General features: G+C 66.4%; 55 protein-coding genes, 1 pseudogene and 1 riboswitch (1 of these 57 only partly in view). Of the genes and pseudogenes, 31 read left to right on the top strand and 25 right to left on the bottom strand.

Annotated features, from left to right (window positions below; all coding sequences use genetic code 11):
- A protein-coding gene (locus tag DFR29_RS16190; RefSeq protein WP_133819657.1) for a murein L,D-transpeptidase catalytic domain family protein crosses the window boundary here: on the bottom strand, nt 1–434 show its 5' portion. 262 nt of this gene lie to the left of the window's left edge; 434 of the gene's 696 nt are visible here — the first part of the coding sequence; it begins with the start codon at nt 432–434; its stop codon lies off the left edge, out of view.
- Here DFR29_RS16190 and DFR29_RS16185 point away from each other — a divergent pair.
- Nucleotides 433–2,196, top strand: a complete 1,764-nt coding sequence (locus DFR29_RS16185; protein ID WP_166654138.1) for a L,D-transpeptidase family protein — start codon at nt 433–435, stop codon at nt 2,194–2,196. The two genes, DFR29_RS16190 and DFR29_RS16185, sit on opposite strands and share 2 nt — an antisense overlap.
- Nucleotides 2,156–2,551, top strand: coding sequence for a universal stress protein (locus DFR29_RS30530; protein WP_425598844.1), 396 nt, complete (start codon nt 2,156–2,158; stop codon nt 2,549–2,551). The genes DFR29_RS16185 and DFR29_RS30530 overlap by 41 nt, the downstream gene beginning before the upstream one ends.
- On the opposite strand, the gene DFR29_RS16175 is transcribed toward DFR29_RS30530, so the two are convergent.
- On the bottom strand, nt 2,499–2,840 hold the full coding sequence (locus tag DFR29_RS16175; RefSeq protein WP_133819654.1) for a hypothetical protein: 342 nt from the start codon (nt 2,838–2,840) through the stop codon (nt 2,499–2,501). The two genes, DFR29_RS30530 and DFR29_RS16175, sit on opposite strands and share 53 nt — an antisense overlap.
- A gap of 136 nt (nt 2,841–2,976) precedes the next feature.
- Between DFR29_RS16175 and DFR29_RS16170 the strand changes: the two genes are divergently transcribed.
- The 3 genes from DFR29_RS16170 to DFR29_RS16160 are packed head-to-tail and all read left to right on the top strand — an operon-like array spanning nt 2,977 to nt 7,618.
- Nucleotides 2,977–5,556: a cation-translocating P-type ATPase gene (locus tag DFR29_RS16170; RefSeq protein ID WP_133819653.1), complete on the top strand. Its 2,580-nt coding sequence runs from the start codon at nt 2,977–2,979 to the stop codon at nt 5,554–5,556.
- On the top strand, nt 5,556–6,458 hold the full coding sequence (locus tag DFR29_RS16165) for a bifunctional enoyl-CoA hydratase/phosphate acetyltransferase (protein WP_243746083.1): 903 nt from the start codon (nt 5,556–5,558) through the stop codon (nt 6,456–6,458). The genes DFR29_RS16170 and DFR29_RS16165 overlap by 1 nt, the downstream gene beginning before the upstream one ends.
- A complete protein-coding gene (locus tag DFR29_RS16160) occupies nt 6,458–7,618 on the top strand; it encodes an acetate/propionate family kinase (protein WP_133819651.1) in 1,161 nt (386 codons plus the stop codon). The genes DFR29_RS16165 and DFR29_RS16160 overlap by 1 nt, the downstream gene beginning before the upstream one ends.
- Nucleotides 7,619–7,779: 161 nt before the next feature.
- Here DFR29_RS16160 and DFR29_RS16155 read toward each other — a convergent pair whose 3' ends face one another.
- The 4 genes from DFR29_RS16155 to DFR29_RS16140 all read right to left on the bottom strand — a co-directional run bounded on the left by DFR29_RS16155 (nt 7,780) and on the right by DFR29_RS16140 (nt 11,366).
- Complete coding sequence (locus DFR29_RS16155; RefSeq protein WP_243746082.1) at nt 7,780–8,361, bottom strand: GNAT family N-acetyltransferase; 582 nt, start codon at nt 8,359–8,361, stop codon at nt 7,780–7,782.
- A 103-nt stretch (nt 8,362–8,464) separates the two neighbouring features.
- Nucleotides 8,465–9,043: a DUF1003 domain-containing protein gene (locus DFR29_RS16150; RefSeq protein ID WP_133819650.1), complete on the bottom strand. Its 579-nt coding sequence runs from the start codon at nt 9,041–9,043 to the stop codon at nt 8,465–8,467.
- 46 nt (nt 9,044–9,089) lie between these two features.
- On the bottom strand, nt 9,090–10,511 hold the full coding sequence (locus DFR29_RS16145; protein WP_133819649.1) for an MBL fold metallo-hydrolase: 1,422 nt from the start codon (nt 10,509–10,511) through the stop codon (nt 9,090–9,092).
- Nucleotides 10,512–10,541: 30 nt separating this feature from the next.
- Nucleotides 10,542–11,366 (bottom strand): universal stress protein, encoded by an 825-nt coding sequence (locus tag DFR29_RS16140; protein ID WP_133819648.1) that lies wholly within the window; start codon nt 11,364–11,366, stop codon nt 10,542–10,544.
- 208 nt (nt 11,367–11,574) lie between these two features.
- On the opposite strand from DFR29_RS16140, the gene DFR29_RS16135 reads away from it, so the two are divergent.
- Complete coding sequence (locus DFR29_RS16135; protein WP_133819647.1) at nt 11,575–12,222, top strand: BON domain-containing protein; 648 nt, start codon at nt 11,575–11,577, stop codon at nt 12,220–12,222.
- A gap of 317 nt (nt 12,223–12,539) precedes the next feature.
- Here the strand turns inward: DFR29_RS16135 and DFR29_RS16130 are convergent, their stop codons facing one another.
- From DFR29_RS16130 to DFR29_RS16115, 4 genes are read right to left on the bottom strand one after another with little or no spacing between them, the layout of a single operon-like run.
- Nucleotides 12,540–13,175, bottom strand: coding sequence for an ABC-type transport auxiliary lipoprotein family protein (locus DFR29_RS16130; protein ID WP_133819646.1), 636 nt, complete (start codon nt 13,173–13,175; stop codon nt 12,540–12,542).
- The gene (locus tag DFR29_RS16125; protein WP_133819645.1) at nt 13,172–14,164 is read right to left on the bottom strand and encodes an MlaD family protein; all 993 of its coding nucleotides are present in this window, start codon (nt 14,162–14,164) and stop codon (nt 13,172–13,174) included. Before DFR29_RS16125 ends, DFR29_RS16130 begins: the two co-directional genes overlap by 4 nt.
- Nucleotides 14,103–14,918, bottom strand: coding sequence for an ABC transporter ATP-binding protein (locus DFR29_RS16120; RefSeq protein WP_133819644.1), 816 nt, complete (start codon nt 14,916–14,918; stop codon nt 14,103–14,105). Before DFR29_RS16120 ends, DFR29_RS16125 begins: the two co-directional genes overlap by 62 nt.
- Complete coding sequence (locus DFR29_RS16115; RefSeq protein WP_243746081.1) at nt 14,915–16,117, bottom strand: ABC transporter permease; 1,203 nt, start codon at nt 16,115–16,117, stop codon at nt 14,915–14,917. Before DFR29_RS16115 ends, DFR29_RS16120 begins: the two co-directional genes overlap by 4 nt.
- A gap of 484 nt (nt 16,118–16,601) precedes the next feature.
- Here DFR29_RS16115 and DFR29_RS16110 point away from each other — a divergent pair, with 484 nt between their 5' ends.
- From DFR29_RS16110 to DFR29_RS16070, 9 genes are all read left to right on the top strand, one after another.
- On the top strand, nt 16,602–16,880 hold the full coding sequence (locus tag DFR29_RS16110; RefSeq protein ID WP_133819643.1) for an HU family DNA-binding protein: 279 nt from the start codon (nt 16,602–16,604) through the stop codon (nt 16,878–16,880).
- Nucleotides 16,881–17,603: 723 nt separating this feature from the next.
- Complete coding sequence (locus DFR29_RS16105; RefSeq protein ID WP_133819642.1) at nt 17,604–18,371, top strand: hypothetical protein; 768 nt, start codon at nt 17,604–17,606, stop codon at nt 18,369–18,371.
- Between the two features lie 73 nt (nt 18,372–18,444).
- Entirely contained in the window at nt 18,445–18,873 is a 429-nt protein-coding gene (locus DFR29_RS16100) for a hypothetical protein (protein WP_133819641.1), read from the top strand.
- Nucleotides 18,874–19,317: 444 nt separating this feature from the next.
- Entirely contained in the window at nt 19,318–19,959 is a 642-nt protein-coding gene (locus tag DFR29_RS16095) for a hypothetical protein (protein ID WP_133819640.1), read from the top strand.
- 8 nt (nt 19,960–19,967) lie between these two features.
- Entirely contained in the window at nt 19,968–22,025 is a 2,058-nt protein-coding gene (locus tag DFR29_RS16090) for an Ig domain-containing protein (RefSeq protein ID WP_208113618.1), read from the top strand.
- Between the two features lie 311 nt (nt 22,026–22,336).
- Nucleotides 22,337–22,825, top strand: a complete 489-nt coding sequence (locus DFR29_RS16085; protein WP_133819638.1) for a Csu type fimbrial protein — start codon at nt 22,337–22,339, stop codon at nt 22,823–22,825.
- A 12-nt stretch (nt 22,826–22,837) separates the two neighbouring features.
- A complete protein-coding gene (locus DFR29_RS16080; protein ID WP_133819637.1) occupies nt 22,838–23,569 on the top strand; it encodes a fimbrial biogenesis chaperone in 732 nt (243 codons plus the stop codon).
- Nucleotides 23,538–25,778, top strand: a complete 2,241-nt coding sequence (locus DFR29_RS16075) for a fimbria/pilus outer membrane usher protein (RefSeq protein WP_166654137.1) — start codon at nt 23,538–23,540, stop codon at nt 25,776–25,778. Before DFR29_RS16080 ends, DFR29_RS16075 begins: the two co-directional genes overlap by 32 nt.
- Nucleotides 25,775–26,215 carry a Csu type fimbrial protein gene (locus DFR29_RS16070; protein ID WP_166654136.1) on the top strand — a complete coding sequence of 147 codons (441 nt, stop codon included), beginning with the start codon at nt 25,775–25,777 and terminating at the stop codon, nt 26,213–26,215. Before DFR29_RS16075 ends, DFR29_RS16070 begins: the two co-directional genes overlap by 4 nt.
- Before the next feature lie 8 nt (nt 26,216–26,223).
- Here the strand turns inward: DFR29_RS16070 and DFR29_RS16065 are convergent, their stop codons facing one another.
- Nucleotides 26,224–26,679, bottom strand: a complete 456-nt coding sequence (locus DFR29_RS16065) for a hemerythrin domain-containing protein (protein ID WP_133819634.1) — start codon at nt 26,677–26,679, stop codon at nt 26,224–26,226.
- 40 nt (nt 26,680–26,719) lie between these two features.
- Nucleotides 26,720–27,934: an NAD(P)/FAD-dependent oxidoreductase gene (locus tag DFR29_RS16060; RefSeq protein ID WP_133819835.1), complete on the bottom strand. Its 1,215-nt coding sequence runs from the start codon at nt 27,932–27,934 to the stop codon at nt 26,720–26,722.
- 179 nt (nt 27,935–28,113) lie between these two features.
- On the opposite strand from DFR29_RS16060, the gene DFR29_RS16055 reads away from it, so the two are divergent.
- The 3 genes from DFR29_RS16055 to DFR29_RS16045 all read left to right on the top strand — a co-directional run bounded on the left by DFR29_RS16055 (nt 28,114) and on the right by DFR29_RS16045 (nt 29,850).
- Nucleotides 28,114–28,620, top strand: a complete 507-nt coding sequence (locus tag DFR29_RS16055; protein ID WP_133819633.1) for a DUF1993 domain-containing protein — start codon at nt 28,114–28,116, stop codon at nt 28,618–28,620.
- A gap of 176 nt (nt 28,621–28,796) precedes the next feature.
- Nucleotides 28,797–29,114, top strand: a complete 318-nt coding sequence (gene sugE / locus DFR29_RS16050) for a quaternary ammonium compound efflux SMR transporter SugE (protein ID WP_133819632.1) — start codon at nt 28,797–28,799, stop codon at nt 29,112–29,114.
- Nucleotides 29,115–29,367: 253 nt separating this feature from the next.
- Nucleotides 29,368–29,850 (top strand): aminoacyl-tRNA deacylase, encoded by a 483-nt coding sequence (locus DFR29_RS16045; RefSeq protein WP_133819631.1) that lies wholly within the window; start codon nt 29,368–29,370, stop codon nt 29,848–29,850.
- Here the strand turns inward: DFR29_RS16045 and DFR29_RS16040 are convergent.
- Genes DFR29_RS16040 through DFR29_RS16020 form a run of 5 tightly spaced genes read right to left on the bottom strand, consistent with a single transcriptional unit; the run spans nt 29,831 to nt 33,260 of the window.
- Nucleotides 29,831–30,496 (bottom strand): Rossmann-fold NAD(P)-binding domain-containing protein, encoded by a 666-nt coding sequence (locus DFR29_RS16040; protein ID WP_133819630.1) that lies wholly within the window; start codon nt 30,494–30,496, stop codon nt 29,831–29,833. The genes DFR29_RS16045 and DFR29_RS16040 overlap by 20 nt on opposite strands.
- Nucleotides 30,493–30,810 (bottom strand): hypothetical protein, encoded by a 318-nt coding sequence (locus DFR29_RS16035; protein ID WP_133819629.1) that lies wholly within the window; start codon nt 30,808–30,810, stop codon nt 30,493–30,495. The genes DFR29_RS16040 and DFR29_RS16035 overlap by 4 nt, the downstream gene beginning before the upstream one ends.
- A 60-nt stretch (nt 30,811–30,870) precedes the next feature.
- Nucleotides 30,871–31,611 (bottom strand): LytR/AlgR family response regulator transcription factor, encoded by a 741-nt coding sequence (locus tag DFR29_RS16030; RefSeq protein WP_133819834.1) that lies wholly within the window; start codon nt 31,609–31,611, stop codon nt 30,871–30,873.
- Nucleotides 31,611–32,708 (bottom strand): sensor histidine kinase, encoded by a 1,098-nt coding sequence (locus tag DFR29_RS16025; protein WP_208113617.1) that lies wholly within the window; start codon nt 32,706–32,708, stop codon nt 31,611–31,613. Before DFR29_RS16025 ends, DFR29_RS16030 begins: the two co-directional genes overlap by 1 nt.
- 48 nt (nt 32,709–32,756) lie before the next feature.
- The gene (locus tag DFR29_RS16020) at nt 32,757–33,260 is read right to left on the bottom strand and encodes a Cif family virulence factor (RefSeq protein WP_133819628.1); all 504 of its coding nucleotides are present in this window, start codon (nt 33,258–33,260) and stop codon (nt 32,757–32,759) included.
- A gap of 239 nt (nt 33,261–33,499) precedes the next feature.
- Between DFR29_RS16020 and DFR29_RS16015 the strand changes: the two genes are divergently transcribed.
- The 7 genes from DFR29_RS16015 to mmsB all read left to right on the top strand — a co-directional run bounded on the left by DFR29_RS16015 (nt 33,500) and on the right by mmsB (nt 41,537).
- Nucleotides 33,500–34,420, top strand: coding sequence for a hypothetical protein (locus tag DFR29_RS16015; RefSeq protein WP_133819627.1), 921 nt, complete (start codon nt 33,500–33,502; stop codon nt 34,418–34,420).
- 333 nt (nt 34,421–34,753) lie between these two features.
- On the top strand, nt 34,754–35,548 hold the full coding sequence (locus DFR29_RS16010) for a hypothetical protein (RefSeq protein ID WP_133819626.1): 795 nt from the start codon (nt 34,754–34,756) through the stop codon (nt 35,546–35,548).
- A 76-nt stretch (nt 35,549–35,624) separates the two neighbouring features.
- A riboswitch (cobalamin riboswitch) is annotated at nt 35,625–35,836 on the top strand.
- A 132-nt stretch (nt 35,837–35,968) separates the two neighbouring features.
- Nucleotides 35,969–37,492 (top strand): CoA-acylating methylmalonate-semialdehyde dehydrogenase, encoded by a 1,524-nt coding sequence (locus DFR29_RS16005; RefSeq protein ID WP_133819625.1) that lies wholly within the window; start codon nt 35,969–35,971, stop codon nt 37,490–37,492.
- A gap of 10 nt (nt 37,493–37,502) precedes the next feature.
- Complete coding sequence (locus DFR29_RS16000; protein ID WP_133819624.1) at nt 37,503–38,678, top strand: acyl-CoA dehydrogenase family protein; 1,176 nt, start codon at nt 37,503–37,505, stop codon at nt 38,676–38,678.
- A complete protein-coding gene (locus DFR29_RS15995) occupies nt 38,675–39,469 on the top strand; it encodes an enoyl-CoA hydratase (protein WP_133819623.1) in 795 nt (264 codons plus the stop codon). Before DFR29_RS16000 ends, DFR29_RS15995 begins: the two co-directional genes overlap by 4 nt.
- On the top strand, nt 39,466–40,650 hold the full coding sequence (locus DFR29_RS15990; RefSeq protein WP_133819622.1) for an enoyl-CoA hydratase/isomerase family protein: 1,185 nt from the start codon (nt 39,466–39,468) through the stop codon (nt 40,648–40,650). Before DFR29_RS15995 ends, DFR29_RS15990 begins: the two co-directional genes overlap by 4 nt.
- Nucleotides 40,647–41,537 (top strand): 3-hydroxyisobutyrate dehydrogenase, encoded by an 891-nt coding sequence (gene mmsB, locus DFR29_RS15985; protein WP_133819621.1) that lies wholly within the window; start codon nt 40,647–40,649, stop codon nt 41,535–41,537. The genes DFR29_RS15990 and mmsB overlap by 4 nt, the downstream gene beginning before the upstream one ends.
- Before the next feature lie 94 nt (nt 41,538–41,631).
- On the opposite strand, the gene DFR29_RS15980 is transcribed toward mmsB, so the two are convergent.
- The gene (locus DFR29_RS15980; protein WP_133819620.1) at nt 41,632–42,123 is read right to left on the bottom strand and encodes a hypothetical protein; all 492 of its coding nucleotides are present in this window, start codon (nt 42,121–42,123) and stop codon (nt 41,632–41,634) included.
- An 87-nt stretch (nt 42,124–42,210) separates the two neighbouring features.
- Nucleotides 42,211–43,035 (bottom strand): S1 family peptidase, encoded by an 825-nt coding sequence (locus tag DFR29_RS15975; protein WP_243746080.1) that lies wholly within the window; start codon nt 43,033–43,035, stop codon nt 42,211–42,213.
- Nucleotides 43,036–43,161: 126 nt separating this feature from the next.
- Here DFR29_RS15975 and DFR29_RS15970 point away from each other — a divergent pair, with 126 nt between their 5' ends.
- The 3 genes from DFR29_RS15970 (at nt 43,162) to DFR29_RS15960 (ending at nt 45,819) form a co-directional block, all read left to right on the top strand.
- On the top strand, nt 43,162–44,175 hold the full coding sequence (locus tag DFR29_RS15970) for a dipeptidase (protein WP_133819618.1): 1,014 nt from the start codon (nt 43,162–43,164) through the stop codon (nt 44,173–44,175).
- 97 nt (nt 44,176–44,272) lie between these two features.
- Complete coding sequence (locus DFR29_RS15965; RefSeq protein ID WP_133819617.1) at nt 44,273–45,397, top strand: PQQ-dependent sugar dehydrogenase; 1,125 nt, start codon at nt 44,273–44,275, stop codon at nt 45,395–45,397.
- Between the two features lie 239 nt (nt 45,398–45,636).
- On the top strand, nt 45,637–45,819 hold the full coding sequence (locus DFR29_RS15960) for a hypothetical protein (protein WP_133819616.1): 183 nt from the start codon (nt 45,637–45,639) through the stop codon (nt 45,817–45,819).
- A gap of 93 nt (nt 45,820–45,912) precedes the next feature.
- On the opposite strand, the gene DFR29_RS15955 is transcribed toward DFR29_RS15960, so the two are convergent.
- The 4 genes from DFR29_RS15955 to DFR29_RS15940 form a co-directional block, all read right to left on the bottom strand.
- Nucleotides 45,913–46,938 (bottom strand): NAD-dependent epimerase/dehydratase family protein, encoded by a 1,026-nt coding sequence (locus tag DFR29_RS15955; protein ID WP_133819615.1) that lies wholly within the window; start codon nt 46,936–46,938, stop codon nt 45,913–45,915.
- 125 nt (nt 46,939–47,063) lie between these two features.
- Nucleotides 47,064–47,864: a MipA/OmpV family protein gene (locus DFR29_RS15950; protein ID WP_133819614.1), complete on the bottom strand. Its 801-nt coding sequence runs from the start codon at nt 47,862–47,864 to the stop codon at nt 47,064–47,066.
- Nucleotides 47,865–47,981: 117 nt separating this feature from the next.
- Nucleotides 47,982–49,382 carry a sensor histidine kinase gene (locus DFR29_RS15945; RefSeq protein WP_243746079.1) on the bottom strand — a complete coding sequence of 467 codons (1,401 nt, stop codon included), beginning with the start codon at nt 49,380–49,382 and terminating at the stop codon, nt 47,982–47,984.
- Nucleotides 49,379–50,044: a response regulator transcription factor gene (locus DFR29_RS15940; protein WP_133819613.1), complete on the bottom strand. Its 666-nt coding sequence runs from the start codon at nt 50,042–50,044 to the stop codon at nt 49,379–49,381. The genes DFR29_RS15945 and DFR29_RS15940 overlap by 4 nt, the downstream gene beginning before the upstream one ends.
- Before the next feature lie 273 nt (nt 50,045–50,317).
- On the opposite strand from DFR29_RS15940, the gene DFR29_RS15935 reads away from it, so the two are divergent.
- A complete protein-coding gene (locus DFR29_RS15935) occupies nt 50,318–51,085 on the top strand; it encodes an isocitrate lyase/PEP mutase family protein (protein ID WP_133819612.1) in 768 nt (255 codons plus the stop codon).
- Between the two features lie 78 nt (nt 51,086–51,163).
- Nucleotides 51,164–51,757, top strand: a complete 594-nt coding sequence (locus DFR29_RS15930) for a hypothetical protein (protein ID WP_133819611.1) — start codon at nt 51,164–51,166, stop codon at nt 51,755–51,757.
- A gap of 52 nt (nt 51,758–51,809) precedes the next feature.
- Here DFR29_RS15930 and DFR29_RS15925 read toward each other — a convergent pair whose 3' ends face one another.
- Nucleotides 51,810–52,241, bottom strand: coding sequence for a GNAT family N-acetyltransferase (locus DFR29_RS15925; RefSeq protein WP_133819610.1), 432 nt, complete (start codon nt 52,239–52,241; stop codon nt 51,810–51,812).
- Between the two features lie 182 nt (nt 52,242–52,423).
- Nucleotides 52,424–54,055, bottom strand: coding sequence for an ATP-binding cassette domain-containing protein (locus DFR29_RS15920; protein WP_133819609.1), 1,632 nt, complete (start codon nt 54,053–54,055; stop codon nt 52,424–52,426).
- A 655-nt stretch (nt 54,056–54,710) separates the two neighbouring features.
- Between DFR29_RS15920 and DFR29_RS15915 the strand changes: the two are divergent.
- Nucleotides 54,711–54,894 (top strand): annotated as a pseudogene (locus tag DFR29_RS15915) (hypothetical protein); the annotation flags it as partial.

Raw genomic sequence — 54,894 nt, 5'->3', positions numbered from 1 at the left:
ACTCCGGGCTCCAGCCCGGACAACCGCAACGAATAACCGTTCTGTCCTTCGTAGGCATCCCTCGTCTGAAAAAGCCCGAGGCTGGTGGCGAGACTGCCTGCCGTATTGGAGAAGGTCCGCGCGAAGTTTTCCCCCGAATTGCGCCCATGTGCGACCCATTCCTCGTGAAGCAGCGCCGATTCATTGAGATCGAACACCCACAGACGTCGTTGCGTCGAAGGCCGCGAATAGTCGATGACAGCCAGACGGCGCGACGTTGGAAAACCCTGGGCGATGGCGCAGGTCATCGCGTCGAATGCAAGCGCCACGACACGAGGGTCCGCGTTCGGCGCAGCGCGGCTCAGGCTGCGCGCATCGACGCGATCAGCGAGCGCTGGGTGCCAGATGGAGCCGGCCGTGATGACGATGAATAGAATCGGACGAAGTTTGAGCATGAGTCCGGCCTCCAATAGCGCTGATGGTACAGACGACGGCACCGCTCAGCCAACGCATGGCCCGGCAGTTCGGACACAAGGGATCTGCATTGCACGGATTTCTTGGAGCAGAGTCATCCGTCGCGCATTGAAGGCCATTCTGCCGATGTGGGTGTGGTGGCTGCCGATCGCGGTGGCCAATGCTCAGCCGGTTGCTGATCCGATCGCCGAATGCTTTGCGTCCTGTCCAGGAACAGCGTCCGGATCGAGCCCGACCGTCGTCGATGCCTTGCTCGCTCGATTCTACGAGGCTCGTTCCTGTCGGATGGCGTGGAGCGATACGGAGAGTCTGGATCACCTGATCGACCAGATAAGGGCGCTCGAAGACGACGGACTGACACCATCGGACTACTTTCTCGATCGGCTTGTCCGCATGCGCGAACAACGGTTGATCGCAGGCCACTCGGATCCCATAGGCCTGGATGTGTTGGCGACACGTGCCTACCTGCTTGCGCTGAGGCATCTGTACCACGGAAAAGTAGCGCCGCAGGAACTCTATCCGGACTGGAACTTCGAACCGCGCAGTTCCGATCCGGCCGAAGACCTGGGGCTTGCGAACTCGGCCGTCGACGACGGTAACGTTGCCGCGGCATTCGCCCTCGCAAGACCGCCGCACGCCATCTACGGTGCCTTGCGCAAGTCGCTGCACGAGTTGCGGGCCATCGCCGCGGATGGAGGATGGCCGCTGGTGCCAGCGGGACCTACGCTCGCGCGAGGGATGCGGGATCCTCGCATCCCTGCCTTACGGCATCGCCTGGCTCTTGGCGGATACGGATCCGACGTCACGGACAACGTCGACTACTTCGACCCGGCCCTGGAGGTCGCTGTGAGGGCGTTCCAGACCGAGCAGTATCTCGGCGTGGATGGCAAGGTCGGTGCGGCTACCCGCAACACGCTCAATGTTTCCATCGATGCACGGATCGGTCAGCTGCAGGTGAACCTGGAGCGTGTCCGCTGGATACCAGAAATCACCGATGATTTCGTGCTCGTCGACATAGCTGGATATAAAGTATCGTATTACAAAAATAGCGGTTTAAAGTGGGCGTCACGCGTGCAAGTCGGGCGCCCCTACCGTCGTACACCCAGCTTCAGATCGATGATTACGCACGTCACCTTCAATCCGACCTGGACGGTTCCGCCAACCATCCTTCGCAACGACGTGCTTCCAAAAATACGACGTGACAGCAGCTACCTTGCGACAAATCGGCTTCGCGCGTTCGACCCGGCGGGAAATCCGCTTGATGCGGCAGCCGTAGACTGGCACCGCGCGTCCGGTATCACCTTGCGCCAGGATGCTGGCCCTGGCAACGCCCTGGGGCGAGTAGCAATCCGTTTTCCCAACCGCTACGGCGTCTATCTGCACGACACGCCGCACACCGAGCTTTTCGATCGCGAACAACGCGCGTTCAGCTCCGGCTGTATACGGGTCGAGCGTCCGCTGGAGCTTGTCGAGTTGCTGCTCGACGATGCCGGGCAGTGGAATCACCAAGCCATGCTGGCGGAGATGGACAGCGGCGTCACCCGCTCGGTGATCTTGCGCCGGCCTGTGCCGCTGCTGCTGATGTACTGGAGCGTCGACGTCCACGACGGCGGGCGAGTGGCCTACAAATTCGACGTTTATCAGAGGGACGCAAAAGTTCTGGCCGCGCTCCATCGGTCGCCGCTGTTGCCTGACACGTCCAATGCGGTACGTGATGGGAAATGCCCGGGGCCGATGCATTGAAGTTGTCTGGCGATCAACCCGCCGCCCGATCGAGACCAGTGCATCGTCAGATGTGGCGCGGCAGTCTTTCCTGGAACCACGAAAACGGCACGAATGCGCCCGTGTGTTCAAGAGGTACCCGTTTCCAGGGTGGCCCATGCACAAGCACATCCTGATTCCGACCGACGGAACGGATCTGTCCCGAGCCGCCGTTGAGCACGGCATGCTGTTCGCCAGGGCGACTGGTGCCCGCGTCACCGGCATCCACGTCATTCCCGAGTTTCGTACCTTCGACGGAGAGTGGCCGGGATCGGCTGGGCGATTCAGCTGCCTGTGGGCGCGTTCGTACCGGACTGCAGCGCCGTATTCACGTTAGCGACTAGCTGCTCCGCTTCGCTCAGATAGTCCGATGCAGTCTCCGCTGCGACTTCGAATTGGACGCAGAGGACCTCAGCGACGCTGCGGCAGTTGGCGAGTTGGACCAGTGTGTCCAGATCCTTGTGCCAGCGCGCGGCCGCAAAACGCAGCAGTTCGCTGTTCCATTGTGCTGCCTTTGTGATTCGGTCTTGCCAGAATGTGCCAAACGCCACGAATGGAAGTTCTGCATACCGCGGCACGTAGGCGTCGGGCCTTGTTGCCGGGCCGGCATCGGTGAGCTTGGCCATCGGTTGCTCCTCGCAGCGCATCAGGTTGATCAAGGATAGGTCGGCTGCCGTGGACGTGACTTGATCCTCGTCAAGCCCGCCGTGAGTATTGACCCATATCAAGCAACGCATCAGCGCAAACGGCTAGCTTGGCCGTATGAGCGATACGGAACAGCCACTGGTCGGGCTCAGCACAGCCGAGGCGTTGCGCCGCCTGCGCGATAGCGGGCCCAACGTGTTGCAGCAGGAAAGGTCGCCATCGCCGTGGGCGCTGCTGGTCGACGCGCTTCGCGAACCCATGCTGGCGCTGCTTGCGGTAGCTGCCTTCCTCTACTGGCTGCTCGGTGATGCCGCTGAAGCAGCCATCCTGGGCAGCTCGGTGTTGCTGGTTGTTGCCAATACGGTCTATCAAGCCGGCAAGACGCAAAAAGCGTTGGCCGCCTTGCGCGAGCTTTCGAGCCCGCAGGCCCGTGTACTGCGGGACGGTCGCGCGACCGTCTGCGACGCGCGGGAGCTGGTTCCGGGAGACGTCGTCTTGCTCGGTCCGGGAGATCGTGTGCCAGCCGACGCGACGCTGCTCGACAGTGCTGCTCTTCGCGTGGACGAGTCGCTTCTCAGTGGCGAGTCCGTGCCGGCGGAAAAGAGCGCGGGCAGCGGAAGCGTTGCGGTAGGTGCTGAGGTCGGATCGTCTGCCGGCGGGGCGAATGAGACAGCGAGCCCTTCGAGGATATTCGCCGGCACCCTCGTGGTCGGTGGCAACGCGCAGGCGCGTGTGGACGCGACCGGTAGCTGCACCTCCATTGGCAAGATCGGCGCTGCGCTGCGCGGCATCGTGCGGGAACGCTCGCCCATGCAGCGCGAAATCGATCACGCGGTCGTACTGTTCGCAGCGCTGGGGCTGGCCTTCTGCGCGCTGGTCACGGTCGTTTACGCCGGGTCCGGGCGCGGCAGCTGGCTGGATGCGCTGCTTGCTGGCATCACGCTGGCTATCGCCAGCATCCCGGAAGAGTTTCCCGTTGTGCTCACGCTGTTCCTGGCTTTGGGCGCCTGGCGCCTGGCCGCAGTCAAGGTTTTGGTACGGCGGCCGCCGGCCATCGAGACACTCGGGGCGATCAGTGTTCTGTGTGTGGATAAAACCGGAACCTTGACGGAAAACCGGATGCGCGTTGCGGCCGCAGCCGCGGCTACGTCTACGTGGCGCGCGGCTGGCGCGCTCGACACGCCACCGGCCGTGTTTGCCGGCTTGTTGCAGGACGCGGCCTGGGCCTGCGAAGCGGTGCCGACCGACCCGATGGAGATCGCCATAGCGGACGCTGGTGGCAGCATCGCCCCTTCGGCGTTCAAGCACTTGCGCCACTACCCGTTGGCCCCGGAACTGTTGGCCGTGAGCCAGGCGTGGGCGCGGCGGGACGGGAGCCGCTTTGTCGCGAGCAAGGGTGCTCCGGAAGCACTCGCTGAACTTTGCCGGTTGTCGGGCGAGCGCCGTGAAGCACTGCTCGCCGATGTGGCGGCGGCAGCGCAACATGGACTACGGGTACTGGCCATCGCGCGCGCGGAGATCGTGCCGGGCGCTGTGCTGCCGGCGTCGCCGTCTGAGTTGCGGTTTGAGCTGAGCGGCTGGATGGGATTCGCCGATCCCTTGCGCGAGGGCGTGAAGGGGGCCATCGCCGCCGCAGTGGCGGCAGGGGTGCGCATTGTGATGATCACCGGCGACCATCCGGCGACGGCCGCCAGCATCGCCCGCGCCGCCGGCCTGCCGGGTACGAACGTAACGACCGGGGCCGAGCTTGCGGCGTTCGACGACGAGCAGTTGGCCGGGTGCTTGCGCAACTGTCAGGTGTTCGCACGGATAGCACCGGAGCAGAAGCTGCGGCTGGTCCGCGCTTTGCGTGGTGAGGGTCATATCGTGGCGATGACCGGCGATGGCGTGAACGACGGTCCGGCGCTGAAGGCGGCGCACGTGGGCATCGCCATGGGCCGGCGCGGTACTGATGTCGCTCGTGAGGCCGCGCAGATCGTCCTGCTCGATGACAATTTCGTCTCGGTGGTGAACGGCATCCGTCTGGGCCGGTTGATCTACGCCAATATCCAACGCGCGCTGCGCTACATCCTTGCGGTGCACGTGCCGGTGGTTGCGATGACCGTGGTGCCGCTGTTGCTGGGAGGGCCGCTGGTGCTCTGGCCGGTGCACATCGTGTTCCTGGAACTGGTGATCGATCCCGCCTGCACGCTCGTTTTCGAACGCCAGCCCGCGCAATCCGACCCCCTCGCGCAGCCGCCGCGCCCGGCCGGCTCGCGCCTGATCAGCCGGAACCTGCTGATCGCAAGCCTGGTCGAGGGTGCCGCGGCCACGCTCGGGGCTGCCCTGGTCTACCTGTCGGCGTGGTACAGCGGTGCCGAAGCCGAAATGGTGGCGGCCCTTACGTTTACCGCGATTGTCGTCGGCAACCTCGCCCTGCTGGCGTTCAACCGCAACGAGGCCGGCATGCGTGGGGCACTCCAGGTGGACAACGCCGCTTTTTGGATTATCGCGGCCACGGCGCTGGTTATGCTCGGCCTGAGCCTGTACGTTGCGGGCCTTGCCGCGTTGTTCCGGTTTGCGGCACCGTCGGCGGCATGGGCCGGACTGGCGACGGCACTGCCGGTCGCGTTGGTGGCGCTGTCGCGCGGTCTGGTGCCGGGCGCTGCGCAGCGGCGAGCGGCGGCACAGGTGGTTGAGAACACAGGAGTGGGATAGTGCTTGAAGCCCTGGTCGAGCTTGCTTGCTCCGGGCCGCCGCTGCGAACGGCGGTGGTCCATCCCTGCGATCCGGCATCCCTCACTGGTGCGCTCCAGGCCCAGGCGCGCGGGCTGATGCAGGCCGTACTGGTTGGCCCGCGGGCGCGTATCGTCGCTGCCGCGGAGCAGGCCGGACTGGATTTGACGGGAACGGAGCTGATCGACGTGCCGCACAGCCATGCCGCAGCGGACCGCGCCGTCGAGCTGGCCCGTGAGGGGCGGGTGGCGGCGCTGATGAAAGGAGCCTTGCACACGCAGGAACTGATGCGGGCTGTCGTGGCGCGGGAATCCGGACTGCGCACCGGCCGGCGCATGAGCCATGTGTTCGCGGTGGAGGTGGAACACTACCCGCGGATTCTGTTCATCACCGATGGCGCCTTGAACATTTCCCCCGGGCTGCTGCACAAGCGCGACATCGTGCAGAACGCGATCGATCTCGCGCAGGCGGCAGGCGTGGAGGTGCCCAAGGTCGCAATTCTTTCCGCGTCGGAGGAAGTCGATCCTGCCGTCGCGTCTTCCCTGGATGCCGCCGCTTTGTGCAAGATGGGGGATCGTGGACAAATAAGCGGAGCGCTCATGGAAGGGCCGCTGGCGATGGACAATGCGGTTTCACCGCAGGCGGCGGCCACCAAAGGTATTACCTCGCCGGTCGCGGGCTGCGCCGACATACTCCTGGTGCCCGACCTGGAGTCGGGCAACATGCTGGTCAAGCAGCTCGTCTATCTGTCGGGGGCACGCACGGCCGGCCTGGTGCTGGGCGCGCGCGTACCGATCATGCTGAGCAGCCGCGCCGATGACGTTGCGGCGCGACTGGCCGCCTGCGCCCTGGCGCCGCGGCTGTTGCAGCACAGGGCCAGGTGATGAGCGACGAAATTCTTGCGTTGAACGTGGGTTCGTCCAGCCTGCGCTTCGCCCTGTTCGACGCAGCAGATCTGGCGCTGCGTCTGCGCGGACATGTGGATTTCGGAAAAGACCACGCGCGTACGTCCCTGAGCGGCCCGTTGGCTGGACACCTCGGCGGATTCGCCGCGGCGGGGCAGGATGCAGGCGAGGCTGTCGAACAGCTGATCGACAGTCTGCACGTCGGCCTGCCGCAACTGTCCCTTCGCTGTGCCAGCCACCGTATCGTGCACGGCGGCGATCTGGAGCCGCGGCCGTATCTGTTGCATGCAGGGCTCATTGAGCGCCTGGAACATTGGGCACCGATGGCGCTGCTGCATCAGTCTGTTGCCCTGAAGGCGGTGCGCCGCATGGCGCAGCGCTGGCCCGGCCTGCCGCAAGTAGCCTGCTTCGACACCACTTTTCATGCGGGCCAGCCGGAAGTCGCCAGGCTCTACGCCTTGCCACGCCACTATACGGAAGCCGGCATCCGACGCTATGGCTTCCACGGCGTCGCGTGCGAGTTCATCGCCGATGCGCTGCCGCGCCTGGCGGGTCCGATCGCGGACGGGCGTGTCGTCATTGTCCATCTGGGTTCCGGCTCCAGCCTGTGCGCGCTGCAGCAGCGGCGCAGCATCGCCAGCAGCATGGGCTTCAGCGTCCTGGACGGCCTGCCGATGGGGACGCGCTGCGGCAGCCTCGACCCGGGCGTGATCCTGCACCTGCTCGATAAGTCCGGCATGACTGTCGCCGATGTTGAAGATCTGCTGTACCGGCGCTCGGGCCTGCTCGGCGTTTCCGGTATCAGCGCGGATGTCCGCGTGCTGGAGGCCAGCGACGATCCGCGCGCACAGCAGGCACTCGATCTGCTGGTGTACCGCGCGGTTGCCGAAATCGGTGCGATGGCCGCGCGTCTGCAAGGGCTGGATGCGATCGTGTTCAGCGGCGGCGCCGGCACCGGCTCGCCCGCATTGCGTGCGCGCATCGCGGAGCGCTGCGGCTGGCTGGGTGTCGAGCTCGACGCGGCCGCCAACGGGCGTGGCGACGAGTCGATCGGTCGGATCGGAGCGCGCGTTGCCGTTTACGTCGTGCACGTCGATGAAGAACTGATGCTCGCCCGGGCGGCCCGGCCGCTGCTTTAGCGACGGGTGGCGGCGGGACGGCAACGAAACCGGCGTACACGCACTGAAACCGGGCCGGAACGGAAAGTCGTCGACCGCGGCGACAGGTCGCAGCTTTGCTTGCAGACGAGCCGCAGTGGCGCGTAGCGCCACGTACCCGGTGCCGCCGCGGTCACTCGTCGCTACAGCGCCAGCCGGTGTATGACCTGCGTACTGTCCTCGGGGTCTGATTCGCGCCGGAAGCCCAGCGCCAGTGCAAGGTCCCGCATGGCAAAGTTCTCGGCAGCATCCAGCGAAACCATTTCGCTGATGCCGCGTTCGCGCGCGATGTCGATCAGGTGGTTCATCAGCAGCGTACCCAGACCCTGGCCGTGGAAATCGTCGCTGACCGCCACCGCACATTCGCAGGACTGTCCGTCGGCGGACACGCTGTAGCGCGCGACACCGATTTCCCGTGCCGTGCCATCGACGTCGGTGATCGCGGTAAATGCCACGTCATGCACGTAGTCGATGTCGGTCAGGCGTCGAACCAGGTCGTCACTGGGGCAGCTGATCTGGCCCAGGAACCGGAAACGACGCGATTGCGCGGACAGCGATTCGATGAACGCGCGCTCCAGCGCGGCGTCGCCCTTGCCGAGCGGTCGGATGATGACCTGCGCGCCGTTGGCCAAGGCGTGTACCCACATCGGCGAGGTGGCGCTCATGGGTAGGGCTGACAGGTTCTGCGGAGGTGTTGTGCCGGCGCTGTTGCTGGACGGATCCATGGGGAACTCCGGTGGCGGGGGTGAGCGTCAGGATGCGCTTTACGGCGCGAGCCGACTTGATGCGGATCAAGTCGGCGCCTGTGCCAGCGCCGTGCGCGTCGTTTCAGTGCTGCGCTGCCGCGGTCACCGGAGGTTGCGCCGCGATCAGGCGGGTGAGCAGATCGATCTGGGCTTGCTGCTGTTGCAGCAGCACCACCAGATGGTCGCTGCGCAGGGCGTCCAGCTTGTCGTGCAGGGCCATGATCTCGACCTCGGCCTTCACGTTGACTTCGTAGTCGTAGACCGCCATCTGCCGGTCTTTGGCCGCTTGCCGGTTCTGGCTCATCATGATCACGGGCGCTTGCAGCGCCGCCAGCATGGACAAGATCAGGTTGAGAAAAATGTAGGGATACGGATCGAACGCCAGTGCGCGGGGCAGTTGCGTGTTGAGGAAGCTCCAGCAGACCAGAAAGAGTCCGAACATCCCGATGAACGCCCACGAGCCACCGAAGCGTGCGACGCGGTCGGCCATGCGCTCACCGAAGCTGGCGGCCGCCTCCTGCTGCGTTGCCGGGGCCGTGGCGATGGCGCGGCGGTCGGCGGCATGGGTCAGTGCTCGCCGTGTGCTGTGATCGAGATCGGCGAAGCGTCGGCCGAACCAGCGTGTAGCGGAATCCAGATAATGTGGATGTGTGGAGGACATCGGGAACTCCCGGAAGTTTGCGATACAGGCAACGTGCTGCAGCCGGTCAGGAAGGGCTGCCTGAAATGGTTGGGCCCAGCAGATCGACGCTTTCGCGGTACTCGGGAATGTGTGCCGGCCAGTCCAGTTCATGCGTGATGCGAAGGCGCAGGGCATCGGCCGCGTCCGGCTCGCCGTGGGTGACGAAGACGCCGCGCGGCCGTTCCGGTGCGCTGCGCAGCCAGGCCATCAGTTCGTCCGAGTCGGCATGCGCGGATGCCGCCTGCAGCGAAACGACCTCGGCGTGGATGCTGACCTGTTCACCATGGATGCGCAGGCTGCGTGCGCCGCCGGCCAGCGCCGCGCCGCGCGTGCCTCCTGCCTGAAAACCGGCCAGCACGATAGCGTTGCGCGGGTCCGGGCCGAACGCGCGCACATGGTGCAGCACGCGCCCGCCGGTCAGCATGCCGCTGGCCGATACCACGATCAGCGGCCCGCTGCGGGCGTTCAGCGCGCGCGACTCTTCGGCGGAGCCCACGACCTGGACGCGCTCGTGCAGCAGGGCGAAATCGTCCGGGCCTAGCGAGTGTTCCCCGGCGAAACGCTCGTAAAGGGCGGTGACGTCGGCCGCCATCGGGCTGTTGAGATACAGCGGCACGCGCGGCAGTTCGCCGCGCTGCTGCAGGCGCGCGATCAGCAACAGCAGCAACTGTGCACGCCCGACCGCGAAGGCGGGCAGGATGATCGCGCCGCCGCGGGCCAGCACGCGGCGGCAGACGGTCAACAGCTCTTGTTCGAGAGGATCACTGCCGTGACGGCGGTCGCCGTAGGTCGATTCGACGACGATCCAGTCCGACGCCGCGGGCGGCGAGGGCGGCAGCATCACGGGGTCGTGGCTGCGGCCGATGTCGCCGCTGAACGTGATGCGGGTGGCGCCCTGTTCCAGCGTCACCGCTGCGGCGCCAAGGATGTGCCCCTGCGGGCGCAGCCGCGCACGCAGGCCGGGCACGGGTTCAAAGCTGTGCTCCCAGTCGGCTGGACGGATGAGCCGCAGCGCTTGCTGCGCCTGGGCTTCGTCGTAAAGCGGTTCCGCGGGATGGTGCTTGCTGTAGCCGTTGCGGTTGGCGTGGTCCGCGTCTTCCTCCAGCAGACGTCCCGAATCGGGCAGCAGGATTCCGCACAGGGCACGCGTGGCGCGCGTAGCCCACACCGTTCCCTTGAAGCCCTGTGCGGCCAAGCGCGGCAGGTAGCCCGAATGATCCAGATGCGCGTGGGTAAGCACGACGGCGTCGATGCTGGCCGGATCCACAGGAAACTCGGCCCAGTTGCGCAATCGCAACGGCTTGTAGCCCTGGAACAGGCCGCAGTCGACCAGGATGCGTCGGCCGTCGGCTTCGATCAGGTACCTGGATCCGGTCACGGTTCCTGTGGCGCCGAGAAACGTCAGGCGAAACTCACGGCGCGTGCGCGTGGATTTTCGCGGGCTCATGGCAGGTTCTCCTCAGGCTTGATGCCGCGCTCAGTGGCGCAGCAGTACGGGCAGGGTGGATTGCCCCAGCACGTGGCGCGTTGCTCCGCCGAGCAGCCACTCGCTGAAGCGGCTGCGCCCGTAGCCGCCCATCACCAGCAGATCGGCGCGCTGAAGATGCGCGGCCTCGAGCAGGGCCGGCCCTGCGGCGTCGCCGGACTCGGCAATGCCCTGCACCTCCGCCTGCAGACCGTGGAAGGCAAGGTAGGCGGCCAAATCGAAGGGGGGCAGCCAGCCGATCTCCGCGTAGGCGTCGCGCATTTCGCCGCGCAGGACGACGATGCGGCGCGCGCGTTGAAGCAGTGGTTGAGCGGCGTGGATGGCGCGCAACGCCTCTGCCGTTCCGTTCCAGGCAAGCGCGATGCAGTCGAACTGCGCCGGTTGCGTCCATGCGGGTGGCAGCAGCAGGAGAGGAAATCCGCACTGGAGCAGGATATGTCCGAGCCGCAGGTGATCGTCCGCGACGCCGGCCTTGCGTGCCATCACCAGCAAGTCGTGTCGGTTGCCCAGGCGTTGCAATACGGCGCTGGGATCGCCCTCGGCCACTTGCCAAGCGGCAGCGCGCACGCCCTGATTTCCGGCCCAGGCGATGAAGCTTTCGCCAGCGGCGTAGGCATTGTTTTCCGCCTTGCGCACGCTTTCCAGAATGATTGCGAACGTGTCAGCGGCCCCGTAGAAACCGCCGGGCATCGTAGGCGTCGGGTAGATGTTCACGCCGGTGAGGCGGGCATCGAGGCGCGCGGCCAGACGGGCGGCAAAACCGAAGTTTTTTTCCCAGGCATCGTGGTCGTCAGCAAACGCAAGCAGGTCTTTCATGGCGTCACTCCGGACAGGGGGATTCACGCTAGCGCCGGGTCTGGTGCGGGGTCTTGACCTGCATCAAGGAGATCTGCACGCACGTGGCCAGAATGGCTCGTGCCGCAAAGCGCCTGACTACGGTGACGCGAACGGCGGTGGCCGCTGACTCCCGTTTCGGTACGAGGAGCCAGGCGGTTGCGATGTCCAACGGATTCGGAGAGCGACGATGAGCGACGAGCAACTGCGTCAAAACGTGATCGACGAACTGGAGTTTGAGCCGAGCCTCGACGCTGCGTGCATCGGTGTTGCCGCCGAGCATGGAGTCATCACGTTGAGTGGGCACGTCACGTCGTACCCGCAGAAGACGGCGGCGGAACGCGCGGTCTGGCGGGTTAGAGGCGTCAAGGGACTTGCTCAGAACGTCGAAGTGCGTCTTCCCGGCCACAAGCGCCGCGCCGACGACGAGATCGCCCAGCGCGCGGTCAATATCCTCGCCTGGAACACCCAGGTTCCCCACGACGCCGTGAAGGTTCGTGTCTCAGAGGGCTGGGTGACGCTGACCGGCGAGGTGAGCTGGCATCATCAGCGGACGGTGGCTGAAGCCGCGGTGCGCCAACTGTCCGGTGTCGTCGGCGTGTTCAACCACATCGAACTCGCCGCACGGGTTCAGCCGACCGACATCAAGCAGAGCATCGCGGGTGCTTTGGCGCGGCACGCGAAGCTGGAGGCCGATCGGATCGGGATTGCCGTCGAAGGCACAACCGTTACGATCACGGGTGAGGTGGACAACTGGGACGAGCGGGTTGCCGTGGAACGGGCCGTGTGGTCCGTCGGTGGCGTCCGTAATGTGGTCGACCGGCTTCACATCGCCTGAGTGTTTGCTTGCTCCCGCCGCGCTGCGGCTTGAATGCATCGATTCGGCTGGACGCCTGCAATGGTCCGCTGCGCCGACGAGGGAAGATGCGTGGATGCGCTCTACTCGGCGGCCTCGGCAACGCGTTCGCTTGCTGGTAAATAGCGGCGCTCTACCGGGGCCGGCCGAAGGAAGTCTCCGGCGATTGGGGCCGCGGCGTCGGTGAGGCCGATCGACATCTGCTCGACGGCGAACTGCAGAAGCCGCCGTTTGACAGGCTGGACGCTCGGGCTGGCCGCCGCAGCCCGACATGTTGCGCGCTCGATATCGTGGACGCGCTACCGACTAGCGGTGTCGGCTCCGATGCGATCGCCGGCAGCAACCGCCCAATCGGCGCAGTCCCGCACGAGACGATCGATGGCTCGCTCGAAGGCCTCGAAGACGGCGGGCATCGCGCTGCCGGCAGCGGGCTCCACTACGGAGAACCTGCGTGCGGCGGCGACCTGTCCGTCGGCGACGCGAATCAGGCGCACGTAGAGATCGATGGATACCGACGGCGCGGGGGTATCGCGATAGTCCGACTGAAACCGGAACAAGTCAGACTCCAGCAGGAAATCCGTGCGCTGAAGACTTGCGCTGTCGGCGGCACCTGCAGCGCCGGCTTCGTGCAGCGCCTGGATAATGAGCGATTTCAGCAGGACTGCCGGCGCTTCCTGCCAGCGAGCGGCGTGATAGACCTCGATATGCCCTGGTCGCGGCGAGACGAGAATGCGGGTGCCGAGCAGCGGTGCAGGCGCGAGCGGTTCGGCGACTGCGATCTGCCAGCGCCGTTCGTGCGTGGGCGCCGGCAGGGCGTGGGGCAGCAGGGCCGGTGCGTACCGTGCCACACCTCCGCCCGGGCGGGCGAGCAGTGAGCAGCCGCTCGTGAGTAGTGCTGCAAAGAGTACTAATCCATGTTTGTATTGTGTTCTCATTGCGGTTGAAACTCCTTCGGCTGCTCGCGACCCAGGAGATAGCCGGCGGGATCGTCCTGCAGATGTCCCGAGGTGGAGCGCAGCGTGCGCAGGGTCGCACGCAGTTCGATCAGCGCTGGGGCGAGCTGGGCCAGGCCATTGTTCGTGAAGCGCGCGATGGGTTCGCGGTTTTGCTCCAGCAGCGCCGTGGCCGCGTCGGTGGTCCGTTGTGCCGAGGTCAGCCAGTGGCGCGCATCGTCCAGCAGCGGTTGCACCCGCTCGTGGACGAGAGCGTCGGTCGACGCCGATACGCGATCGACGCGCTGCAAACTCTGCGTCAGTTGTTTGCTTGCATCGCTGACGTCGGCCACCAGTCCCTGCAATTCTCCGCGTTGCGCAGCGAGCGACTGAGTCACCTCGTCGATGTTGCGAAGCGCGACCGCCACATGATCCAGGTTGTCGTCCGACAGCAGCTTGTTGAGACGCACCAGAGTTTCGTTCGCGCTCACTGCAGCATCCTGGCCGGAGGCGAGCAGCGACTGCATCGCCGAGACGTCGGCGACGATGTGGGCGACGGTTTCGCCCGGCGCTGGCACCAGTGCCGCGGCCTCCGGTGTGCCGCCGGAGAGTTGGATCACAGTCACGCCGGTGAGGCCTACGATGTTCAGGCGTGCGCGGGTATCGGTTTTCACCGGCGTGCCACCGTTGAGGCGAACGTGCGCGACGACGCGGCGTGGATCGTCCGGAGCCAGCGACAGTTTGCGCACCTCTCCGACCTGGATGCCGTTGTACTGCACGGCACCGCCGACGGTGAGGCCCGTCACCGCTTCCTCGAACACGATGTCGTAGTAGACCCACTCGCGTTCGAGCGAGAGCTTGCCGAGCCACAGCACAAAACCGAACGCTGCGACGAACAGGCCGAGCGCAAAGGTACCGATCAGTACATAGCTAGCGCGAGTTTCCATCGAATGCTCCAGCGGTCGCAGTGGGTGGAACCGGTCGGTGGGCACGTGCGCCGCGGGCGCGGGGGCCGCGGAAGCATGCTTGTATCCACGGATCGGGGTGGTTTTCGACTGCACCCACCCGATCGGCGACGACCACGTGCCGGTCCGACAGCACGGCGACGCGATCGCAGATCGAGTACAAGCTGTCGAGATCGTGCGTGACGAGAAAGACGGTCAGGTTCAGCGCATTGCGCAAGGTAGAGATCAGCTCGTCGAACGCTGCGGCGCCGACCGGGTCGAGACCCGAAGTCGGTTCGTCGAGAAAGAGGATTTCGGGATCGAGCGCTAGTGCACGGGCAAGCCCGGCGCGCTTGCGCATGCCGCCGGACAGCTGCGCCGGATACTTGGCGGCGGCGTCGGGCGGCAAGCCGGTCAGCGCGATCTTGAGCAGCGCGATGTCCTTCACCAGGTCGGGCGGAAGATGATGGGACTCGATGAGGGGCAGTTCGACGTTCTCCAGCACAGTGAGCGATGAGAACAAGGCGCCGTCCTGGAACATCACGCCGATGCGTCGGTCGATGGCGCGGCGGTCTTCGGCGCGCAGATGGGTCGTGTCCTTGCCGAGAAATCGGACGCTGCCGCCGTCGGGGTCCTTGAGGCCCACGATTGAGCGCAGCAATACCGACTTGCCGGCTCCGGAGCCGCCGATCACCCCAAGGATCTCGCCTCGGCGCACATCGAGATCGAGCGCGTCGTGTACCACCTGGGTGCCGAACACGCTGCGCAGACCGCGAACTTCGATGAGCACATCCGGGCTCATACCTGCAGTTCCATGAAGAACATGGCAAACACGGCGTCGAAGACGATCACGAGGAAGATCGACTGCACGACGGAAGCGGTTGTATGCCGGCCGACGGATTCGGCACTGCCCTCGACCTTGAAGCCTTCCAGGCAGCCGACCGCCGCAATGAGGAATGCGAAGATCGGCGCCTTGGTCATGCCGACCCAGAAGTGGCGCAGCTCGGTCGTCTCATGCAGGCGGCCGATGAACATCGCCGGGGTGAAATCGAGCGACAGCACGCCGACGATTCCACCACCGAAGAGCCCCGCCAGCATGCCGAGAAACGTCAGCGCCGGCAGCATGACCAGCAGGGCGAGCAGGCGCGGGATCACGAGCAGTTCGATCGGATCGAGCCCCAGCGCCTGGATCGCATCGAGTTCCTCGCGACTCTTCATCGAACCGATCTGCGCGGTGAACGCGCTGCCAGAACGGCCGGCAATGAGTATTGCCGTCAGCAGAACACCGAATTCGCGCAGAAACGAATAGGAGACCAGTTCGACCGTGAAGACTTCTGCGCCGAAGTCGCGCAGGACGGTCGCGCCCAGGAATGCCACAACTGCGCCCACGAGGAACGTCAGCAGTGCGACGATGGGCACGGCATCAAGACCCGTCTGCTCCATGTGGAAAACGGTGGCCGTCAGACGCAGACGACGGTGGCCGGAAAGCACTTTGCCCAGTGTCGCCAGCATGATGCCAACGAACCCCAGCAACTCGCGCGCCTGGTGCCAAGCGTCGACGATGGCGCCGCCAATGCGTTCCAGCAACCGGGACACGCTTGCGTGGACGGGTTGCGGCGGCACCGTCCGCCCGTGACGCGCGATCACGAGCCGGAGCAGGGCCAGGTCAGCGGCATTCATTCCCTGAACGTCGGCGGCGTCCAGCGTCGGCGGGAGGTCACCGAAGACGCGCAGCAAGAGCAAGGCGCCGGTGGTGTCCAGTGCGGTGAGCTGATACGCGTCGATAAGGCAGCGGTCACCGGGTCGCATGGCTGCGGCACCCACCACTGCGGGCGCGAGATCCCGCGCGTTGGCCAGGGTCCAATCGCCTGCCAGGGTGAGGGTGGCGCGGCCGTCCGTTCGCGTCCAACCTACTGCTGCCGCCTGCGCCATGGGGCTCATCTCTGTCGACCGGTACCAAGCCTGGCGCAGCACCGGTACCAGGGTAGTGATCCAGGTCAACCGAGGTCGGTTTCAGTCCTTACGGTTTTCGCGCAGCTCACGACGTAGCGCTCCCAGTCTCGTTACGCCATGCTTTGGCGTCTGCTAGTCCATCTGGACTAGCGGCCTGCAACGGTTGATCGGGATGGCGAAGGCCCGGGCGAGCAGCAAGTGCTGCGCGGCCAGGCCGAGCGAGCTGCTATCGATTTGTCCGTTACAGGTCACTCAGTGTTCCACCCGCAGCTGTTCCACCGCGGCGAAGTCTGCTCCCCGGCTTCGAAGGCCTCGGCTTCGTGGAATCGGCTGGAACAGCCATGCGGTTTGTCGGCGGGCGCTTCCGGCAGTAAGGGAACGTCCGCACGATGGTGTGGAAACGCCGCGCCGTTCTTTGTCGTGCGCCGATCCGGGCTACTGCACAATCCGGGCCGCAGCGCAAGTGCTCACCCGGGATTGGGAGCTGGCCGACCGCATGCGACAATCGCGGTTTCGACAGGAGAACTTCACCATGAACAAGACGGATCTGATTGCCCGCATCGCCGAGGAAATCGGCGGCACCAAGACCGAGAGCGAAGCCTATCTCAACAGCGTGGTCGCGCAGATCACCAAGGCGCTCGCTGCCGGCGAATCGGTTGTACTGCCGGGCTTCGGTACTTTCGAGGTCCGCGCACGCGCGGCGCGCACCGGTCGCAACCCGCAGACGGGCGAGACCATCCAGATCGCCGCGGCCAAGGTGCCGGCATTCAAGCCGGGCTCGCTGCTGAAGAAAGGCGTATCGGCAGGCTGAGCTCGCGGGTTGATCTGAGCGATGCGCCAGTGGCCTGGCATGGGAAGTGGCAATCCCATGCCGGGCCACGTTGTTTGTAGGGGTTGGATGCCGCTGAAGCCTGCGGCCCGTCCAGCCAGAAGGGGCGAATGCAGCCCACTTCAGGATTGCGCCTGCCGGGACTGTCGGCAAAAGTACGCCGCGCTATCCGTGTATTTCCGCGTAGATGAATGGTTTCATTCCTGGCCGCTTGCGCCGGTGCCGTGCTTGGGTAAAGCGGCCGGCTTGCTGAAAATCTTCGATGACCTTCGCGACGCTCGGCCAGGCGTCCGCCGTGTCCCATACCCTGCCTGGTAGCTCCTGTCCGCTTTCCTGCGCCAGACGCCTCGCGTTCTGCCTGGGCGCCGGCACTGCCGGCGATGAAAGTTGCGGCTACGGCCGATTCGGGCCGGGCCGCCCATCGTCGTGCGAATCCGCGGTGCCATGTGATTGGGCGTAGCCCGATTGTGTGAAGAAGCTGAACAGGGCCGATTCCAAAAAGCGAGCCCAGCCATTGAAGCCCAGCCGGTCGGCGTTGCGATGCAACAAACCGGTTCCCCCAATCAATACGTAGGCGTATAAGTCACCAGCGGCCGTACTTCAGGGGATGGTCGGCGCCGGGTGCTGCCTGCGGCAGCACGGGGAACGGCGACGGTCAGAAATGCGGCTTGCGTTTCCGCAACTTTGTCCTTTGGGGGTTATTCAATGTTCGCTTATAGATCTTTTGCATTACTTGCTTTGTTGTTGTCGGCCGGCTCTGCCTACGCGCAGGGCACGATTACGTCGGGCGGTGCCAACTACGTACTGACCGCTTCGCATTTTGATACCTCGCCGGAAACGAACTTCACCGGCGTCGGTACCGGCGACCAGCTGTTCGAATCGGGATGGTGGTTCCGTATTCAGGGCGATACGGCGGAAACGGTGTTTACGGCGCCGACTACACAGAACTACACACTCGATCTGGCCACGATCAACTGGACCGACCTGGGCGGCCGCAGCCTTGCGGTAACCAAGACGCATACCATTTCCAGTCCGGGAGCAGGCATTGGTCAGGTCGCCACGGTGGTGACGGTGACCAACAACGCGGCAACAGCGATCACCTTGCACCTGTTCAATATGATCGACCTCGACGTGAACGGCTCGGCCGCTACCGACAATGCGACCCTGGTGCAGCCGAACAACTATATTCGCGTGGCCGACGCCTCTGCCGGTACCTGCGAATACCGTGCACCCGAAGCCGTTGCCTACCTGGTGCTGCCGTTTGCAGCTGCAACCGATGTGGCGGCCCAGCTGAGCAATGCAACGGTGACTGATTTCGCCAACACCGGACTGCCGTTCGGACCGGGCGACTTCACTGGCGGTTTCCAGTACACGCTGCAACTGGCGGCGGGCGCCACCGGTTCGGTACGGCTGTTCGTGGCCTGCAACCAGACCGCGACGCCGGTATCGCTGCAGCAGTTCCAGGTCGACTGAAAACGCGCTCCGGCGCTATCGGGCTCCCCACGATGCAGCGCCAGGCTGGCGGCATCGTGGGGAGTCTTTTTGCATGAGGGACATCATCGTTCGCACCTTTGCGGACGGGCGCTTGCTCGACGAGCTGATCGCCGCCGCTGCCGCCGTGCAGATCGCGCGCACCGGCGAAGCCCGCTACGACCTGTGCGTGATCGTGAACGCGCAGCAGCGCCTGGCTTTGCGCCTGTGGGGCAGCCGCAAGGGCGCGATCGAAACCCGCCTGGAATGCGCAGGTGCTGCCGATGCGGCGATGCCTGCGCTTGCGCACTTTGCCGCCGACGGTTGCCTGATCTCGCTGCAACTGCAGGATTGTGCTTTGCACCTGGAACATCTGTCGCGCGGCCACTATGGGCTGGGCCTGCAGATTGCCGATGTCGCCTGGCAGCTCGACTTCCTTTCGCGTGGTTATATCCAGTGCGAGCTGGTGAGCCCGATTGCTGCGCCGGCAGGCGAGGGCAGGTGATCCGGCAGGAACGCCGTCTGTTCGGCGTGTCGCGTTCCCGGCCTGTGCGTCCAGGCTGAGGCCGGTGCCGCTGAGCTGGCCATGCAGCCGCTTCCGCGCCTGCAGTCTGCCGGCGATAGGCAGGGCCGCGCTTCTGCGCTAATCAGCATCGGGCCTGCCGCTGCGGGGCTTTGCGGCAAGCTGCGAGGTTTGCGGCAATTGTTATAAATATTTTATGCTGCATTGTCGCGTCGCGACGTGTGGGCCTGTCCTGTTCTGTCCGGTACTGCAGTACACGGCGCTGGCCGTGTTCTTCGGTGCTGCAGGTAAGTGCCGGGCCGTTGCGCGGTTTCGAGACGAAGTCTAGTCTCTGGCGTACGTTGTCGCATGGTTTGGCATCGCCCGGGTCTGGCCTAGCCGATGCTTGACGCAATCGGGGAAATACCACTGTCACGGGAGGTGCATGTGCGCCGTAACTTCATTCGTTTATCGGCGGGCGGGCTGTTTCTGCTCTGGTGTGCCCAGGGACAGGCGCAGAACCTTGTCGTCAACACGGGCTTTGCCACCGATCTGAGCAGTTGGACCGACTTCGGCTCGGCCCTGCCGGCCGACGGCACACGCGTCTGGAATGCAGACGATGTCAATGCCATCGCGAGCTCGGGCTCGGCGCAGTTCACCGTACAGACTGCGGCTAGCCAGATCGGTCTGGTGCAATGTCTGCCGGCGATCGGCGAGCAGACCTACGAATACTATGCGCGGGTCAAATTCCTGGCAGGCCAGACCGACGCTGCGGCCCGTGCAGTGATGGAAATCGCGTTCTTTGCCTCGGCCGACTGTACTGCGGACTCCAGTGGCGGCCAGGGCCTGGGAGCGGTAGTCGGCACGGCATATCCGCTGAGTGACACCATCTGGCGTGGAATTCCGACCAATGCAGGCCCGGCCATCGAAGGCTCGGCGCTGGCGCCGGCCGCCACCAGCAGTGCCCAGGTGCGCATCTTCGTCGAGCAGCTGACCGGTTCGGAGCCGCACAGCGTGCGCTTCGACCAGGTGGTCTTCCACAATGCGTCCGGCGTGCCGGTCACCCTGATGCACTTCGACGTCGAATGAGGCCGCCCGTGAAGACGACGCTTTCTCTCCTGGCCGCCAGTGCCGCCTTGTTTTCCAGTGCCGCCGGTGCCCAGTGCCCGCCGGCCAACCTGTCGCCGTCCACGGTGACCAATACCAACATCACCCAGCCCATCACGCCGGTGGAATTCAGTGTCAGCGGCGGCGGCAGCTACCAGTACAGCGCCGACACGTTGCCGGCAGGGCTCAGCCTGTCCAGCGCCGGCATTCTTTCCGGTACGCCGACCGATGTCGGCACCTCGCTGTCGCGCATCGTCGCCAGCGATGCGAACGGTTGCGTCGTGACGCGTACCTTGCCGATCAACATCGGTACCGGTGCGTGCCTGTCGCTGACCCTGGGGCAGGTACAACTGCTCGACGGTGCAGCCGCCAGCGATTTCTGCGTCACCAGCGACGCGGCGGCGAGCGAATACACCGTGGTTCCCGTCAGCACAGCGGCCGATGCGTCGACGCTGAATGTCAGCACCCTGGGCAGCAATATCGTCCCCGTCACGGGGCCGCCGACGCCGATCGCGCCGGATTCGCTGCTGGCTCCGCTGGCGGCAGCGAGTGTCGAAGACCTGCACGCCGAACGTGCTGCCGACCTGCCCGAGTTCGCCACTGCCGAACAGCGCACGCAGTCGTTGATTCCGCCGATTCCCCGCGGCAGCGTGCCGCCGGCCGTGGACCAGCTCATCGATATTCAGGTAGCCCCGGGCTGTACCGGTGCGATGGATATGCGCAAGGGCCGCGTCGAGGCCATTTCGCCTGTTTCCACGCCGGCCAAGCCACGCCTGTACATGGTGCAGGAAGTGGTCGAGCAGCCGGCCGGTTCGGGCACTTACGTGCCGGCGGTGGCCGGTGGTTTTGCGCGACAGGATTTCGAAGTGTTGCGCGATGCCTTCGACGGCCTGCCGCCGGGCATTACCGGCTCGGGCAGCGGCACCCTGGGTACGCTGGCCATGACCGGCGGGCGCGATGCGCAGATTGCCAATTTCGGCGAAGTCACCGACATCGACAGCAACGGCGGCGTGATCGTGTTCTTCACCAAGGCCATGAACGAACTGTCGCCGCCGGCGTCCGCCTCGTTCGCCGGCGGTGCCTTCGATTCCCGCGACCTGTTCGCTGCCGCCAGCTGCCCGCGCAGCAACGAGGGCGAATACGTCTACATGATGGTGCCCGACCCGACCGGTGCGGTGAACAGCAACGTGCGCACGATTTCCTTGGTCTGGGGCCAGACCACCCGTCTGCTGATGCACAACTACACCCACCTGGTGAATGCGTCGCGCCGCCTGTACATCAATAGCGCCCCGGCGCTGGAAGAAGGCTGGCTGGACGAAGGACTGGCCTGGATTGCGGAAGAAATCCTGTTCTTCAACACCTCGGTCGGCCTGAACACCCGCGCGAATATCGCCCTGGCCGACCTGACCACCGGCCCGAATGCATCGCGTCGCGTCGCAGCGTTCAACACCTACGCCAATCCGCGTTTCGGCGGTCACCGCAGCTTCTATCTGCAGAACCCCACCACCTCGCCCCTGGCCGGCGTGCGCGTGGGACCGCTGCGGCGCACGCCGTTCGCCGTTGCCGGCGTGAACGATCACGAAGTGCGCTACCTGCAGGATTCGGTCATGGGCGTGTTCCTGCGCTACGCGTCCGACCGGCTGGGCGGCAGCGAGGCCACCTTCTTCACGGCGCTGACCAATGCCACCACCACCGGCGTGACCAATCTGCAGGCAGCCCTGGGCGGGGCCGACCCGAACCTCTGGGCGCGCGACATGGCCGTCGCCAGCTATACCGACGATGCAGTCACAGGCGTGACGCCCGCCTATACCTTCCAGAGCTGGAACTATCGCTCGGTGTTCGGCGGCCTCGGCGGTTACCCGCTCGCTGTCGCGCCGCTGAGCAACGGCGTCGCCTTCACCGCCGGCTACGGTGCCGGCGGCGGGCCGCGCTGGCTGCGCTTCGGCATTCCTGCGGCGCAGGCCACGCCGGCGATCCTCTCGCAGCGGGAAAGCGGCAGTAATCCGATGCCGGCGAGTTCGCTGACGGCGGTCGTGCGTACGAAGTAGCGGCAATCCTGCGCCTGCCGGGCTGTTGCGGCCGGGCGGGCGGATTCGAAACGGCCGCCCTGGGCGGCCGTTTCGTTTTGCGGCGGCGGTCCGCGCCGGCGGGCGGCGCCATGTTTATATTTTGCGCACATGTACCGGACTCAGCGACAGGTCCGCTGCCGGCCTCGTCCGGCCAAGTTGTGGGTTATTATCAATTTTGCTCTTGAATATAAATATATATTTACACGAGCGCGTGCGTATGGTATCTGCTCGGTCGTAGCCCTCGCCGCGGGCACAGTGCCGGCGGCGCGCTGCGGACTGCGGGAGGCTTTATGAAGTCCTTGCGTACCGGTTTGCTGACCTTCGCCCTGGCTGCGGCCATCGGTTTCCAGCCCACGGCCCAGGCCGCCACGGCGACCACGACAATGGCGGTCACCGCGACCGTGCTGGCCACTTGCATCGTGCTGGCAACGCCGCTGATCTTCGGCAACTACAGCGGTGCCCAGCTCGATGCCCAGGCTTCCGTCACGGTGACCTGCACCCTGGGCACGCCGTTCGTCGTGCGGCTGGACCCCGGTGCGGGCAGCGGTGCCACGGTGGCCACGCGCACCTTGAGCTTCGGCGCGAATACGCTGAACTACACCATCTACCGCGACGCCGGTCATACGCAGCTGTGGGGCCAGACCGACGGCACCGACACCGTCGCCGGCACGGGTGCACTGCTGCCGAGCATCCTCACCGCCTACGGCCGCATTCCTGCCAGCCAGTTTGCCGCGCCGGGGGCTTACCTCGATACGGTCGGCGTCACCGTCGTCTACTGACCCGGCGTGCCCATGCACAGGGGAATATGCCGCGGCCGCCGGGCGGCGGCCGCGCTGCTGCTCGCCTTCGCCGCGGCGGTGCAGGCCGACGGCATCGCCGTCGCGCCGGTGCGGCTGGACCTGGCCAGCACGGCCAAGGCCGAAGTGCTGAGCGTGACCAATCACGGCAGCACGCCGTCGGATGTGCAGGTGCGCGTGCTGCGCTGGAGCCAGTCCGGCAACGATGACAGCTATGCGGCCAGCGACGATATGGCAGCGAGTCCGCCGCGCTTCCTGCTGGCGCCCGGTGCCGAGCAGACGGTGCGGATCTACCGGCGCATTGCCGTGGCCGAATCCGAACTCAGCTACCGGATCTTCATCGACCAGCTGCCCCAGGGCGTGGCGGAACCCGGCGTCGTGCGTCTGCCGATCCGCCTGGTCATTCCCCTGTTCGTGGCCGGTTCCCGGCCGGGTGAGCCGGTACTGGACTGGACAGCCCTGCGCGACGGCGAGCAGATCCGCCTGCGCGCGCACAACCGCGGGACGCAGCACGTGCGTATCGCCAGCCTGGCCCTGTCGCCGGCCGATGCAGGCACCGCAGCGGCTGCGCAAGCGACCTTGCTGTACGTGCTGCCGGGCGCCAGCCGCGAGATCGTGCTGGCGCGTCCGCTCTGGCTGAATCCGGCCACGCGCAGTCTGCGCGTGGCCGGCGACAGCGATGCAGGAGGCATCGATGCGCGCGTGGAGCTGGTGGATGTTCCTTGAACTGGCGCTGGCGGCGCCGGCCCTGGCCGCGCCGGAACCGGGGCCCGAGGCGGGCGACATCGTCGTCTACGACGTGGTGCTGCAAGACCGCACAACCGGAAAAGTGGACGAATTCCGCCGTGTCGGCGATGCCTTGTACGCACCGCGCGCACTGCTGCAGGAGCTGGGTCTGCCGCTGCCGGCGGGCAGTGGCGAGTGGGTCGATCTGCGCGGAGTTGCCGGGCTTGCGGTGACAGTGGACGAAGCGCGCCAGCAGCTATCGCTGCGCCTGGCGGCCGGACTGCGTCCGCTGACCGTGCTGTACTTTCCCGATCAGGCCGCTGCCCCGGCGCAGAAGCTCGCGCCGGGCCTGAGCCTGGGCTACGCCTTCAGCCAGCAGCGCAGCGGCAGCGATACGGCAACGGCCGCGCGCTTCACGCCGCGCCTGTTCGGTCCGTTCGGCGTATTCAGTCACGACACGCTCTACAACAGCGAAGACCAGCCGCGCTGGCGCCGCATCGACAGCTACTGGCAGCAGGATTTTCCCGCCCAGGCGCGCCAGCTGCGCATCGGCGACGCGATCGCGCCGGGCCTGGCCTGGTCGCGCGCCTGGCGCTACGGCGGCGTGCACTTCGGCAGCGACTACAGTCTGCGGCCGGACCTGATCACCTATCCCTTGCCCGGCTTCCGCGGCGAGGCGGCGGTGCCGTCGGCGCTGGATATTGTCGTCAACGGCCTGCGCACGCCGCAGGGCCAAGTACCGGACGGGCCGTTCGCGATTCCACGCCTGCCGCTGATCAGCGGCGGTGGCGAGGCGCTGGTCGTGATGACCGATGCGCTGGGGCGCGAGCAGGTCAGCCGCGTGCCGTTCTATGTCAGCACCCATCTGCTGCGTGCAGGCCTGAGCGACTTTTCCCTCGATGCAGGCAGGCTGCGGCGGGGGTTCGGCGATCGCTATACGCGGGGCTTTGCCGCCTTGTCTGCACGTCACGGATTCAGCGACAGCCTGACGCTGGAAACCCAGGCCCAGGCCGGCGACGGGCTGCGCAGCGCCGGCATGGGCCTGGTCACCCGGGTCGGCCAGGCCGGTGCGGTGCAGTTGGCGGTGTCACGCAGCCAGGGCGGCACCTGCGCCGGCAGCCAGCTCTACCTGGCCAGCGAGTGGCAGCGCGGCTGGTTCAGCGCGCGCAGCGTGCAGCAGTGGAAACGCGACGAATTCTGCGACCTGGCTGCGCTGGAAGGCAGCGCGCTGCCGCGCCGGCAGAGCCAGTTCAGTCTCGGCGTCGCGACCGCGATCGGCCAGTTCAATCTCAGCCGCATCGCCCGGCGCGAGGATGACGGCAGCGCGCTACTGCTGGAATCGGCGAGCTGGTCGCAGCGCCTGCTGGAGCGTGCCTGGCTTTCGCTGGCCGTGCAGCGTTTGCGGGAAAGTGGAAAAGATAACGATAGTGCCGTGCAGCTGAACCTGCTGCTGCCGCTGGACGATGCCGGCACGTCGTTGGCGTTCGACGGCATCAGCGGTGCGCGCGACCGGCGCATCGCCAGCCTGCAGCGGCCCGCACCGGCCGGCCTGGGCTGGGGCTATCGGCTGGAAAGCGCGCTGGAACGCAGTGATCTGCGCGTCGCGGCCGAATGGCGCACGCGCAATGCCGACCTGAGCCTGGAGGCCGACTACAGTAGCAGCGGTACAGCCGTACGCGCGGGCGCCGAAGGTGCACTGGTCTGGCTGGACGGACAGCTGTTTGCGACGCGGCGTCTCGGCGACGCCTTTGCCGTCGTCGACACGGCTGGCGTGGCGAACCTGCCCATACAGCGGGAAAACCAGTGGCAGGGCCGCAGCAATGCGCAAGGCCGTTTCCTGGTCACCGAGTTACGGCCGTACGAGGCCAACCGCATCGGTTACGACGCGCGCGAATTGCCGGCGCAGGTACAGGGCGACACAGACTGGCGTCTGCTGTATCCGTATCGCGGCGGCGGCATACGCGCAGACCTGGGCCTGCGCCGCAGCCCTGCGCAGGCGCTGCAGCTGCGCCTGGCCGACGGCAGCCTGGCGCCGCTCGGCGCCCAGGTGCTGCTGGACGGGCGCGCGCTGCAGTCGGTCGGCTACGACGGTCTGGTCCAGCTGCCGCCGCCGACGCCGAGGCAACGCTGGCAATTGCGCGGCAGTTTCGGCGAATGCACCTTGCGGTCCGTCGCGCCGGCGCAGCTGCAATGCGAAACCGGACGATGAAACGCACTGCCGTCGCGCTGGCACTTTGCTGTCCTGGCCTGCTGGCAGCGCAGGCCTGCCGTGTCGATGCCAGCCCGCTGCCGTTCGGCAACTACGCACCGGCCCGCCGCGACGCCACCGTCGTGCGCGGCGACATCGGCATCCGTTGCAGTGCCAGTGCTGGCAGCGATACCGCCGCCAGCGTTGTCGTGCGTATCGGCGGCGAAATACAGCGCCGCCTGCGCGGCCCTGGCAGCGACGGTCTGCACTATGCACTTTTCCAGGATGCGGCGTTGTTGCGCCCCTGGTGGGGCGGCGCGTCCGCGGCCGTGAGCCTGCGGGCCGGCACGCAGCGCGAGACTGCCGTACTGGTGCCGGTCTATGCGCGCATCGGCGCCGGCCAGTGGCTGCAGCCCGGCGCCTACAGCGATGCGCTGGACGTACAGGTCGAGTTCTGACGGCCGGCTCAGCCGGCGGCGAGGGTTTTGTGCATGCGTGTGTAGTCGCGCCGGTACTGCTTGGCCAGGCGTGTCTTCTGCGTTTCGCTGAGGATCTTGCCCGAGACCTGGAAGAATTTTTTCTCTTCCTCGCGCAGATGGTGGTGTACTTTTTTCGACAATTGCTTCGCGATTGCCGCCCAGCTGCGGCCGTCGTCGGCGGCTTGCAGGTCTTCCACCAGTTCGTCCAGCTCGTGGTGCTCGTGCAGGGCGTGGCGCGAGGCGTTCAGGCCCATGTCGTCCATCAGCATGGGCACGTAGAGGTAGCGTTCCTCGGCGGCCTCGTGGGCGCTGAGTTCGATGCGCAGTTCGCGGAAAATCTGCTGGCGTTCGCTGCTGTCGGGTTTGCTGCGGATCAGGCGCCGGCAGAGCGAGCGCTGGATCTCGTGGCTTTCGCGCAGCGCGTCGTAGATGGTCTCGGTCATGGCTAACTCCGGTTGGCGATTGGCTGGCGGTGGTTGCTGCTCAGCGCGAACTACGCTGGAACGAAAACAGGGTGTGCAGCGGATGGGCGCGGCGCTCGACCAGGGCGCGCAGCAGGCCGGCGCCGATGGCGGAATAGGTTATGCCATTGCCACCGTAGGCCATGGCGAACAGCACGCGCTTGCCGTACTGCGGATGGGCGCCGAAATACGGCAGGCCGTCGCTGGTTTCGGCAAACGTGCCGGCCCAGCTGAAGGAGGCTTGCAGCGGCAGCTCTGGAAACAAGGCCTGGGTTTTCTGCAACAGCTTGCGTGCCTTGCTTTCGACGCGGCGGTCGCGGCGGGCCGGAATATCGATGAAATCGTCCTCGCCGCCGACGACCAGGCGCGCATCGGCGCTGGGCCGCAGGTACAGATACGGCCGCGCCGATTCCCACAGCATGGTGTTGCGCAGCGGCCCCAGTTGCGCGGCATCGATCGGTTCGGTGACAAAGGCATAGCTGCTGCGGTTGCGCGCATAACGCTGCTGCAGCCACTGCTGCGTGCTGTAGCCGGCGGCGAGGACGACCTGTCTGGCACGTACCTGCGCACCGCTCTGCAGGCGCAGCAGCACATCGCGCGAGCGCGGTTCGATGGCGCTGACGCGGCTGCGGTCGTAGATGCGTGCGCCGCCGCGCTGGGCCTGCTGCAGCAGGCGGTAGGCCATCTGGTAAGGATCGATGCCGCCGGCCGGGCGATTGAGGATGCCGGCGCTGGCATCTACGCCGAACTCGCGTTTCAGCGCATGCCGGTCCAGCCATTCCACCGCGAAGCCGTGCTTCAACCGTAGGGCGAATTCCTGCGCCAGTACCGGGGCATGGCTGCGGCGGCTGGCGTAGTACAGGCTTTGCAATCGCTCCGCATCGACGCGGCCCAGGCGCCGAGCCTGGGCGAGCAGGGGTTCGATCACGTCGGCGCAGGCGCGATAGGCGAGCACCGCATCGGCTTCGCCGTAGCGCTTGGCCAGATCGACGAGATGCGTATCGATTTCGTATTGCAGCAAGGCCGTGCTGGCAGCGGTGCTGCCCCAGGCCACGTCGCGCTCGTCCAGTACCACCACCGCGTAGCCGTGCGTGGTGAATTCCTGTGCGATCAGGGCGCCGGTTATGCCGGCACCGACGATGGCGATGTCGCAGTTCTGGTCCTGCTGCAACGGCGGGAAGCTCGCGAGCAGGCCGTTCTTCAGTGCCCAGAACGGGTAGCCGCTTTTCAGATCCATCGCAGGCTGGCTCATGCCGCCGCCCTCGATGGCGGCGATGTTGCACCTTGCTGGCCTGTTGCCTCTTGCAAGCGGGGCAGGCAGGCCATATCCGCTGTCGCAGCTGGCGGATATGGCGCTGGCTGCGGTACTGCCGTTCCCGATAGCGTTCTCCACTCTTTCCTGCGGATATTCCTGCGATGACTCTTTCTGTCTACGAAACGCTTCGCGTCACTCTGAATCGCAATCTCGATGTGGTCGACCACCTGCTGGATCAGGCCGCGGCATCGGCCCAGGCGCGCAGCTTCGATATCGGCGTGCTGTTGAATGCACGTCTGGCGCCTGACATGTTGCCGCTGATACGTCAGGTGCAATTGATCAGCGACATGGGCAAGGGCATGGCCGGTCGCCTGTCCGGCACCACGCTGCCGGTGTTCGAGGACGTGGAAACCACGCTGCCGGAACTCAAGCAGCGCATTGCGCGCACGCGCGAGTTCGTCAACAGCATCGACCCGGCCAGTTTTGCCGGCGCGGAAGATCGCGAGATCACGATTCCCACGCGCGCAGAGGCGCTGCGGTTCAAGGGGCTCGACTACCTGCTGTCCTTCGCATTGCCGAATTTCTATTTCCATGTGTCCGCGGTGTACATGATCCTGCGTCACAACGGCGTAGAGCTGGGCAAGCGCGATTTTCTCGGTCTGCGCTGACGCCGTGATCCAATAGGTCTATCGAGGCGGCATAGCAGGCGCAGCAGTAACCCGCGCCATCCGGCGCGGGTTACACCGGATTCAGTGACTGCAGGCATAATGCGCCGCGTTGCAGGACGGCCTGCAGCGATATACCGCACTGTTTGGGGACGACCCCGCCGTAGAGGGGTTGTGCCATGCATTGGTTGCTGTTGATTCTTGCCGGCTTGTTCGAGATCGGCTGGGCTGTAGGCCTGCGTTATAGCGACGGCTTTTCCCGCCTTGTTCCTTCCTTGCTTACTCTTGCGGCCATGGCCGTCAGCTTCGGCCTGCTCGCGCTCGCCTTGCGCGGCCTGCCGCTGGGTACGGCTTACGCCATGTGGACCGGCATAGGCGCGGTCGGCACCGCCATCGTCGGCATGCTGTTCCTGGGCGAGACCGTCAGTGCCCTGCGCCTGCTGTCGATCGCGCTGATCGTGGTCGGCCTGGCCGGACTGAAGCTGGCCACGGAATGATTGTGACGTCATGAAAACTGCGGACTCCGTGGCTGGTTGCCCTGCCAGTCACGGAGTACGCTGGCCGCACAACAGGCCTGTGTAGTTTTTACGTGTTCTGCGTGGCGGTGAGCTGCAGCACAGCCTGCTGTGCCGATGCGATGGCTGGCGACACAGCTGTCGCAGCGGCGTTGCGCCGCCAGGGCCGGCCGGCGCCCGCTCGCTACCATCGGTCCATCGTGCTGAAGCGCGGCGGACTGCGGAGGTCAGGATCATGTCCGAACCCCGTTTGCAGCAGTTCCTGCACGACCACGCCATCGGTTTCGAAACCATCCATCACGCGCGCGCCACGACGGCGCATGATACGGCGCACAGCGCCTGTATCGCCGAACGCGAACTGGCCAAGACGCTCCTGATCAAGCTCGACGGCCGCATGGCCATGGCGGTACTCAGTGCCGAGCACAGGCTCGATCTTGCCGCGCTGAAACAGGCCACCGGCGCACAGGCGATCGAGCTGGCCCACGAAGACGAATTCGCGCCGCTGTTTCCCGATTGCGAAGCCGGTGCGATGCCGCCGTTCGGCAATCTCTACGGGCTGGATGTATTCGTCGACGAAAGCCTGTCCGAAGACGGCGAGATCACCTTCAATGCCGGTTCGCATACTGAGCTGATCCGCATTCCGTTCGCACTCTTCGAACAGCTGGTGCATCCGCGCCATCTGCGGCGCATCCACAGGCTCAGCGCGCCAATGCGTTGATGTCAGCCGGTTCCGGCACGCGTTTGGCGCTGCCGTGGCGCACGACGGCGAGCATGGCCTGGCCCAGCGATGCGCTGGTCAGCATCTGGTCCGGCCAGAAGCGCCGCCGCAGCGGCAGCCGCGGACCCAGCACTACATAGCCGATGCGCGACAGCGCCGTCTTGGAGGCGATGCCGCCCAGCGGCTGGATCAGGCCCAGGCGAAACGCGTAGGCAGCGCGGAACGGCAACTGCTGCAGCTGGTTTTCCGTGCGTCCCTTGATGCGCGCCCGGAACCTGCGTCCGCGCTCGCTGCTGTCGCTGCCCACGCCGGACACGTAGACAGCATGCAGCACCGGATTCAGCCGCGCCAGCGTGCGCGCGGCGGCCCGGGTGAGGTCGAGCGTGAGGCGCTGGTACTGTGCCTGTTCTGTGCGGAACGAACTGACACCGAGGCAAAAGAAACAGGCGTCGACATTCGCCAGCTGATTTTCAACGCGGCCGCAGCCGAAGAAATCGTCGTGGACGATTTCGCGCAGACGCGGATGCGACAGCCCCGGCGGACTGCACACGATGCAGGTGACCTGGCTTACGTCATCGGCGCGCCGGCATTCCCGCAGCACACCCGGGCCGAGCATGCCGCTGGCGCCGAAGATCAGTACGTTCATGCGGCCGCTCCGCTGTCGCGCTGAGGCCATTGCACGCCGACCCGCGCGTTGCACACATCCCGCAGGCGTGCCGCCAGGGCTGCGCCGCGCGCCAGCTTGCCGATCGCCGCTGGCTTGGGCGGGACCTTCATCTCGAACAGCCTGCCGGGACCGCAATAGCCACCAGCGGCAGCACCCGGCGCTGTCGCCTCGTACAAAGTGGGCAGGGCGCCGCCGGCCGCGTCCTGGCTCATCCAGGGCTGCAACAGACGCACATTCAGGCGCGACCACCCGCGGTCTGCGCCGGGGCCGTTGGCGCGAGTCCGTGGCGACATCGCGCAAACGTCGGCTGCCCCAAGCCGCGGCCCGGCTTGCAACAATCGGGATAAATACCGTTATTTCGTGGTATTCAGCCGCAGCGCCTGCATCAGCCCATCGACGTAGGTGCGGCTGGCGCGCAGCGGCGTGCCGTCGCGCAGGCGCAGCAGCACATCGCGATTGGACAGGCGCTGCATGCCGTCGATCAGTGCTGTGCGCACGATGGTCGAGCGATGGATGCGCAGGAAGCGGGCCGGGTCCAGTTCCAGCGCCAGGCGGCTCAGCGATTCGCGCAGCAGATGCGCCTCACCGGCACGGTGCAGCACGGCATAGTCGCCGTCGGCTTCAATCCAGTCGATCGTGTCTGCCTCGATCAGGGCGATGCGCCGGCCCAGGCGAACCTGGAAGCGCCGCCGGTAGTCCGGCGCTGCCGCATTTTCTGCTGTTTGCGGCAGGCGGTAGGGCAGCGCCTCCCGCGCGCGCTGCACTGCCTGGGCGAAGCGTTCGTCGTCGATCGGCTTGAGCAGGTAGTCGATGGCGTGCAGCTCGAAAGCACGCACCGCGAAATTATCGTAAGCCGTCAGCAGTATCGCCAGCGGACGCTGGGCGGCGGTCAGCTGCCCCAGCAGGTCGATTCCACTGAGCCCGGGCATCTGTATGTCGACGAAGGCCAAAGCCGGCGCCAGGGCAGGCAGTGCCTGCAACGCGTCGATGCCGTCGCCGAACTCGCCGACCAGCTGCAGGTCGGCGTGCTCGGCCAGGCGGGCGATCACGCCGGCGCGAGCGAGCGGTTCGTCGTCGATCACCACGACGCGCATCACGGCAGCGCTTCCGGCGCCGTCATGCGCCGCCAGGGCAGCGCGATGCGCACGCTGTAGCCGCCATCGGCCCGGGGCTGCGCGCTGAGACGGTGCGCGCCGGGATACAGCTGCTGCAGCCGTGCCGACGTGTTGTTCAAGCCCAGGGCCGGGCGCTGCGCCGCTGCTGCAGTGGCGCCGGCAGCACCGTCGTTGTCGATCGCGATCAGAAGCTGATCCTGTTCGCGCTGCAGCACGATCTGCAGCCTGCCAGGCTGGCGCCGCGGTGCAATGCCGTGGCGGATCGCATTTTCCACTAAGGGTTGCAGTAGCAAATGCGGCACGCGCGCGTCGAGCAGGTCAGGCCCTATGTTCCATTCCAGCTGCAGGCGTTCGCCCAGGCGTGCTTTTTCTATGGCGAGATAGGTTTCGGTCAAGGCCAGCTCTTCGGCCAGCTCGACTTCATGGGCCTGGCCGCCGTCGAGCACGGCGCGCAGAAAGTCGCCCAGGCGGCTCAGCATCTGGCGCGCCTCGCCGGCGCGCTGTGCAGCAACCAGTGCGGAAATGGCATTCAGCGTGTTGAACAGGAAATGCGGCTGCAATTGCAGCCGCAGCGCATGCAATTGCGCATCGCGCGCCAGGGCCAGCGCACTGGTCTGGCGGACCTGCGCGTCGCGCAGGGCGGCATACGCATTCACCACGGCGTGGATGGCGCAAAAGGCGACCAGGGCGAGCCAGCAACCGTCCAGGCCGCGGCCGCGCAACAGCATGATCACGCTGAACGGCTGCGCCGCTTCCCAGCCGGCCCAATAGCCCAGGGCCAGGCCCAGGCCGTTGGTTGCCAGCGACATGAGATACGTGACCAGCAGCAGCGCCAGGGCCAACAGCCACCAGGGCAGGCGCTGCCACAGCGCGCGCTGCAGCCAGGCCAGCGGCAGGCTCCACAGCATGAACGCCGACAGGTATAGCGCGCGGTAGGCGAAGGCATTGCCGTTGCCCAGCACGGGCAAGGCCATTACCGCCATGCACAGCACGACAGGCAGGCCGGCCAGCATGGGCAGCCAGAACGGCGGCAGGCCGGTACGGCGATCAATGGCGGCAGAAGCGAGGGGCTGCATGTGCAGAAGTTCAGCCGGAGCAGCGATGGTAGCAGGGCGGTGCGGCGGTCATCGCTGCGCCGGCCGCTCTGCCGAGTAGATCACCGAGCTGATTTTCCAGCCCTGCTCGGTGTTGACCAGATGCCAGGCTTCCTGTCCCTGGTTGGTGGTGCGTTCTCCGGCAATAAATACAAAATCAAAATGTACAGAAGCGACGGTGCCGTTGGTGTGGATATGGATATTGCTGAAGCGCTCTTCCACGCTTTCGCTGTCGTCGACGATTTCGCGCACGAAGTTTTCGTAGCTGCCGGCTTCTACCTTGGCTGCGTCGGCGCGCCTGGAGCGCAGGTACTGCCATTCCGCCGTGGTGGCGACGCGTAGCCAGGAATTGTCCTTGGCCAGGAACAGGCTGCGCAGCGCGGCGCCGTCCTTGGCGCGGATACCTTCCTGGAACTGGCGCACGACCTGGCGAATGGCCGCTTCGGCGGTGTTGGCCGCGCTGGCCTGCGCGGCAGCGGTGCAGGCCAGGACAACGGCGCAGACGGCGGAAATGCGGCGCAGCGGCTGGTACATGAGTGAACCCGGTTCGTGGTGGAGGCGCTGCCGATTGAAGCGGCTGTGCAGCCCCGGCGCCAGACTTGTACCGGTCCGGCGCGTCGGCGCGGTCGCTGGCTGCGCCGTGCCGGTTGCATCGGGCCGGTCGGATCGGGCCGATTGAACCGGGCCGCGCCTTGCCCGGTTCTGTACGGTTGCGCACCGTGGCGGCGTTTGCATGGCCAAGGCTGTCTGCCTTCATCCACCGGAGCCACACCATGAACCCGCGCCGCCGCCTGCCCTTGCTGCTTGCCCTGTTGCCCCTGCTGCATGCCTGTGGCGGCAGTCCCGACTCCCTGGCCAGGGATGTCCAGGCCGCCTTCGAGAAGGGCGACATGGACGCGGTACTCGCTTTGGCCAAGATCGACGGCGCGCCGGCGGACCTGCATTTCTTCCTGCTTGACCAGGTACGCGAATGCGGCACTGCCGATGTCGTCTGCACGGCGGCCGCAGGGCCGCTGGACGACGGCTTCAAGAAGCAGCAGGCCGGCATGGCCGAGCAGGGCATGGAAGTCGCAGCCGCACCGGAAGGCCTGGTCGTGCTGCAGGCCAAGGACGCCGACGGCAAGGGCCACGGCAAGCTGCAGATGCCGTTTGCCAAGGTCGACGGCAACTACCGCCTGATCGCCCAGCGCTATACGCCGGCCAAGCTGGCCGAACTGCGCGCCACGACCAACCAGCAGCTGCTGGAAAAGATGCTGGCCGGCGGTATCTACGATTCGAAAGCGCAGGAGCGCCGCACTGATTGGAAAGACGGCGCAACGCCGCTGCCCGCCGACGGTGGCGAACCTGGCCAGGCGCTGGTGCGCAGCAGCGCCGCCCTGTACGCGGCCGTGCAGGCGAACGATCCGGATGCGGCGGTCAAGTCCGGCAACGGCTTCGCCAAGATGGTGCTGGCCGACAAGGACTACGACGGCAAGCCGGTCGCACTGGAAGTGCGCAAGGCAAAAATGCGTACGCAGTCGATGCGTTTTCTGCACGACGTCAAAGTCTCCGCCGGCTGGCAGCGCGACAACGATGCCATCGTGCTGGTCGATGCCAAGGACGGCCTGGGCTGGGTTTCGCGCGGCGCGGTATTCCTGATGAAAGACGAAGATGGCTGGAATATCGCCGGCAAGCAGATGGTCAGCTATCCCTGATCGCGCAACTCAGGGCGCCGATGCGCGCAACGAATTGCGCCGCAATCGTTGCGACTGAGCCCGGCCGACACGGCGTGCGGTGCAATTCGCATTCGCTCATCGCACCCTGCGAATAGCCTGCGACGGCCATTGCGCGCTACGCGCCCACGTAGGGCGCCGATGCGCACAGCGAATTGTGCCGTGGCCGTTGCGACGGAGCCCGGCGGTGTCGCGTTTCGTGCAATGAGCCTGCTTCCGTCGCCTGCCCGCGACGTCTGCGTGTAAGGTGGGCGCCTTCCGGCGGACTGTACAGTCCGTCGTTTGCGCAAACCCGTCCACGCAGGAAGCCAGTGCATGCCCCCGAAGAAGCCCGCCGCGCCGCCGCGCGTCGCCTTGATGTTTGCACTGGCCCTGGGCATTCCGCTCGCGGTGATCGTATTGCTCAAGAGCATGACTGCCGTGGGCGATGGCAGCGGCTGGCTGAGAGAGCAGCTCACGCAACCCGCCAAGCCCCGGCTGCAGAACAACCCGACCACGCTGGCGCAGGCAAAAGCGGAACAGAAGCGCGGCCTGGTCGTCCTGGCGCCGAACGTCGATCCGGCCGGTGCCACGCCGCGGCTCGGGCCTGGCGATGCGTTCTATCGGCAGTTGAGCGGCGGTGTAGTCGCCGATCCGGGCGACGTGGGTTCCGGCGGCGGCGTCTATCTGCAGGGCATCGCGAGCAAGCTGGTGCGCAAGCCCGATGTGCTGGCGATGCAGGTTACCTATCTGCGCGAATCCAGCGGCTCGTACAACCTGTTCGCCGGCAGCAAGATGGGGCCGTTCTGGCAGGAGTCGATCGACTGGTGCATCCGCCTGCGCTACGAGCCCGGGCAGGAAGGCTGGTTCGCCTATTCGATCTGGCGGCTTGGCCAGGAGCCGTTTGCCGACCTGTTCGGCGTGCCGCTGACCCATGCGGAACAGCAGGTGAGCCCGGACAATGCGCTGACGGTGGTCGATCCGGCGCGCTGGCAAAACCTGCTGCTGCCCATCAATACGATGTGGCAAGGCGAAGGCAAGTACGACGGAAAAGCCAGCTTGCGCAAATGGACCATCAAGCCCGAATCGACCATCTGCGATACCGCGCGCGCCGAAGCCAAGGCGTCGTAGCGCGAAGTACGTGTGCGTACGTGGTCCGCGCTGCACTCATGTCCGTACATAACTTGTCCGCGCCACGGCTGCCGCCTACACTGCGCCCGCCACAGGTGTCCTGCCGCTTTCGGCGAGCAGGGTGAAACGGGAAGCCGGTGCGGGTGAAAACCCAATGCCGGCGCTGCCCCCGCAACGGTAAACGAGAAAACCCGGCCTCATGCCACTGCGTTCGCGCGGGAAGGTTGCCGGGGTGATGCGTCCGCATCGCTCGCAAGCCCGGAGACCGGCCCGTGGCGGGCGCTGAAAGGCGTTTCTACTCGGGTGTTGCGGCGGGCAACCAGACGAGCGGATTCGCTGCGCTTTGCCTTGCATCGGTTCGCCTTGTCGTGTCTGCGCAATACCCATTCTTTTCGCGGGTGGGCGATACGGAGACCGGCAATGAATGATGTGAACCGCGCCGCAGCGGCGGTAGCGACGGTAAAACTTCTGATCGACGGCGAATTCGTCGAATCCCGTTCTTCGCACTGGCGCGAGGTGGTCAACCCGGCTACCCAGGTCGTGCTGGCGCGTGTGCCCATGGCCACGGCCGAGGAAGTCGACGCGGCCGTAGCCGCCGGCAAGCGTGCCTTCGCCAGCTGGCGCAAGACACCGATCGGTGCGCGTGCACGCATCTTCCTCAAGTACCAGCAATTGATCCGCGAGCACATGGGTGAACTGGCCGCGCTGCTCACGGCCGAGCAGGGCAAGACCCTGGCCGATGCGGAAGGCGACGTATTCCGCGGCCTGGAAGTGGTCGAGCACGCCGCGGCGATCGGCAACCTGCAGCTGGGCGAGCTGGCCAACAATGTCGCCGGCGGAGTGGATACGTATACCTTGCTGCAGCCGCTCGGCGTCTGCGCCGGCATCACGCCGTTCAACTTCCCGGCCATGATTCCGCTGTGGATGTTCCCCATGGCCATCGCCACCGGCAATACCTTCGTGCTCAAGCCATCCGAGCAGGATCCGCTGGTGACCATGCGCCTGGTCGAGCTGGCCCTGCAGGCCGGCATTCCCCGCGGCGTGCTCAACGTGGTGCACGGCGGCGAAGACGTGGTCAATGCGATCTGCGATCACGCCGACATCAAGGCGGTTTCCTTCGTCGGCTCCACCCGCGTCGGCACGCATGTCTACCAGCGTGCTGCGCTGGCCGGCAAGCGCGTGCAATGCATGATGGGTGCGAAGAACCACGCCGTCGTGCTGCCGGATGCGAACAAGGAACAGACCCTCAACGCCCTGGCCGGCGCCGCCTTCGGCGCGGCCGGCCAGCGCTGCATGGCCGCCTCGACCGCAGTGCTGGTCGGCGCCGCGCGGGAATGGATCGGCGACCTCGTGGCCAAGGCGAAGACGCTGAAGGTCAGCGGCGGCACCGAGCCTGCCACCGACGTCGGTCCGCTGATCTCCTGCGCCGCACGCGAGCGCGTGGAAAGCCTCATCGCTGCCGGCGTGGAACAGGGCGCGACGCTGGAGCTGGACGGCCGCCGCCCCGTCGTGCCCGGTTATGAACAAGGCAACTTTGTTGCGCCGACGATCTTCTCCGGCGTGAAGCCGGGCATGCGTATCTACGACGAGGAAATCTTCGGCCCGGTGCTGATCCTGCTCGCGGCGGAAACGCTGGACGAGGCGATCGCGCTGGTCAATGCCAATCCCAATGGCAACGGCACTGCGCTGTTCACCCAGTCCGGCGCGGCGGCGCGGCGTTTCCAGGAAGACATCGACGTCGGCCAGGTCGGCATCAACGTGCCGATTCCGGTGCCGGTGCCGCTGTTTTCCTTCAGCGGATCGCGCGCGTCCAAGCTTGGCGACCTGGGTCCCTACGGCAAGCAGGCGGTCACCTTCTACACCCAGACCAAGACCGTCACCGCGCGCTGGTTCGACGATGCGGCGCCCAGCCTCGGCGTCAACACCACCATCAGCCTGAAGTGATGCGGCTGCCATGGACATCCGAGCAGCGACATCGGCTTTCGAGCTGAGCGAAGACCAGCAGGCGTTTCGCGAAGCCGCGCGCGAATTCGCCCAGGCCGAACTGGCACCACAGGCGGCGCACTGGGACGCGCACTGCATCTTTCCCCGCGAAGCCATCGGCCAGGCCGGCGAGCTGGGTTTCTGCGGCCTGTACGTCGACGAAGCCGCCGGCGGCGCCGGCCTGAGCCGGCTCGACGCGGCCATCGTGTTCGAGGAACTGGCCGCGGTCGATCCGTCCACCGCCGCTTTTATCAGTATCCACAATATGGCAACGTGGATGCTGACCGCGCACGCCAACGAAAGCGTGCGCGCGCAGTGGGGGCCGCTGCTGGCCAGCGGTGTGCGACTGGCGTCGTACTGCCTGACCGAGGCCGGCGCCGGCTCCGACGCCGCGGCCTTGAAGACGCGGGCGCGGCGCGACGGCGAGGTCTACCGCATCGACGGCTCCAAGGCGTTCATCTCCGGCGCCGGTGCCACCGACATGCTGGTGGTGATGGCCCGCACCGGCGGCGACGGTGCGCGCGGCATCAGCGCGTTTGCGGTGCCGGCGGATACGCCGGGCATCGGCTTTGGCCGCAAGGAAGAAAAACTGGGCTGGAACAGCCAGCCTACGCGCGGCGTGAGTTTCGACGACGTCTGCATTCCGGCGGCCAATCTGCTCGGCCGGGAAGGCGATGGCTTCAAGATCGCGATGAAGGGACTCGACGGCGGCCGCCTGAACATCGCCAGCTGTTCGCTCGGCGCGGCCCAGGGCGCGCTCGATGCGGCGCGGCGCTACATGGGCGAGCGGCGCCAGTTCGGCCGCAAGCTGGCCGAATTCCAGGCCTTGCAGTTCAAGCTGGCCGATATGGCGACGCAGCTGGTCGCCGCACGCCAGATGGTGCACAGCGCGGCGCGCAAGCTCGATGCCGGCCAGGCCGATGCCACCATCTGGTGCGCCATGGCCAAGCGCTTCGCCACCGATGCCGGCTTTGCCGTGTGCAACGAATCGCTGCAGATCCACGGCGGCTACGGCTATATCCGCGAATACCCGATCGAGCGCCTGCTGCGCGACTGCCGCGTGCACCAGATCCTTGAAGGCACCAACGAAATCATGCGCGTGATCATTGCGCGCCACCTGCTCAATACCGAAGAGGAATTGCGATGAGTTCTGCGTCCACGCCCTATAGCGGCCTGCAGCTGGCCGTCGACGGGCATACTGCCGTCGTCACCCTGAGCAATCCGCCGGCCAATACCTGGACCCGCGACAGCCTGGCCGCGCTGCGCACGCTGGTGCGCGACCTGGATGCCCGGCGCGATGTCTATGCCCTGGTCATCGTCGGCGAAGGCGAGAAATTCTTTTCCGCCGGTGCCGACCTGAAACAGTTTGCCGACGGTGACAAGGCACTGGCCCGCGATGCCGCGCGCCGCTTCGGCGAAGCCTTCGAAACACTGAGTGCGTTCCGTGGCCTGAGCATTGCCGCGATCAACGGCTATGCCATGGGCGGCGGACTGGAATGTGCGTTGGCCTGCGATCTGCGCATCGCCGAGGAGCAGGCCCAGCTGGCCCTGCCCGAAGCCACGGTAGGGCTGCTGCCCTGCGCCGGCGGTACGCAGAACCTGCCGCGCCTGGTTGGCGAGGGCTGGGCCAAGCGCATGATCCTGCTGGGCGAACGCATCGATGCGGCAACGGCCTTGCGCATCGGCCTGGTCGAGGAAGTGGTGCCCAAAGGCACGGCCAAGGCTCGCGCGATCGAATGGGCCAAACAGGCTGAGAAGCAGAGCCCGACCAGCGTCGCCGCCTGCAAGGCACTGCTGCAGGCAACGCGCACGCAGACCCACGCCAGCGCCCTGGTGCGCGAGCGCGAAGCCTTCGTCGATCTGTTCGACAGCGCTGACCAGGCCGAAGGCGTGAATGCCTTTCTGCAGAAGCGCGCGCCGCAATGGAGCAATGCATGAGCGCCGCTGCTGCAAGCGATGCTGCCAGTGGCCCGACGGCATCGCCGGTCCTGTTCGACGAGTGGCCCAGCGCAGGCGGCAAGCGCATCGGCGTAGCCACGCTGAACGCACCGGCCAGCCTGAATGGCCTGTCGCTGGCGATGGCGCAATTGCTCGACGCGCAGCTGGCCGCCTGGGCCGGCGATGCCGGCGTTGCCCTGGTTGTGCTGCAAGGGGCCGGCGAGAAAGCCTTCTGCGCCGGTGGCGATCTGCACGGCCTGTATCGCGGCATGCGCGACTACGTCGCCGGTGGCGCCGGCGACATTCGCAACAATAGCTACGCGGTGGATTTCTTTACTACGGAATACCGCCTCGACTATCGCATCCATACCTATCCCAAGCCGCTGCTGTGCTGGGGCCACGGCATCGTCATGGGCGGCGGTATCGGACTCATGGCCGGCGCCGGCCGGCGCGTGGTCAGCGAGCGCTCGCGCCTGGCGTTTCCGGAAATCGGCATCGGCCTGTATCCCGATGTCGCCGGCAGCTGGCTGCTCCCTCGCGTACCCGGCAGCGCCGGGCTGTTTCTGGCCCTGACGGGTGCACCGTTGAACGCGGGCGATGCGATCTACGCCGGCCTGGCCGACGTCTTCGTGCCGGAAGCGCAGCGCGCGGCGGTCTATGCACGCCTGGGCGAGCAGCGCTGGAGCGGCGCGGCGCAGGCCGATGCACAGCTGCTGCACGATGTGCTGGCCACGTTCGCGCAAGCCGCCGCACCGGGACCGCTGCAGCAGCATGCGGCCTTGCTGCAGGCCTTGCCGAGCGACGACCTGCCCGCACTGGTCGCGGCGATTGCCGCGCTGCCTGGCGACGACGCCTGGCTGCAGACCGCGCAGAAGACACTGGCCGCCGGCTCACCCGGTTCGGCGCGGCTGGGCTTCGCCTTGCAGCAGCGTGCCGCGCAACTGTCGCTGGCCGATACCTTCCGCCTCGAATACACCGTCTCGCTGCATTGCGCGGCGCACGGCGATTTTGCCGAGGGCATACGCGCCCTGCTGATCGACAAAGATAAAAATCCACAGTGGAACCCGGCCACGCTGGCGCTGGCCAGCGCCGCCTGGGTAGAGCCGTTCTTTCACGCACCCTGGCCGGCGCACGAGCATCCGCTGGCCGGACTGGGCCACACCACGGAGCATTCCGCATGAGTCGCGTCGCATTTATCGGCCTGGGCAACATGGGCGGGCCCATGGCGGCCAATCTGCTCAAGGCCGGCCATGCCGTACAGGCCTTCGATCTTTCTGCGGCGGCCGTGCAGGCGGCCGTTGGCGCAGGCGCCGTTGCTGCGGCATCGGCAGCAGATGCCGTCGCCGAAGCGGAAGTCGTCATCTCCATGCTGCCGGCCAGCCGTCATGTCGAAGCGCTGTACCTGGGCGAGCAGGGCGTGCTCGCGCTGATTGCCGCAGATGCGTTGATCATCGACTGCAGCACCATCGCGCCGGCCAGCGCGCAGGCTGTCGCGGCCGCGGCACAACAGCGCGGCCTGCAGATGATCGATGCCCCGGTATCCGGCGGCACTGCCGGCGCGGCGGCGGGTACGCTGACCTTTATCGTCGGCGGCGAAACCGAGGCGCTGGAACGCGCGCGGCCACTGCTGCAGGCCATGGGCAGGAACATCTTCCACGTCGGCGCCAGCGGTGCGGGGCAGGTGGCCAAGCTGTGCAACAACATGGCCCTGGGCGCGATCATGGCTGTCACCGGCGAAGCGATTGCGCTCGGCGTCGCCCATGGCCTGGATGCGGCCGTGCTGTCGCAGATGATGGCCGTCAGCACCAGCCGCAGCTGGGCGACGGAAGTCTGCAACCCCTGGCCCGGCGTGCTGCCGAATGCGCCGGCCTCGCGCGGCTACAGCGGCGGCTTCGGCAACGACCTCATGCTGAAAGACCTGGGCCTGGCCGCCGAAGCCGCGATGCGCGTGGGCGCGTCGATTCCCCTGGGCGAGCTGGCGCGCAATCTCTACGCCATGAACAGCAGCGCCGGCAACGGCGGACTGGATTTTTCCAGTGTGGTAAAAATGTTCGCCAGGGACGTTTAGTGCGACGGTGCAATTCGCTGCGCTCATCGCACCCTACGGAAACCCCTGTGCTTTGGTAGGGCGCGATGAGCGACGCGAATTGCGCCGGATGCCGCTAGCGGCGCAGCGTTACCGCCGAATCGCGCCGCCGGTGGCGGCGCAGGACCAGGGCAATCGCCGGTCCCAGCAACAACACGTGCACGGCGAGATTGCTCCAGAAGCCCAAGGCCGAGCCGCCCTTGAACGCAGGTGCGGCCGACAGCGGCAATACGATGTAGTTCATGGTCAGCCAGATGCCGCCGCCGAACAGCAGGCCGCAGGCATAGGCACGATCGAGCAACAGCGGCAGGCGCTGGCTGACGGCGTAATACAGGCCGGCCGCGACGATCAGGATGAAGTAGTGCGCGGCCAGGCCCAGCGCGGCGCTGGCGTTGCCGCCGTCGAACGCCGCCGGGCCGAGGATGCCCGAAGCGATCGCCTGCAGTATCCGCAACGGCGAAGTTCCACTGTTGAAATAGTGGAAAGAGCAGGCGTAGACGATGTCGATCGTCGCGCTGACGGTACCGGCGAGAAAGATGGTGCGCAGCGGCGAATGGCGGTCGTTCATGGCAGCCCCGGAGAGTCGCCGCGAACCATAGCGAATGCACCGCGCGCCGCGTGGCGGTGCCAGCATTAGCGCAAGAACCGCAACGGTTCAGCGCGCCGGCCGGCGTTTCTGCACAGTGTCTGCGGCGAGAGTCGCGTCTATCCAGCCGGCAAACGCGGATACGCGCACGGCGTAAGCGGTAGTGCCGTAGAGCCCACCGCGAAATCCGCTCAGGTCGCCCTGCCAGGATTGCCAGGACATCAGGCCGGCGACCTGCCATCTTCCGCCGTGGCGCAGCAGCAGCGGGCCGCCGCTGTCGCCGTTGCCCTGCATGCCTTCGCGCGGTTCGGCGGCGGGCGGTGCGTCAAAGCGCAGGCGCAGCCAATGGCCGTCGCTGTCGAGCAGGCGATTGTCTGCACGGCGCAGCTCGCCGCGATGCGACGCGGCCGCGTCCTGTCCGCTGGCGCCATTGCCGCTGGCGCCCTTGCCGTACAGGCGAGCCACCTGGCCGGCTTCGTCGCTGCCGCGATACAGCACCAGCGGCGCGATGTCGTTGACCGGCTGCTGCAGGCGGACCAATGCAATATCCGCCGAGATTTTCAACAGCGCGAGCAGCGGTGCCGCGTCGCCCTGCTGCAGTTCCGGCGGTGCGGCGCGAAAGTCAGGATGCACGATCACGGCAGCCACCGCGCGCGCCTTGCGGCCGATGCGTACCTCGCGCAAGGTCTGCCCCTGCACCGCATGCGCCGCGGTCAGCACCCAGTGCGGTGCAATCAGCACGCCATGGCCTTCCCCGGGCAGGTCGGCCAGGGCCGGCAATTCGCTGGCATCTGCGCGATAGTCGGCATCGGCGATGTCGGCGCGGATCACGATGGCGTTCGCCGGCAGCACGGCCAGCGCGGCCAGAAGCCACAGCCAATTGCGTAGCGCCACTGCCTGCTCTCCCGCGTTGGCAAAGCGGCGATGGTAGCGGCAATGGCGCTTGCGTTGGCCGCAGGCCGGCACGTCATTGCGCAGCGCACGATGCCAGTCCTGCGCCATAGCGGCTAGGCTAGGCGGATGAATGCCATTGCCTCTGCTGTTGCAAGTCCGCGCGCGCGGGAACTGCTTGCGCGCCACCTCGTCTGGGACAACCACGCCTGCCTGCCGCTGCGGCCCGGCGACGAGCGTTTCCTGCCGCAACTGGAACGTCATCGCGCGGTCGGCGCCGACGTGGTCATCGTCAATGTCGGTTTCGGCCAGCACAGCATCGAGGAACATGTGCGCATGCTGGCCAGCCTGCGCGACTGGTTTGCGCGCCATGCCGACCGCTACCGCCTGATCGCCACGGTCGAGGACATCGCGCTTGCCCGCAGCGAAGGCAAGCTCGCCATCGGCTTTGACATCGAAGGCGCGCGCGCCATCGACGACCAGCTCAGCCTGGTGCAGCTCTACTACGACCTGGGCGTGCGCTGGATGCTGCTGGCCTACAACCAGAACAACCTCGCCGGCGGCGGCTGCCAGGACGAGGATGCAGGCCTGTCCGATTTCGGCCGGCAGCTGCTGCAGGAAATGGCCAGGGTCGGCATGCTGGCCTGCTGCTCGCATACCGGCTATCGCACGGCACGCGAGGCCATCGATGCCTCGCCGACACCGGTGATCTTCTCGCATTCCAATCCGCGCGCGCTGCGCGACCATCCGCGCAATATTCCCGATGACCTGATCCGCGCCTGCGCCGCTCGCGGCGGCGTGATCGGCATCAACGGCATCGGCATCTTCCTCGGCGACAACGATGCATCCTCGGCGGCGCTGGCGCGGCACGTGCTGTACGTCGCCGACCTGGTGGGCGTGGAACATGTCGGCCTGGGTCTGGACTACACCTTCGACAAGGAAGAAGTCGACGAGTACGTGCTGGCCCATCCGGAGATCTTCCCGCCGCACCTGGGCTACGGCGCCGGCATGCGCATGGTCGAGCCGGAGCAGCTGCCCGAACTGGCCGACATCCTGCTTGCGCGCGGCTTCAGCGACGACCAGCTCGCGGCCGTGCTCGGCGGCAACTGGCTGCGCCTGGCGCGACAGGTCTGGCGCGCCTAGCGGGCTGCGCCGCCGCAGACATTTTCTTGCCGCCGGTTCAGGCATAAACGACTGTGTTTTGCCGCGCAGCCCGCGGTGCCGATCCCTGGAGACCCTCATGCTCAGCAAAACCCTGCTCGCTGCCGCGCTCGCGGCCGTTTCGGCCAGCGCCCTGGCACAGCCCCCGGCCGCTTCGCCGCCGCCGTTCGAGGCCAGGCCGGTGGCCAAGCTGGCCGAACCCTGGGCCATCGCCTTCCTGCCCGACGGGCGCATGCTCGTCAGCGAGAAGAAAGGCAAGCTCAAGCTCGTCACCCAGGACGGCAAGATCGGCGAGATCAGCGGCACGCCGGCCGTCGACTACGGCGGCCAGGGCGGCTTCGGCGACGTGGTGCCGCATCCGAAATTCGCCGACAACGGTTTCATCTATTTCAGTTATGCGGAAGCGGGCGAGGGCGACAAGCGTGGCGCGGCCGTGGCACGGGCCCGGCTGAGCCTGGACGACAAGGGCGGCGGCGCGCTGTCGGACAGCAAGGTCATCTGGCGCCAGGAACCCAAGCTCGACGGCCGCGGCCATTACGGCCACCGCATTGCCTTCGCACCCGACGGCCATCTGTTCATCAGCTCGGGCGAACGCCAGCATTTCGATCCGGCCCAGGACATGAAATCGAACCTGGGCAAGATCGTGCGCCTCAACGACGACGGCTCCCTGCCCAAGGACAATCCCTTCGCCGAGCAGGGTGGCGTTGCCGCCCAGGTCTGGAGCCTGGGTCATCGCAATCCGCTGGGCATTGCCTTCGATGCCAAGGGCCAGCTGTGGAATATCGAGATGGGGCCCAAGGGCGGCGACGAGCTGAATCGCGTCGAGCGTGGCCACAATTACGGTTATCCCATTGTATCCAATGGCGACCACTACGACGGCAAGGATATTCCCGACCACCACACCCGGCCCGAATTCCACGCGCCGGCGCTGAGCTGGACGCCGGTGATCTCGCCCGGCGGCTTCATCATCTATTCCGGCAGCCAGCTTCCCGACTGGAAGGGCGACGGCCTGATCGCCGGCCTGTCGAGCAAGGCGCTGGTACGCGTCGAGTTCGACGGCAGCACGGTCAAGGAGGCCGCGCGCTACGACATGGGTGTGCGCATCCGCGAAGTGGAGCAGGGGCCTGACGGTGCGATATGGCTGCTGGAAGATCAGATGAACGGTACCGGCGGGCGCCTGCTGAAGCTGACGCCCAAGGCGTAAGCAAAGCGCCGCCGCGCAGCGCGGCGATGCAGCGGACACGGCTGGCGGTGCTGGCGCGGGCAAGGCGCATATCCGCCCTGTCCGTGCAGCGTACGCCGGGCTCGGAAACGCCCGCAACGACATCTCGGAAATTTCCTAGGTGCCTGCCAGACGCCAGCGCATGCAACCCCGCGCCATTGCCGCCATCGTTTGGGGCTGGCGCAGCCACTGGCGGCTGCGGATGCTTACGAGGAACCGACATGCACGCCGAGGCTCGCGAAACCCTGGCCGAAATCCGCGCCATCCAGCGCCTGGAAACCTATGTCTGCTGCGCCCGTGCCGAACTGGCCAGCGATCCCGGCAACGAGCTGCTGCGTGAATTTATCCGGCTGAACGAAGCCCTGGTCAGGAAAGAACGCGCGAAGCTGCGACAGGTGACCTGAGTGCCGGCGTTTTCTGCCGCTAACCCGTAACGGCCGACGCCTGGGTCGGCATTGCGCCAGACCAGCGGCGCAGTTCGCGTTGCTCATCGCGCCCTAGGCCAGGCCCTTGTGCAACAGGCTCAAGGCGCCTTCGATCAGCGACTCCCGTGCCGGGCGCGGACGCCAGTCGAGCATCCGCTCGGCCTTGGCCGAGCTGAACTCGCGCCGCTGGCCCAGGCTGGTGACCGCCTGGCGCAGTTCGCCGCTGAACAGCGCGAGCAGCCGGACCAAGGCATCGGGTGCGCTACGCAGCGAGATGGTCGCGGCGCGCTCGGGAAACGCGTCGCGATAGGCCGCGGCAATATCCTGCATCCAGAGAAACTCGCCGGCGGCGATGAAGCGCTGGTTCGCCGCGTCGCGATGAGTCATCGCGCGCAGATGCAGGTCCACCAGGTCGCGCACGTCGACAAGGCAAAAACCCAGCCGCGGCAGCAGCGGCATCTTGCCGCGCAGAATGCGCGCGGCCAGGCCTATCGACGCGGAATAGTCGGCGCTGACGACCGGGCCTTGAATGAAGGCAGGAAGCACCGTGACCAGTTCCGGCCCGCCGTGTGTGCGCACGAAGGTCCAGGCATCCTGCTCGGCCAGGGTCTTGGCGCGGACCGTATCGCTGGTGCCTGTGTCGTCCAGGCCGGTCCACTGCGTTTCGTCGCTGATTGCTGCGCCCTGCGGCGGCGGCAGCGCTGCCTGCGCCGACGAGGTCAGTACCAGGCGGCGCACGCCGGCACGCCGTGCCGCACGCAGTATGCGCAAGGTGGCCTGGCGCGTCGGCGCAATGATGTCCTGCGGCCGGTAGTCGCCCCGCCGCACTGGCGCGGCGGTATGCACGACGAACTGGCACTGCTGCATCGCGCTGTCCCAGCCTTCGTCGCGCAGCAGGCTGGCGCGATGAAAACTCAGGCGGTGCAGCGAGGTGGTAAACGGCGCCAGCGTTGCGCGCAGTTGTTTCTCCTGGGCCAGATCGCGCAGCGACGCGCGCACCCGGTAACCCTGGCGCAGCAAGGCAATCAGCATCCAGCTGCCCAGATAGCCCAGGCCGCCCGTGACGAGAACGGAAACGTCGCTGACGCCGCTATTCATTGGAGTTCCTGATTCCGCCGCCGGCCGTTTACGCCGACCGGCAGCCTGGATGAAGAAGCGGGGCGGAGCGGCAACGGCGCGCGGCGATGCAGGGCGCGCCGCCACGCGCCCGCAGGGGCAGTGCCTCAAAACAGGTGCACGTAGCCCATGAACACGCGCGACTCGCTGGATTTTTCCACCAGTGGACTGTCTTCGATCGCGCTGCCCAGGCGCTCTACGCCCAGGTCCAGAAACAGCGAATCGCGCTCGCGCAGGCGGAAGCCGGTGCGCAGGCCGGCCTCGAAATTGACGGTGGAGCCGGGCGTGTACAGCGGGCGTGCCAGGCGCACCTCGTGCGCTTGCACGCCGTAGTAGTAGTCCACATAGCTGGCATCCAGCCAGGTTGCGGCCAGACGCGGGGTGAAATCGAAACGCCCGGCAGAGAAGCGGCGCTGTGCCGACAGGGAAAATTTCTGTCCGCCGCTGTAGTCGGACGCATCGGTCTGCCAGTGTGCGGCGAAGTCGGCAATTTCCGTATGCCACTTGGCCGAAGCGCCGACCCAGACATTGTCCTTGCGTTCGTCCATGCCGGCCAGGAATGGCGAATCCGAATCCTCGTAGCCATCGCGCGACAGCTGCGCGGTCAGCGCGAAGGAGAACGCACCCGCGTCGGGAAATTTGAAACTGAGCCCAGGTCCGGTAAGGCTGATCCAGCGGCCTTCGTAAATCAGCAGGGGAATGCCGATGGTCTTGCTGTCGATATCGCGGTAGGCCTTCTGCAGCACGCCGCCACCCAGTCCTATGCCCCAGCGTGGCTTGCCGCCTTGCGCGTCTTCCGCTGCCAGCGCCGTGCCCTGGCCCAGCAAGGCCAGTCCCGCCGTTGCGATGGCGGCGAGTGTGCGGTGCCGGCTGTCGCCGGCGCTATGGACTTGCATCGGTATCGTCATCTCTAGTGTTCCCCTGCGGCGGTGCCGCGTTGTGTGTGGCGGCAGATTACTGCTGCCGCTTTAATTTTTTCTTGGGAAGATCAAGCGGCTTTCAAGCCGCATTCGCCGTGCAAACCGTCAGGCCGGCGTTGTCCTGTCTGTATCCGCCGCGGGAAAGACGATGCGGATGCAAAAGCCGCAGCCTTCCAGTCCGTCACAGGTTTCAATCGTGGCGTTGTGTACTTTTGCAATCGCGGCGACCAGGGACAGGCCGATGCCGCTGCCGCGGGCCTTGTTGCCCGCGACGCGGTGAAAGCGTTCGAAGATCGCCCCGCGCTGGTCCGGAGGTACGCCGGGGCCGTCGTCGGCCACTTCGACGAATACGCCATCGCCTTGCGGCGCCGTCCTGCGTCCGCAGCTGACGCGGATGCGGCCGCCATCGCGGCCGTAGCGAATGGCATTGTCGAGCAGGTTGCGCAGCAGGATGCCAATCTCGTCGACGTCGCAGTCGATCTGGCAGGGTGCGGTGAGCAGCGCAATCTTCAGGCCGCGACTGGCCGCGACCAGCTCGAACTCGCTCGCCACGTAGACGATCAGGTCGCTCAGTTCGGCGGGCTCGCGCTGGCTCGCATGCAGGCCAGCTTCCAGGCGGGCCAGGTCGAGCAACTGCTCCGACAGGCGGGTACTGCGCTCGGACACGTCGAGCAGTTTGCGCAGCGCGGCGTCCTTGTCGTCATTGTTGCGCGCGTGTAGCGCCACTTCCGCCTGCGCGTGCAAGGCCGACAGCGGCGTGCGCAGTTCGTGCGCGGCGTCGCCGATGAAGCGGCGCTCGGCCCGCACCGCGTGATCCAGGCTGGTCATCAAGGTATTGAAGGATTCCACCAGCGGACGTATCTCGCGCGGAATATCCACCGTGGGCAACGGCGTCAGATCGAACTTGCGCCGTTCACGCAGTGCTGCGGTGATCCGCCCCAGCGGACGCAGCGAACGGCTCACGGCACACCACATCAGTCCACCCAGCATCACCAGCAATGCGGTATTCAAGGCCAGCGCAATGATCGCCTTGCGGCCCAGTTCTTGGTCGATGGCGCTGTGCAGATAGCCCACCTGCACGTAGACCATGCCGTTGCGGTCGGATACCGAATACGCACGCCAGCTCTGGCCCTCGACCATGGTGGTCGCCAGCCCTTCCTGGAAATCGGGCCGCAGCGCCTGCGCCGGTGCGCCTGGGCTGTGGAAGGCCAGGCGCTGTCCCACCAGCCAGATCTGGATCGCCAGCGGTTCGGTGTGGCTGCTGGCTCCCGGCCGCAGCTGCAGCGTCGGCCTCGGCCTGCCGAGTGCTTCCGGTCCCGGCGAATCGAGTGTCGTGTCGCCGGGAATGGTGGTGAGTATCTGGTTGCCGATGGATTCCAGCTTGTCGTCCCAGATGCTGTTCTGGTTGTGCGACAGATAGCTCATCAGCAGGCATAGCGCGACGGTCCAGCACGCCGCGACGGCCATGCCCAGCGCGGCCATCATGCGCCACTGCAGTGATTTCACCGCTCGGCCTCGCCGATCATGTAGCCATGGCCGTGCACGGTGATGACGATGTCCTCGCCCAGCTTGCGCCGCAGCTGGTGGATGAATACCGCGATGGTGTTGCTCTCGATGCTGCTGTCGGCGCCGTAGACCGCGTCTTCCAGCGTGTCGCGCGTGATCACCTGGCCGGGTCTTTCCATCAGCGCCAGAAGGGTGCGGTATTCGTGCGCGCTCAGGGCTACGCGCTGGCCGGCCCGCGTCACCAGGCGCTTGGCCGGGTCCAGCTTGACGTCGCGGAAGCACAGCGCCGGCAATACCCGGCCCTGGCTGCGCCGGCTGACGGCACGCACGCGCGCCAGCAGTTCGTCGAACTGGAACGGCTTGACCACGTAGTCGTCGGCGCCCGAATCCAGGCCGCGTATGCGTTCGCTGAGCTGGCCGCGCGCGGTAAGGATGATCACCGGTGTGGCGTCGTAGCGCCGGCGCATGGCCTTGAGCACGCTCAGGCCGGATTCGCCGGGCAGGCCTATGTCCAGCAGCACGGCGGCATAGGCATGGTCGACCAGGGCGGCCTTGGCGGCAACCGCGTCGGCCACGTGGTCGATATTCCAGGAATGCTGGCGTACGCCGTCGCAGATGGCGTCGGCGAGCATGGGGTCATCTTCGACCAGCAGCAGGTTCACGGCGATACGGTTTCCTTGTCCGGCGCAGCGTAGCGGGGCGGCGATTAAGAAGTTCTTATGTGCATGACCGGCGCGCCCCGACCTTCGGCAATGCCGCGTCGTTGCCGGCCTGCCGCTGTCATGGCCGTGGCGCGCAGGGCCGATGCCGCGTTGCCTGACCTCTGCCATCGCGTTTCCATGACCTGCTACGTCATTGCCCGGATGCGTGCAGGCCGGCACTCTGCACGCAGCGGCCCAGCTGCCGCCTTCATCCTTCCGCATTCCGAGGTAGTCATGTCGACTCAGCAACACAAGGCCCAGACCTTCCGCTCGCTGCACCAGCCCGGCCGCCCGCTGGTACTTTTCAATATCTGGGACGTGGGCAGTGCCAAGGCTGTGGCGGCCGCCGGCGCGCCGGCGATTGCCACCGGCAGCTGGGCCGTTGCCGCGGCCAATGGATTCGCCGACGGCGAACAGATGCCGCTGTCGTTCGCCCTGGCCAACCTGTCGCGCATCGTCGCGGCCACCGCGCTGCCGGTCACCATCGATCTGGAAAGCGGCTACGGCGCGAGCGCCGCGGACGTCGGCGCCAGCATCGCGCAGGCGATTGCCGCGGGCGCGATCGGCTGCAATCTGGAAGACAGCTTTCCCGCCGACGGCAGCCTGCGTGGCATCGACGAACAGGTGCAGCGCTATGTGCAGGCCAGGGCGGCAGCCACGGCGGCATCGGTCGATCTGTTCATCAACGCGCGTACCGACGTGTTCTTCCAGCGTCCGCCCGAAGCGCACGATGCGGCCATGCTGGCGCAAGCCGTAGCGCGGGCGCAGGCCTATGCCGCGGCCGGGGCCGACGGCCTGTTCGTGCCTGGCCTGGCCGACGAGGCACTGATCGCGCAACTGGTCGATGCCTCGCCGCTGCCGGTCAATATCATGGTCGGTGCAACGACGCCGTCCCTGGAAAAACTGGCGGCACTGGGTGTGGCGCGCATCAGCCATGGGCCCGGGCCTTACCTGGCGGCGATGAAATCCCTGCAGCAGTCGGCGACGCAGGTGGGGGGCTGATCCGCGTCTGCCACGCCTGACAGTCCGGCCGCCGGTTTTACGCAAGCAAGCGTATCCCTCGCCGCGGAGCGCTTGCACATGTCCACATTTGACGAAATCCTCGCCACCCAGCCGCTGATCCTGTTCTCGCCGGCCGGCAGTCCGCTCAAGCTGTGCCTGTGCGTAGGCCCGGACAAGCAGAGCCTGGTGGTCGAGCCGTATCGCTACGGCGACACCTCGCAGTACTGGTTTGTCGACAGCCTGGACAGCAGTGGCAATATCGCGTTGTGGAGCGGCAACGGCAAGCGCGTACTCAACGTCGGCGGCGACGGCGCGCTGACGGTGCAAGCCAAGTCGCTGGACGGCGAGCTGAGCTACGACACCAACGAACGGCTGAACGTCGCCGAGGTCACTCCCGGCGATGGTGCGGCGAAAACCGCGCTGGGCTGGGCCATTGCCGGCGCGCTGATTCCGCTGGTGTTCGGTCTGAATGCGGCCGGCTCGCTGCCGCCGACCGTCACGCTGGGCGCGCCGTACGCGATCCGCCCCTGCTTCGATTTCGACCGCAATTTCAACATTCTTGGCGACGGCCCCTGGCAGGCCGGATGCGCCGTCGCCGCCTGGGACGGCTGGGGCGGCGGCAATCCGAACGAATTGTGGTGGTTTGGCCTGCCGTCGGAAACCGGCTCCTGACAGCAGCCTGTCGTCGGCAGCGGTGCGCAGGGCACGCCGCTGCCGGCAACGGTCAGGCCAACACCGTGGCAAGCGCTGTCTTGCGCATGAAAACGCGGCGGAAGCCGCGGGGAAAATCGTCCAGCTGGCCGAATGCTGCGTAGCCGTGCCGGCGATAGAAGGCTTCGGCCTGCCATTCGAAGGTATCCAGATAGGCCGCCTCCGCACCGAGTGCAACAGCGCGTGCCTCGGCCTGCCGCAGCAGCGCCGAACCCAGCCCGCTGCCGCGCAGGGCTGCGTCGACCCAGAGCACATCGATCGCCAGCCAGCCCAGATAGACCTCGCCGAGAAAGCCGCCTAGCAGTTCGTCCTGCGTGCCGCGTACCGCCAGGGCGACAGGCGCGAATTCGAACTCGCCGACGGCGCGGCGGTTGAAGGCGCGCAGCCGCGCGCACAGGGTTTCGCTTTCCTGCACGGTGGCAGGCTGGATGGTGTGAGTGTTCATGCTTTCCCGTGGCTGGTGTTTTGCAATGGTCCGGATTGTCGTGCGCATCACGGCACGCCGGCGGCGCACTTCGCGCTGTTCATCGCGTCCTGCGCAGTTGGCCGAAAGCGGCCGGCTGCACGGGTAGGGTGCGATGAGCGCAGCGAATTGCACCGTCGTGGTGTGCGGCACGCGGCTTTTTCTCAGGGCAGCGATACCGCATCGTAGGCTTCCATGCGCCATCCCTGTGCCGTTGCCTGCAGACGATGCGTCAGCCCCAGGCGGTCGAGAAACGCCTCGTCGTGCGATACCACGGCCAGCGCACCCGGATACTGCTGCAGCATCGCTTCCAGTGCCTGCAGCGAAGCCAGGTCGAGATGATTGCCGGGTTCGTCCAGCAACAGCCATTGCGCAGGCGGATCGGCATACAGCGCGCAGGCCAGCGCCGCCTTCAGGCGTTCGCCGCCGCTGAGCAAGCCGCTGGGCAGAAGAATGCGCTGCGCATCCAGGTCCAGCTGTGCCAGGTAGGTGCGCAATACATCCTCGCCCGCGCTGTGGTTTGCCGCCGTCAGTTGCTGCAGGGTGGACTGCTGCGGATCGAGGCCGGCCAGATGCTGGTCCAGGTAGGCCGGCCTGAGCCAGGCCTGGCGCGTTCCGCGCAGCGGCGGCAGCAGGCCGGCCAGTACTTTTAGCAGTGTGGATTTTCCGCAGCCGTTCGGTCCGCTCACGGCAATGCGCTGGCGGCCGCCCAGCAGCAGATCGATGCGGCGCAGCGCCGGGGCGACGAAGGGCAGATCCACCGCGTCGAGCTGGGCGACGCGCCGCTGCGCCGGTGTGGCGGCGCCCTGCGCATGCAAGGTGACGGATGCTGCTTTTTCCACCTGTTGCGCTGCCTCGCGCACGCGCTCGGACACGATTTCGCGCCGCTGCGCCTGCTGCAGGCGCAGTTTGCCGGCGCTGTCTTCGCTGCGGTCTTTGCGCAGGCCGAGCAGGATCTTCGCCTGGTTGGCCTCGCGCGCCTCGCGGTTGCCGTTGGCCTGGCGGCGTTCCTGCCGCTCGCGTTGCTCGCGCAGGGCGAGTTCTTCGCGGCGGCGCTCGGTCTTGCGCTGTTCCAGCTGCGCCACGGCCGCCGCGCGCTCCTCGGCCTTGCACTGGGCGTAGAACGCATAGCCGCCGCCGTAGCTGCGCAGGCCCGACGGCGACAGTTCCAGCGTGTGGCTCATGCCCTGCAGCAGCTGGCGGTCGTGGCTGATGACCAGCAGGCCGCGCGGCCAGCGCTGCAGCTGGGCCAGCAGGGCCAGCCGGTTCGGCCGGTCCAGATGGTTGCTGGGTTCGTCCAGAATGAGGAAATCGGCAGCGGACAGCTGCGCGCCGACCAGCGCGACACGCATGGCTTCGCCGCCGCTGAGCGTCTGCGCCGGCGTTTCGGCGCGCAGATGGGCCAGGCCGGCCAGCGCCAGTTCGCTGTGCAATTCCCGGCGCAGATTCCAGCGTTCGGCCAGCGTATCGAAATGCACCGGATCGGCACTGCCGGCCTCGATCTGTGCCAATGCGGCCAAGGGGGCGGCAACACCGGCCAGTGCCGCGACCGAGGCGTGTGCGGCCTGGTCGATCTGCTGCGGCAGGTAGTGCACGCTGCCGGAACGCAGGCAGCGTCCGGTTGTCAGTGGCAGCTGCCCGGCCAATACGCGGGCAAGCACGCTCTTGCCCACGCCATTGCGGCCGACCAGTGCGGTAGGGCGCTGGTCGAAGGCGTAGTCGAGCGCGGAAAAAAGTGTCCTGCCGTCCGGCAGCACAACGGTGGCGCTTTCCAGCGCCAATAGCGGATTCGTCATGCGATATACCCACGATGCCCAGGACTCCCCCGCACGCGGCGGGTGGTTGGAGACTGGCCGTCAGGACGACGGCGGCATCAGTGGCGCATTGGACGAATACCTCTGCCGCAGGGAAACCGGCGGCGATTATAGGGGCAGCGCCCATCAGGGCAAGCGGGCGCGGGTTTCCGGCCGTGCCTAGCGACCGCCGACTCGCCACGTAAGGCGCAGAGCTGACTGACAATGGCGCAGCTGGCCTGGCGGTTCTCCGCCTCGATACGCGGATTCCCGGCCAGTCGATCCACGCGTTTGAGGGCGGCTTTGAACGTCCCTGGGCGCCTTACCATCCCCCGGCCAATGCGCGAGAGCCGCAGCGGGTTGCCCTGCATGACCGACCCTGCCGCATCGATGAGGCAGCCTCGCCGAGAGGCGTGGATCGTCGGAAAATGCGTGTCGGAAAACCGTTGTAGGATCTGCGTAGCGTGCATGGCGGTTCTCTGCATTGGCTGGTCCCAAGACAGAGAAAAAACCCGCATGCCCACGCCGTTTTTGCAGAACAATAAATCGAATAGTTGATTCTTAAACTACTCGGCAGCAGGAAGCGGCCGCGCTCGATGTACTGCGACCGCGCATCGCCCGCCTCAACCGCCTGGTCCAGCGCGGCAACGACACCCTGGTGGCCATCGGCAGCGACCGGGATGCGGTCTCTCGCCTGGGCTACACACTGGTCGATACCTTCGGGCCCGAACTGGGACTGGAAGAACGGCGCCGCAACCTGTCCGCGCGCTTCGCGCGCAAGCGCAAGGCCGCAGAACCGGTGCCCGAAGGCGAGCCGACGGGGGAAGCCAAGAAGAAACCGT

The sequence above is a fragment of the Tahibacter aquaticus genome (assembly GCF_004363655.1).
Classification (GTDB): domain Bacteria; phylum Pseudomonadota; class Gammaproteobacteria; order Xanthomonadales; family Rhodanobacteraceae; genus Tahibacter; species Tahibacter aquaticus.
This window is presented reverse-complemented; position numbering and strand designations above follow the sequence as displayed.

Excerpts from the sequence above, each read along its gene's own strand:
- DFR29_RS16185 (WP_166654138.1), top strand. The coding sequence starts at position 433 with ATGAGTCCGGCCTCCAATAGCGCTGATGGTACAGACGACGGCACCGCT.
- DFR29_RS30530 (WP_425598844.1), top strand. The coding sequence starts at position 2,156 with ATGCGGTACGTGATGGGAAATGCCCGGGGCCGATGCATTGAAGTTGTC.
- DFR29_RS16175 (WP_133819654.1), bottom strand. The coding sequence starts at position 2,840 with ATGGCCAAGCTCACCGATGCCGGCCCGGCAACAAGGCCCGACGCCTAC.
- DFR29_RS16170 (WP_133819653.1), top strand. The coding sequence starts at position 2,977 with ATGAGCGATACGGAACAGCCACTGGTCGGGCTCAGCACAGCCGAGGCG.
- DFR29_RS16160 (WP_133819651.1), top strand. The coding sequence starts at position 6,458 with ATGAGCGACGAAATTCTTGCGTTGAACGTGGGTTCGTCCAGCCTGCGC.
- DFR29_RS16155 (WP_243746082.1), bottom strand. The coding sequence starts at position 8,361 with ATGGATCCGTCCAGCAACAGCGCCGGCACAACACCTCCGCAGAACCTG.
- DFR29_RS16150 (WP_133819650.1), bottom strand. The coding sequence starts at position 9,043 with ATGTCCTCCACACATCCACATTATCTGGATTCCGCTACACGCTGGTTC.
- DFR29_RS16145 (WP_133819649.1), bottom strand. The coding sequence starts at position 10,511 with ATGAGCCCGCGAAAATCCACGCGCACGCGCCGTGAGTTTCGCCTGACG.
- DFR29_RS16140 (WP_133819648.1), bottom strand. The coding sequence starts at position 11,366 with ATGAAAGACCTGCTTGCGTTTGCTGACGACCACGATGCCTGGGAAAAA.
- DFR29_RS16135 (WP_133819647.1), top strand. The coding sequence starts at position 11,575 with ATGAGCGACGAGCAACTGCGTCAAAACGTGATCGACGAACTGGAGTTT.
- DFR29_RS16130 (WP_133819646.1), bottom strand. The coding sequence starts at position 13,175 with ATGAGAACACAATACAAACATGGATTAGTACTCTTTGCAGCACTACTC.
- DFR29_RS16120 (WP_133819644.1), bottom strand. The coding sequence starts at position 14,918 with ATGAGCCCGGATGTGCTCATCGAAGTTCGCGGTCTGCGCAGCGTGTTC.
- DFR29_RS16110 (WP_133819643.1), top strand. The coding sequence starts at position 16,602 with ATGAACAAGACGGATCTGATTGCCCGCATCGCCGAGGAAATCGGCGGC.
- DFR29_RS16105 (WP_133819642.1), top strand. The coding sequence starts at position 17,604 with ATGTTCGCTTATAGATCTTTTGCATTACTTGCTTTGTTGTTGTCGGCC.
- DFR29_RS16100 (WP_133819641.1), top strand. The coding sequence starts at position 18,445 with ATGAGGGACATCATCGTTCGCACCTTTGCGGACGGGCGCTTGCTCGAC.
- DFR29_RS16085 (WP_133819638.1), top strand. The coding sequence starts at position 22,337 with ATGAAGTCCTTGCGTACCGGTTTGCTGACCTTCGCCCTGGCTGCGGCC.
- DFR29_RS16080 (WP_133819637.1), top strand. The coding sequence starts at position 22,838 with ATGCACAGGGGAATATGCCGCGGCCGCCGGGCGGCGGCCGCGCTGCTG.
- DFR29_RS16075 (WP_166654137.1), top strand. The coding sequence starts at position 23,538 with ATGCGCGCGTGGAGCTGGTGGATGTTCCTTGAACTGGCGCTGGCGGCG.
- DFR29_RS16070 (WP_166654136.1), top strand. The coding sequence starts at position 25,775 with ATGAAACGCACTGCCGTCGCGCTGGCACTTTGCTGTCCTGGCCTGCTG.
- DFR29_RS16065 (WP_133819634.1), bottom strand. The coding sequence starts at position 26,679 with ATGACCGAGACCATCTACGACGCGCTGCGCGAAAGCCACGAGATCCAG.
- DFR29_RS16060 (WP_133819835.1), bottom strand. The coding sequence starts at position 27,934 with ATGGATCTGAAAAGCGGCTACCCGTTCTGGGCACTGAAGAACGGCCTG.
- DFR29_RS16055 (WP_133819633.1), top strand. The coding sequence starts at position 28,114 with ATGACTCTTTCTGTCTACGAAACGCTTCGCGTCACTCTGAATCGCAAT.
- sugE (WP_133819632.1), top strand. The coding sequence starts at position 28,797 with ATGCATTGGTTGCTGTTGATTCTTGCCGGCTTGTTCGAGATCGGCTGG.
- DFR29_RS16045 (WP_133819631.1), top strand. The coding sequence starts at position 29,368 with ATGTCCGAACCCCGTTTGCAGCAGTTCCTGCACGACCACGCCATCGGT.
- DFR29_RS16040 (WP_133819630.1), bottom strand. The coding sequence starts at position 30,496 with ATGAACGTACTGATCTTCGGCGCCAGCGGCATGCTCGGCCCGGGTGTG.
- DFR29_RS16035 (WP_133819629.1), bottom strand. The coding sequence starts at position 30,810 with ATGTCGCCACGGACTCGCGCCAACGGCCCCGGCGCAGACCGCGGGTGG.
- DFR29_RS16030 (WP_133819834.1), bottom strand. The coding sequence starts at position 31,611 with ATGCGCGTCGTGGTGATCGACGACGAACCGCTCGCTCGCGCCGGCGTG.
- DFR29_RS16025 (WP_208113617.1), bottom strand. The coding sequence starts at position 32,708 with ATGCAGCCCCTCGCTTCTGCCGCCATTGATCGCCGTACCGGCCTGCCG.
- DFR29_RS16020 (WP_133819628.1), bottom strand. The coding sequence starts at position 33,260 with ATGTACCAGCCGCTGCGCCGCATTTCCGCCGTCTGCGCCGTTGTCCTG.
- DFR29_RS16015 (WP_133819627.1), top strand. The coding sequence starts at position 33,500 with ATGAACCCGCGCCGCCGCCTGCCCTTGCTGCTTGCCCTGTTGCCCCTG.
- DFR29_RS16010 (WP_133819626.1), top strand. The coding sequence starts at position 34,754 with ATGCCCCCGAAGAAGCCCGCCGCGCCGCCGCGCGTCGCCTTGATGTTT.
- DFR29_RS16005 (WP_133819625.1), top strand. The coding sequence starts at position 35,969 with ATGAATGATGTGAACCGCGCCGCAGCGGCGGTAGCGACGGTAAAACTT.
- DFR29_RS16000 (WP_133819624.1), top strand. The coding sequence starts at position 37,503 with ATGGACATCCGAGCAGCGACATCGGCTTTCGAGCTGAGCGAAGACCAG.
- DFR29_RS15995 (WP_133819623.1), top strand. The coding sequence starts at position 38,675 with ATGAGTTCTGCGTCCACGCCCTATAGCGGCCTGCAGCTGGCCGTCGAC.
- DFR29_RS15990 (WP_133819622.1), top strand. The coding sequence starts at position 39,466 with ATGAGCGCCGCTGCTGCAAGCGATGCTGCCAGTGGCCCGACGGCATCG.
- mmsB (WP_133819621.1), top strand. The coding sequence starts at position 40,647 with ATGAGTCGCGTCGCATTTATCGGCCTGGGCAACATGGGCGGGCCCATG.
- DFR29_RS15980 (WP_133819620.1), bottom strand. The coding sequence starts at position 42,123 with ATGAACGACCGCCATTCGCCGCTGCGCACCATCTTTCTCGCCGGTACC.
- DFR29_RS15970 (WP_133819618.1), top strand. The coding sequence starts at position 43,162 with ATGAATGCCATTGCCTCTGCTGTTGCAAGTCCGCGCGCGCGGGAACTG.
- DFR29_RS15965 (WP_133819617.1), top strand. The coding sequence starts at position 44,273 with ATGCTCAGCAAAACCCTGCTCGCTGCCGCGCTCGCGGCCGTTTCGGCC.
- DFR29_RS15960 (WP_133819616.1), top strand. The coding sequence starts at position 45,637 with ATGCACGCCGAGGCTCGCGAAACCCTGGCCGAAATCCGCGCCATCCAG.
- DFR29_RS15955 (WP_133819615.1), bottom strand. The coding sequence starts at position 46,938 with ATGAATAGCGGCGTCAGCGACGTTTCCGTTCTCGTCACGGGCGGCCTG.
- DFR29_RS15950 (WP_133819614.1), bottom strand. The coding sequence starts at position 47,864 with ATGACGATACCGATGCAAGTCCATAGCGCCGGCGACAGCCGGCACCGC.
- DFR29_RS15935 (WP_133819612.1), top strand. The coding sequence starts at position 50,318 with ATGTCGACTCAGCAACACAAGGCCCAGACCTTCCGCTCGCTGCACCAG.
- DFR29_RS15930 (WP_133819611.1), top strand. The coding sequence starts at position 51,164 with ATGTCCACATTTGACGAAATCCTCGCCACCCAGCCGCTGATCCTGTTC.
- DFR29_RS15925 (WP_133819610.1), bottom strand. The coding sequence starts at position 52,241 with ATGAACACTCACACCATCCAGCCTGCCACCGTGCAGGAAAGCGAAACC.
- DFR29_RS15920 (WP_133819609.1), bottom strand. The coding sequence starts at position 54,055 with ATGACGAATCCGCTATTGGCGCTGGAAAGCGCCACCGTTGTGCTGCCG.